The following is a 56,400-nucleotide window of genomic DNA, read 5'->3' as shown; positions in this document are numbered from 1 at the left end:
GCCGCGCGCAGCGGTCAAAACTGACAGCGGACGGGCCAAAGTCGCCGACTGGCTCAAAATGTTGGAGAACCGAACGGCTAGATCTGACGGCGCCATGGCAAATTACAGCTTCGATTGGCTGTGGACGGAATTGGGCATCAACGAACTGAGGCGATGAACAGGTCAGCACTGCATTGGTTTTGCGGGCGATCACGGAAAGCCATCGCGTTTATTCCTGGAGCTGAAAGCTGCCTACATTATTGATTTTTCATCTGTCAATACTCGGCGTGATCGCCACCGTGATCGCTAACAAGCCGTAATCAGTGCACGCTGATGTCGAATAGCCCGCGGTCGAAATACGCTCCTTTGTCATGGTACTCGCCTTTCCAGACGACCGAATTTCCCAGATAGGTCGCGCCCACTGCGGGTAATGGCGTGCGCTTGACCGCCATCGCATCGACCGGTAGCTCGTTTTCACCTCGGCAACGGCGCGGCTCGAGCGGATCAACTGGCTCGGCAACAGCGGACTCCGTGCGATCCAGAAATCCCTCGGCATCATGGTCAACTATCTTCACGACCGCTGAAGCAGCAAGAACAACCACGAGGCCTTTGTATGCGGTGTCACGACCATGCAGTCGCCCGACATGGACGCGCTGATGCAAGGACCTGCTTGAAACCGCGCGGCTATTCCGCGCCATCAAGACGATCCCTCTCGTGATCAAAGGAAGCGACACCATGATGATGAACAGACGAATTTTTTCGACCGCTCTACTCGCCGGCGCAGCGGCCTCGCTGGTCTCCACGCGCGGCATGGCCGCAAACGCCGCCCCGCCGAAGGCGCGCAACGTCGTGCTCGTGCATGGGCTGTTTGCCGACGGCTCGTGCTGGTCCGAGGTGATCGCGCGATTGCAGACGGCCGGCCTCAACGCGACTTCCGTGCAAAATCCGCTGACCACGCTGCCTGACGCGGTCGCGTCAGCCGAGCGCGTGCTGGCCCGACAGGACGGCCCGACGGTTCTGGTCGGCCATTCCTTCTCCGGCATGATCGTCACCGAGGCCGGCGTGCATCCGAACGTCTCGGCGCTCGTCTATGTGGCGGCGCGCGCGCCGGATGCCGGCGAGGACTACCCGGCACTCGCGAAGACCTATCCGACCCCGCCGGCGACGGCCGGCATCGTGTTCGACGGCGATGAAGGACGGCTTTCCGAGGAGGCTTTCCTGCGTGATTTCGCGGGCGACCTGCCTGAGGCGAAGGCCAAGGTGCTCTATGCGGTCCAGCAGCCGTTCCACAAGGCACTGCTCACCGGCAAGACCACGAACGCGGCCTGGCGATCAAAGCCGAGCTATTACGCCGTCTCGACCGAGGACCGCACGATCAATCCGGACCTCGAACGATTCATGGCCAAGCGCATGGGAGCCAAGACCATAGAGGTCAAAGCCAGTCACCTGTCGCTCATCTCTCAACCTGATGCAATCACGCAACTGATCCTGGAGGCTGCCGGCCAACGCCCATGAGGTGAACACCCTTGGGATGGCCGCGCTCTCGACATGATCGAGACCGGGAAGAGACGAGCGGCGGTCTGACCGCTCGCAGGCTGCAGGGCATGCAAAACAGGAAAGGAGTAAAGAACGATGAAACGTTTCGGATCCGCCGCCTGGAATGGCAGCCTGCGCGAAGGCAAGGGTTCGGTCTCGACCGAAAGCCACGCGCTGGACAACCATCCCTACACCTTCTTCAGCCGCTACGGCGAAAAGCCGGGCACCAATCCGGAGGAGCTGTTAGGTGCAGCGCATGCCGCGTGCTTCACCATGTCATTCGTCAGGCAGCTCGGTCAGGCGAATTTCGTGCCGGAGCACGTGGACAGCAAATCAGAAATCACCATCGAGAAGGACGGGGACGGCTTTTCGATCACCTCCGCGCATCTCACCACCACGGCGAAGATACCTGGCATCGACAACGACACGTTCCAGTCGATCGCCGCAAGCGCAAGAGCCGGCTGCCCTGTCTCCAAGCTGATGAAGGTCGAGATTCATTTTAGTGCCACGCTCATGTCGTGAGGCTACCTGAAAAAAAGGCCGGATGAACGCCGTATCTAGCCCACGTGACGGGGGGCGCGTTTGGTACTTCCGTAACCAGACGCCAGCTGATCATGACCGCACAACGATTCACTTCGCACCGACAGCGCTCATGCGGGGATTCGATGTTCGTGGTTCTGTATCGAATAGTGACGATTTGGCGCGGGTCGTAACTCTCTGCTCGCTATAGCGGTCCCGCGGCATATTTAGCGCGCCACAGCCGATGAAGATGGGCACTGCCGCTTCGCCGTGGCGCGATGATGCGGCGGCCCGGTTGCGCGTTCAGATCGCCGGGACTGCGATAGACTCCGATCTGGCACGTCGCCTTCGCGAGCAGCTTTTCCTCGGACGGGGCGATCAAGGGCATTGCGAGGACCGTAATCCGGTTTCATACTCTCGCGTGGCCCGGAGTCGTACCTCGACCGGCTAACGTGACGATGCGACCAACCCGAAAAAATCCAAGAGACAATGCCGGGTTACTGGAAAGCGGAGAGACAGCGATGCTGTTTCGTCTCGCGTTTGCTGTTGTGTCGGTGACGGCGCTATTGGTTGATCCCATCGACGCCGTGTCGCAGGACATGCTGCGCAGCGTCGACCTCAACAGCCCCGAAATGTCGACATCCGAGATGACGCGGGCCGAGGTCGAGACGCTTCTTAAGGCGGCGCCTCAAGACGCCGCGGGCCAGAGCTCTGCGGATTTGCAGGGAAAGCGGCTGTCGCACCTCGATCTCTCGGGGCTCGACTTCTCCGGCAGCAATCTCCGGCTCGTCAAGCTCAACCGAACTAGCCTGAAAGGCGCAACCTTCGATCGTGCCATCCTCAACCAGGCTTGGCTAATCGACGCGGATTTGACCGGGGCGTCTCTCGTAAAGGCATCGCTCCTCGGCACGCAGATGCAGCGCGCCAAGCTTGGCGGCGCCGATTTGAACAGCGCTCGCATAACCGCGGATCTCTCTGGTGCCAGCTTGATCGGGGCTAAGCTTGCTGGCGCCGATTTGAGCGCTGATATGCGCAACCAATCGATGGGCTTGATGCGTGGCGTGCTCAAATCCGCCGACCTCAGAAATGCCGATCTCAACGGCGCCAATCTCGCGCGCGCCGATCTCGAATTCGCGCAACTGCAGAACGCCAATCTGGCGAATTGCAATCTTAGCCGTGCCAATCTTTCGGGAGCCGACTTGTCCAACACCAATCTCTCAGGCGCCGATTTCACCGAGACCGACCTCGCGTCGACCCTCTTGCCGAGCGCAGCCGCACTGGAAAAGGCCCGCAATCTGGAGAAGGCCAGGAACTTGAACCTGGCGCGGCGCCTACCTTAGTGATCGCAGTGATCCGAAACTTGGCATTTCAGCCAGCAACTGAAGCGATCTGCGTACCGGCGCCAATGCGGCGGTGCCGACAGCCCTCAGATCAAGAAACAACGGTTTGAACTGGCTAGCCGAGACCGAAATGGCGCGCCCGGAACGATTCGAACGTCCGACCCTCAGATTCGTAGTCTGATGCTCTATCCAGCTGAGCTACGGGCGCGTTTTCGCGTAAGGGGCGTCAAAGCCCAAGGTGCGTCCGAGAAGGCTCGGAAGCATCAGCGAAAGAGCGCTCTAGCTACAGGGTCCCGATCCGGTTGGCAAGCTCTGGGATGGGGGTTCTCTTGGTTGATTTGGGCCGGAAGCGCGCCCCGGGCGGTGAAAGGCCGGGTTTTCCAGTTATGCCGGCATGCCCCTCACGCCCGCGCGCGCTCGGTGCGGATGATCTGGAGTTCCACCGGCCGGTCGGGAATGGCGATACGGAAGGTGGCACCGATGGTGCCCTCGACGAGGTTAATCTCGCCGTCATGGGCGCGGATCAGTTCGGCGGCGATCGCAAGGCCGAGCCCGCTGCCGCCGGGGCGGCCGGAGGTCTGGAACGCCTCGAACAGGTGATCGCGGGTCTTCTGGGGGACGCCGGGGCCGGTGTCGGAGACCTCGACGATCGCGACCGTCCCCTCGCGCCGGCCGGTGATGCGGATCTGCTGGGCGCCGCCGTCGGTCGCGGGGCGGCTCTCCAGCGCCTGCGCCGCGTTGCGCACGAGGTTGAGCAGCACGCGGAACAGCTGGTCCGGATCGGCATCGATGGCGAGTCCGCGCTCGATCGCGCTGATCCAGGTGATCGAGACGTCGGACGCAAGCCCCGCCGATTCGCGCACTTCGGCGACGACGGGCTCGACCAGGATCATGCGGCGGTCGGGCGCGGCCTCCTGGGCACGGCCATAGGACAATGTCGACTGGCAGAACGCGATGGCGCGTTCGAGGGAGCGCAGCAGTTTCGGTGCAAAGCGTTGCACCCTGGGGTCGGGGACGCTCGCGAGCTGGTCGGACAACAGCTGCGAGGAGGCAAGCAGGTTGCGCAGGTCGTGGTTGATCTTGGAGACGGCGAGCCCGAGCGCCGCGAGCCGGCTCTTCTGATGCAGCATCGAAACCAGGTCGCGCTGCATGTCGGAGAGCTCGCGTTCAGCGACGCCGATCTCGTCACCGCGTTGACTCGGCGCGATGATCCGTGCCGAACTTTCGGGGTTTTCGTGGAAACCGATCAGGCTCGCGGTCAGCCGCCGCATCGGGCGCACGAACAGATAATGCAGGGCGAGATAGACCAGGCCCGCAGTGAGGCCCGCGATCAGGAGCGCGACGATCAAGACGTTGCGTGAGAAGCGGTACATCGCCTGGCGCAGCGGCTTCTCGTCGATCACGACCTCGATGAACTGCGCCTGTCCTGGCGCGGGCCCGACCACGCGGATGGTCTGGTCGCCGTGCTCCAGCATGATCTGGAACGCATCGACGATCGCCGACCACACCGATATGTCGCGCAGGTCGACGTCATGGTCGATCGCCGCCGGCAGGTCGGCGCTGGCGAGCAGTCGGCGCTGCTGGCCCATCTTGATCGCCACCGCGCGGGCGCCGATGCTGGTGAGGATCTGGCGCGCCAGCGACTCCGGGACATAGCCGGACGGCGCGGCATCGAGCACCAGCGCCGCGGTGTTCGCGGCGGCCAGCCGGTCATTCAGACGGTTGATCCGGAAGTTGGCGATCGCAGGCACATAGATCAGCATCCCGGCGATCATCACCAGGGGAATCGTGAGCAGCAGGAGCTTGCCGGACAGCCCAAGCCGGTACACTGGCTGCGCCCGAGACTTCTCCGTCGTCGGCTGATCGTCGGTCACTGACACGATATAGGCCTTCTATGGCGCGAATTCAGCATGCTGCCGTGCACCATCGCCGGTCAAATTACGGATCGCTAATGTAAGCCGGTTCCATAAGCCCCGGATGGAGCCGGCAGAAGCCGGTCCACACATGCAACAACCCCACAGAATCAGGACTATTTCCGCGAATTGCGACCTTTCGAGGAACTGCTTTTGCCGCACCGGGCGACATTGACGAAAAGGAGGCGCTCCCGTATAAGCCGCGCCAATTGTCCGCGATGGCCCGGTTTTGCCGGGGGCGGCTCATTTGGGGCCGCGAGTGCCTCATTCTGGGCCAGCCAGCATCACCGGACACCTCTCAATTCATCGGCAGATTGCCTGTTCAGCGGAGAACTACCCGTGAAGCGGACTTATCAACCCAGCAAACTGGTGCGCAAGCGCCGCCACGGCTTCCGCGCCCGTCTCGCCACGGCCGGTGGCCGCAAGGTCCTCGCCGCGCGCCGCGCGCGTGGCCGCAAGCGTCTGAGCGCCTGAGCCCGGGCGTTTTCCGGAGATTCTAAATGGATCGGCTAAGGCAGCGGGCGGACTTCGTCGCCGTTGCCAATGGTGCACGGGCGACCAGCCCGGCCTTTGTGCTGCAGGGCCGCGCCCGTGACGATGATGGCCCGATCCGCGTCGGTTTCACCGTCACCAAGAAGAACGGCACCGCCACCGAGCGCAACCGCATCCGGCGCAGGCTTCGCGCGCTGGTGCAGCAGCTCGACGTCATACCGATGCGACCACATCATGATTATGTGTTAGTCGGCCGCCGGGATGCACTGACCCGCGACTTCGCGGCCATGCTCGACGACCTCCGCGCGGCGTTCCGCCGCCTCGACCGGCAACCCGCCAAAAGCGGCGGCAGCCAGAATAATAAAGCGCGGCGGCAACCGGAATTGAATGACGAGACCATGAAGAGATGACCGATAATCGCAACACAATCATCGCCGTCATTCTGTCCGGCCTGGTGCTGATCGCCTGGCAATATTTCTACAACGTGCCGCAGATGGAGAAGCAGCGCGCGCAGCAGCAGGCGCAGGCGGAGCTGCAAAAGGCGCAGACGCCGCAAACACAGCAGACGCAGCAGGCGCAGCAGCCGACCCCGGGCACCGCGCCGCAGCCGGGATCGGCGCCCTCGCCTTCAGTCACGCAACCGGCCTCCGGCGCGCCGGTCGTCAGCCGCGAAGCCGCGATCGAGGCCAGCCCGCGCGTCAAGATCAACACGCCCACACTGTCCGGCAGCATCTCGCTGAAGGGCGCGCGTATCGACGATTTGTCGCTGGAGAAATTCCGCGAGACCGTCGATCCGAAATCACCGCCGATCGTATTGTTCTCGCCGTCGCAGACGGCCGCGCCCTATTACGCGGAATTCGGCTGGGTGGCGGCTAGCGGCGTCACGGTGCGGATGCCCGACGCGAGCACGGTGTGGCAGCAGGAGGGTTCCGGCGAGCTGACGCAGACGAATCCGGTCACGCTGAAATATGACAATGGCGAAGGCCTGACCTTCCGCCGCACGATTGCGATCGACGACCGCTATCTCTTCACCATCAAGGACGAAGTGACCAATGCCGGCAGCGCGCCGGTCACGCTCTATCCCTATGCGCTGATCTCGCGCCACGGCACACCGCAGGTTTCCGGCTATTACATCCTGCATGAAGGCCTGATCGGCTATCTCGGCGATCACGGCCTGCAGGAATACAGCTACAAGAAGATCGACGACGCCAAGCGGGTGAACTTCACCGCCACCGACGGCTGGCTCGGCATCACGGACAAATACTGGGCTTCCGCGCTGTTGCCGGACACCTCCGCCAAGCTGCAGGCGAGTTTTTCCTCCGATCTTCTCAACAATAGCAGAAGGTACCAGACGGACTATCTGCTGGAGCCAGAGACCGTCGCGGCCGGCGCCACCGTCACCGCCAACGCCCGGCTGTTCGCCGGCGCCAAGGAAGCTGGCGTCGTCGGCATCAACTTCCCGCTTGGGCCGGGCGGCTACAACCGGCAGCTCGGCCTCAATCACTTCGATCTGCTGATCGACTGGGGCTGGTTCTACTTCATCACCAAGCCGATGTTCCTGGCGCTCGACTGGTTCTATCGCCTGTTCGGCAATTTCGGCGTCTCGATCCTGCTGGTGACGGTGATCGTGAAGCTGTTGTTCTTCCCGCTCGCCAACAAGTCCTACGCCTCGATGGCGAAGATGAAATCGATCCAGCCGCAGCTGGCGGCGCTGAAGGAGCGCTATCCGGACGACCGGGTGAAGCAGCAGCAGGAGATGATGGAGATCTACAAGAAGGAGAAGATCAACCCGATCGCGGGCTGCCTTCCCATCGCGCTGCAGATTCCGGTGTTCTTCTCGCTCTACAAGGTGCTGTTCGTCACCATCGAGATGCGGCATGCGCCGTTCTTCGGCTGGATCAAGGACCTGTCGGCGCCGGATCCGACCAACCTGTTCACCCTGTTCGGCCTGATCCCGTTCGATCCCACCACGATCCCCGTGTTCGGCCATTATCTCTGGCTCGGCATCTGGCCGATCATCATGGGCATCACGATGTGGTTCCAGATGAAGCTCAATCCGACGCCGCCGGATCCGACGCAGAAGATGATCTTCGACTGGATGCCGTTGATCTTCACCTTCATGCTGGCCGGCTTCCCGGCGGGCCTCGTGATCTACTGGGCCTGGAACAACCTACTTTCGGTGGCGCAGCAGAGCTACATCATGCACCGGAACGGGGTGAAGGTGGAATTGTTCGACAACCTCAAGGCCACCTTCACGCCGAAGAAGGCGACGTAGCGACGTCATTGCGAGCGAAGCGAAGCAATCCATTTCACCACTTGCGGAACAATGGATTGCTTCGTCGCTTCGCTCCTCGCAATGACGGGCGCGAGCGAGATCTTCCCACATGACCGCCGAAACCGATGCGGAGCTGATCGAAGCGGGGCGAAAGCTGTTCGCCGGCGACTGGCACTTCATCTGGGCCGCGCCATCGATCGAGACGCTGCCGCCGATGGCGGGGCTCGAGGTTGCCTTTGCCGGACGCTCCAATGTCGGCAAATCGAGCCTGATCAACGCCCTCACCGGCCGCAGCACGTTGGCGCGCACCTCGCACACGCCGGGACGCACCCAGGAACTGATCTTCTTCGAAGGCCCGGAGAAAGCGGGCTTCCGTTTGGTCGACATGCCCGGCTATGGCTATGCCTCCGCACCCAAGACCAAGGTCGCGTCATGGACCGCGCTGATCCATAAATTCCTGCAGGGCCGCGCCACCCTGGCGCGGGTTTATGTCCTGATCGACGCCCGCCATGGCATCAAGGATGTCGATCTCGATGTCCTGAAGACGCTCGACAAGTCGGCCGTCAGCTACCAGGTGGTGCTGACCAAGGCGGACCAGGTGAAGGCCTCCGAACTCGAGACCCGCATCGCAGAGACCATTGCGGCGCTGGCAAAACACCCCGCCGCCTTTCCGGAGGTGTTGGCAACCTCCTCGCGCACCGGCGCCGGCATGCCGGAGCTGCGCGCCGCGATGGTGCGCCTGCTCGAGGAGCGCCGCGGATGAGCGGCCTGCATCGAATCCTGCTGGTCCTGGCCGGCATCATGGGCGCCTGTGGCGTGATGCTGGCGGCCGGATCCGCCCATCTCGCCGATGCGACGCGGCTGGCATCCGCGTCGTCGATGCTGCTGTTTCATGCGAGCGCCGTGCTCGGGGCAATCGCCCTCGTTGATCGCGGCCTGCTGAACCGCGCGATCGGGAGCGTTTCGGCGATCGGCTTCGTCATCGCCGCGTCATTGTTCGCCGCCGATCTCGGCCTGCGCCAATATGCCGGCCACGGCCTGTTTCCGATGGCCGCGCCGACCGGCGGAACGCTGTTGATCGTGAGCTGGCTGCTGCTGGCGGTAGCGGCGATATGGCCGAATCGGGATAAGCCGTAACCTCGTAGCCCGAATGACGCGCGGCGCAATCCGGGGTACGACATTCTTCCAAGCTTTGCGCGCTGCCCGCCAATCAGATAGAACCGCGCCCGACGCCGCTCTCTGGGAATAGCGAGACCCGCTCCATGACCGACACACAGATCAGCCCGCTCGACCAGGCCCGCATCCTGTCCGAGGCGCTGCCGCATATGCAGGAGTATGACGAAGAAACCATCGTCATCAAATATGGCGGCCATGCCATGGGCGCAGAGGACACGGCCAAGGCCTTTGCGCGCGACATCGTGCTGCTGGAGCAGACCGCGATCAATCCGGTGGTCGTGCACGGCGGCGGACCGCAGATCGCGACCATGCTCAAGCGCCTCGGCATCCAGTCGGAGTTTGCGGCGGGCCTGCGCATCACCGATGCAGCGACGATTGAGATCGTCGAAATGGTGCTGGCCGGCTCCGTCAACAAGCAGCTCGTCGGCTACATCAACGAGGCCGGCGGCAAGGCCGTGGGTCTCTCCGGCAAGGACGGCAACATGGTGAAGGCGTCGAAGACGACGCGCACCATGATTGATCCGGGCTCCAACATCGAGAAGGCGATCGATCTCGGCTTCGTCGGCGAGCCGGAGAAGGTCGACCTGACGCTGCTCAACCAGCTCATCGGCTATGAGCTGATCCCGGTGCTGGCGCCGCTGGCGACATCCAAGGACGGCCAGACGCTGAACATCAATGCCGACACCTTTGCCGGCGCGGTCGCGGGCGCCTTGAAGGCCAAGCGCCTGCTGCTGCTCACCGACGTGCCCGGCGTGCTCGACAAGTCCAAGAAGCTGATCCCGGAACTGTCGGTGAAGGACGCGCGCAAATTGATCGCCGACGGCACCATTTCCGGCGGTATGATCCCGAAGGTCGAGACCTGCATCTATGCCCTGGAGCAGGGCGTGCAGGGCGTCGTCATCATCGACGGCAAGACGCAGCATGCGGTCTTGCTCGAGTTGTTCACCGATCAGGGGACCGGCACGCTGATCCACAAGTGATGCCTGGGACGGCCACGCACACCGGAGCCGTCATGGCCGGGCCTGCCCCGGCCATCCGCGTCCGGTTTGCCGACGGTAAGAAAGGCGTGGATGCCCTGGGCAAGCCCGGGCATGACGGGCCTAAGACAAAGCATCCGCGCCGCGCCGCGCTGACAAGTCTTCTGATGGCGCTGCCGGCCGCGATGTTCTCGTTCCTGTCTTCCGCGGAGCCGGCGCTGGCCGATCTGAAACTCTGCAACCGCATGAGTTACGTGGTCGAGGCCGCGATCGGGATCGATGAGAAATCGGCGACCGCAACGCGGGGCTGGTTCCGCATCGACCCCGCAGCCTGCCGCGTGGTGGTGCAGGGTGCGCTTTCCGCCGATCGCGTGCTCCTGAATGCACGTGCGCTTGGCGTCTACGGCGCCTCGCCGATCCCGCAAAACGGCACCGATACGCTGTGCGTCGCGCAGGACAATTTCGTCATCGCCGCCGCCCGCCAGTGCCGTAGCGGCCAGACCGCGGCGCAATTCACGCAGATTACACCGACCCAATCCGAGGACGGCAACCTCGTCGCCTACCTCGCCGAGGGCGCCGAATATGACGAGGAGCAGGCACGGCTTGCCGGCATCCAGCGCTTGCTGGTGATCGCCGGCTATGATGCCGCGCCGATCGACGGCGTTGACGGGCCGAAGACGCAAGGAGCGCTGGCGGCATTCCTCAGGAGCCGTGGCCTCTCCAGCGACGTCGCGCAATCGCCGAACTTCTTCACCACCATGATCGATGCCGTGCAGAAGCCATCCGCGACCGGACTGACCTGGTGCAACGATACGCCGCACAAGATCATGGCGGCGGTCGCGACCGACGACGGCAAGGCCGTCACCAGCCGCGGCTGGTATCGGATCGATCCCGGCAAGTGCCTGCATCCCGACGTCACTGGCCAGCCGAAGCAGATCTTCTCCTTCGCCGAAGCCGTCGATGCCGAGAACCGCACCATTCGCCTGAAGGACAAGCCGTTGAACTGGGGCGGCGCGACCCAGCTCTGCACCCGCGAGAGCAAGTTCGAGATCGCCGAGCAGGGCGACTGCGCCACCCGGGGTCTTGCCGCGATCGGCTTTGCGCCGGTCGACATGACCAGCGGCGGCAAGACGCTGCGCTTTGCGATGCCGTGATAACATCAGCCGTCGTCGCGGGCTTGACCCGGGACGACGCGAGAGAGTGGTGAAAATGTCCCGCGCCTTCGACCATATCGACACCTGGGTGTTCGACCTCGACAACACGCTGTATCCGCATCACGTCAATCTGTGGCAGCAGGTCGATGCGCGGATCGGCGAGTTCGTGAGCAACTGGCTCAACGTCACGGCGGAAGAAGCCCGCCGCATCCAGAAGGACTATTATCTGCGCTACGGCACCACCATGCGCGGCATGATGACTGAGCACGGCGTGCGCGCCGATGACTACCTCGCCTATGTCCACCAGATCGATCACTCGCCGCTGGAGCCGAACCCGGCGATGGGGGCTGCGATCGCAAGGCTGCCCGGCCGCAAGCTGATCCTGACCAACGGCTCGACCAACCATGTCGACGCGGTGCTGGCGCGTCTCGGCATCGGCGACCATTTCGAGGCGGTGTTCGACATCATCGCCGCCGAGCTTGAGCCGAAACCTGCGCCGCAGACCTATCAGCGCTTCCTGACGTTGCACGGCGTCGATCCAGGCAAGGCCGCGATGTTCGAAGACCTGTCGCGCAACCTCATCGTGCCGCACCAGCTCGGCATGACCACGGTGCTGGTGGTGCCCGACGGGACGCAGGACGTCGTGCGCGAGGACTGGGAGCTCGAGGGCCGCGACGCCGCGCATGTCGACCACGTCACGGACGATCTGACGGGGTTTTTGCAGAGGCTGGCGTAGCAAACTTAGGCCGTCATACCCCGCGAAGGCGGGTATCCGGTAATCGCCGGCATCTCGACCAATTACGGCCGCCGCGGCTTACTGGGTCACCCGCCCTGCGGGTGACGACAGACAGCGAGTTAGCCTTGACTCCGCCGCGCCGAATCCCGAAAAAGTGCCAAATACCCTTCCCCGCCGCTCGCCTTAAGGAATCGCCCAATGTCGCTGTCCGCCCTCGAGTCCATCGTCAACGCCGCGTTCGAAGATCGCGACGGCATTTCGACCTCGACCAAGGGCGAGGTGCGCGAGGCCGTGGATTACGCGCTCGAACTGCTCGACAAGGGCGAGACGCGCGTTGCCGAGCGCGAGACGAGCGGCAAATGGACGGTCAACCAATGGCTGAAGAAGGCGGTGCTGCTGTCGTTCCGCCTCAACGACATGGGGCAGATCCCCGGCGGTCCCGGCAAGGCGTCGTGGTGGGACAAGGTGCCGTCGAAGTTCGACGGCTGGGGCGAGAACCGTTTCCGCGACGCCGGCTTTCGCGCGGTGCCGGGCGCGATCGTGCGCCGCTCCGCCTTCATCGCCCGCAACGTCGTGCTGATGCCTTCGTTCGTCAATCTCGGCGCCTATGTCGATGAAGCGACCATGGTCGACACCTGGTCGACCGTCGGCTCCTGCGCGCAGATCGGCAAGCGCGTGCATATTTCCGGCGGCGTCGGCATCGGCGGCGTGCTGGAGCCGCTGCAGGCCGAGCCGGTGATCATCGAGGACGATTGCTTCATCGGCGCCCGCAGCGAGGTCGCCGAAGGCGTGATCGTGCGCAAGGGCGCGGTGCTGTCGATGGGCGTCTTCCTGGGCGCATCCACCAAGATCGTCGATCGCGATACCGGCGAGACCTTTGTCGGCGAAGTGCCGGAATACGCCGTCGTCGTGCCCGGTACGCTGCCGCCCAAGCCGATGAAGAACGGCCAGCCGGGCCCGGCCACCGCCTGCGCGGTCATCGTCAAACGCGTCGACGAGCGCACCCGCGCCAAGACCAGCATCAACGAATTGCTGCGGGACTAAGGACCCGGTAGGGCTGCTCGTGGGCATGATCGCTTGAAAGGTCAGCTCCATGGCTGAGGCGAGCACCCGACCAGCCCGCTCCCTTCGCGAGATTCCGGCGGGTATCTGGGCGCTCGGTTTCGTCTCGATGCTGATGGATGTCTCTTCGGAGATGATCCATGCACTGCTGCCGGTCTATCTGGTGACGGTGCTCGGCACTTCGATGGTGACGGTCGGCGTCATTGAAGGCATCGCCGAAGCGACGGCATCGATCACCAGGATATTTTCCGGCGCGCTTTCCGATTGGCTCGGCAAGCGAAAATGGCTGGCGGCGCTCGGCTATGGCCTTGCAGCGCTGACCAAGCCGATCTTTCCGCTGGCGCCGACAGTCGGCTGGCTGATGGCCGCGCGCTTCATCGACCGGATCGGAAAAGGCATTCGTGGCGCTCCGCGCGACGCGCTGGTGGCGGACATTGCTCCGGCGCATCTGCGCGGCGCCAGCATTGGCCTGCGGCAGTCGCTGGATACGGTTGGCGCCTTCGTCGGGCCATTGATCGCCATCGGCCTGATGTGGCTGACTTCAGACCATTTCAAGGCCGTGTTCTGGTTTGCTGTCATTCCCGGCTTTCTGTCGTTCGCACTTATCGCCTTTGCGGTGCGTGAACCGGCGCGGGCGAAAGGGCTGCGCGAGGTGCGCAATCCCATCAGCCTCAGCGAAATCAGAAATCTTGGCGTGGCCTATTGGTGGGTGGTGACGATTGCAAGCGTGTTCACGCTGGCTCGCTTCAGCGAGGCGTTTCTGATCCTCCGCGCGCAGAATGTTGGCCTGCCAGTTACGCTCACACCGGCCGTGCTGGTGCTGATGAATGTCGTTTACGCCGGCGCGGCATATCCGGCAGGCGTGGTGTCCGATCGCATGGACCGCACAACCGTGTTGGCGTTCGGCATCGTGCTTTTGATCTTCGCCGATCTTGCGCTCGCGCTCATGCCCAGCATTGCCGGCGTCGCGCTGGGCATCGCGCTGTGGGGACTGCATATGGGCTTCACGCAAGGGCTGTTGGCGGCGCTTGTCGCGGATACCTCGCCCGCCGAGCTGCGAGGCACGGCTTACGGCTTTTTCAACCTGCTCTGCGGGATCGCGATGCTCGCAGCCAGCGTGATCGCGGGCGCATTGTGGGACAATGCCGGACCGCAAGGCACGTTCTACGCGGGTGCCGGCTTTGCGCTGATGGCACTGGCCGGTTTGCTTACCGTGCGAGGCCGCACCAAGGCAACGGCAGGCTGATCGGCTGCGTCGCAGAGCCGCAACACGAAGTCGAGATCATGCCGCACAAGGCTGGCCCGCCGCCGCGACGGCGTGTTAAGTCGGTAGGCATGACCGATGCGATCTCCATCACGCGCGACCTTGTCCGCTGCCCTTCCGTCACGCCTGCCGACGCCGGCGCGCTCGGCGTGCTCGAGAACATCCTGAAGGCCGCCGGCTTCGAGGTGCACCGCGTCACCTTCAGCGAGCCCGGCACCGCCGATATCGACAATCTCTATGCACGTATCGGCAATCAGGCGCCGCACATCACCTTTGCCGGCCATACCGACGTGGTGCCGCCAGGCGACGAGTCCGCCTGGACGCATGGCCCGTTCTCGGGCGAGGTGAAGGACGGCTTTCTCTACGGCCGCGGCGCTGTCGACATGAAGGGCGGCATCGCCTGCAGCGTCGCTGCTGTGCTCGAATATCTCAAGGACAATGGCGGCAAGCCGCGAGAGGACGGTCAAGGGTCGATCTCGTTCCTGATCACGGGCGACGAGGAAGACGTCTCCATCAACGGCACGATCAAGCTGTTGAAGTGGGCGGCCGAGCGCGGCGAAAAGTTCGATCATTGCGTGCTCGGCGAACCGTCCAATGTCGAGGTGCTCGGCGATACCATCAAGGTCGGCCGCCGCGGCTCGCAATCCGGCACGCTCCATGTCGAGGGCATGCAGGGCCATGTCGCCTATCCGCACCGCGCTGCCAATCCGGTGCCGGATATATCGCGGTTGATCGTCGCGCTCAGCGACGAGCCGCTCGATCACGGCAGCGCGCAATTCCAGGCGTCCAACCTCGAATTCACCTCCGTCGACGTCGGCAATGCCGCGAGCAACGTCATCCCCGGCCAGGCGCGGGCGAAATTCAACATCCGCTACAACGACAACCACACCCAGGAGAGCCTGCGCAAGCTGGTGGAGGAACGCCTCACCAAAGCCTGCGGCAACCGCATCCGCGCCCGCATCGCCTGGGAGCCGTCGAACTCGAACGTGTTCGTGACCAAGCCCGGCCCGTTCACCGACCTTGCGGTGGCAGCGATCGAAGCGGTGACCGGACGCAAGCCGGAGCTCTCGACCTCAGGCGGCACGTCGGATGCGCGCTTTATTTCAAGCTATTGCCCGGTGATCGAGTTCGGTCTGGTCGGCCAGACCATGCACCAGATCAACGAACGAACGCCGATCGCCGATTTGGAAAAACTGACGCAAGTCTATCGCGGCGTGCTGGACAGGTATTTTGCCTAAGCGCTGAGGCTTTCCTCGGCCATCGCCTCCAACTCCGCCGTCATCGTCCGCGAAGGCGGACGACCCAGTATACCGCGGCATCTCGGTCAAATCGCGGGCGCTTCGGAGTACTGGATACCCCGCCTGCACGGGGTATGACGAAGAGATGCGGATGGAGAAAGCCGCCCTAATACTCCACCCGCACCAGATACAGCCCCTCCGGCGGCGCCACCGGGCCGCAGGCGGCGCGGTTGCGGGCGGCTAGCGCCGCGGCGAGATCGTCGGCGGTCCAGCGGCCTTCGCCGACCCAGACCAGCGAGCCGACCATCGAGCGCACCTGGCTGTGCAGGAATGAACGCGCCGAGGTGACGATGCTGACCGCATCGCCGCTACGCGCGACATCAAGCTGGTCGAGCGTTTTCACCGGCGATTTGGCCTGGCATTCGGTGTCGCGGAAGGTCGTGAAATCATGCTTGCCGATCAGGCGCTGCGCGGCTTCATGCATGGCGTCCGTATCGAGGCGGCGCGGCACGCGCCAGACGCGGCCGATGTCGAGCGCGAGGTTCGCGCGCGTGTTCCTGATGCGATAGAGATAATGGCGCTTCTTCGCAGAGAAGCGCGCCTCGAAATCGTCAGGCACGATCTCGGCCGCGAGCACCGCGACCGGATTTGGGCGCAGATGCGCGTTCAAGCCATCGCGCAGGCGGTCCGGCGGAAACGGCTTTGCGATATCGCAATGCGCGACCTGTCCGAGCGCATGCACGCCGGCATCGGTGCGACCCGAACCGTGGACGCGAACCTCCTCGCCACACATCGCCTTCACCGCAGCCTCCAGCGCGCCCTGCACGGTCGGCGCATTGTCCTGGATCTGCCAGCCGCAGAACGGCGTGCCGTCATATTCGATGGTGAGCTTGTAGCGGGGCATGACGCTAGATGAACCGCGCGCCGGCCTTCAGCGGCGTGCCGCGCAGGAAGTCGACCGACTTCATCCGCGCCTTGCCTTCGCGCTGCAGTTCGAGGACCCGAATAACGCCCTCGCCGCAGGCGATCGCGAGGTTGTCGTCGAGCACGGTGCCCGGCGCGCCCGAGCCGCTCGCCAGCTCGCAGCGGAGAATTTTGATGCGCACCGGTTCGCCAACGCCTGACAATTCGGCCCAGGCGCCGGGAAACGGCGACAGGCCGTGAATATGCCGCAGCACGGCGTGCGCGGGCCTGCCCCAGTCGATCCGCGCCTCGGCCTTCTCGATCTTGGCGGCGTAGGTGACGCCGTCCTCGCTCTGCCTGGTCAGTTGCAGACCGCCGCGGTCCAGCGCGGCCATGGCCCGCACCATCAGGTCGGCACCGAGCGGGGCCAGCGCATCGTGCAGATCGGCCGCCGTCATCCGGTCGGTGATCGCAATCCGCTCGGCCATCGCGATATCGCCGGTGTCGAGGCCGATATCCATCTTCATCACCATCACGCCGGTCTCGGCATCGCCCGCCATGATGGCGCGGTTGATCGGCGCGGCGCCGCGCCAGCGCGGCAGGAGCGAAGCGTGCAAATTATAGCAACCAAGCCTCGGCGCATCGAGGATCGCCTGCGGAAGGATCATGCCATAGGCAACCACGACGGCCGCATCCGCCTGATGCGCGCGGAATTCTTCCAGCGCCTCTCGCGTCTTCAATGTCTTCGGCGTCAGCACGGGAATGCCGAGCCGCCGCGCCTCCTGCTCGACCGGCGTCGGCTGCAATTGCAGGCCGCGCCGCCCGCCCGGCTTGGGCGCACGGGTATAGACGGCGGCGATCTCATGGCCGTGACCGGCCAGTTCGAGCAGCGTCGGCACGGCGAAATCGGGCGTACCCATGAAGATCAGGCGGAGCGGCATGGGGCGGATTACCTCGACTGCAGGTAGAGTACTCGTCATGGCCGGGCTTGTCCCGGCCATCCACGGCTGCAGAGAACGTGGATGCCCGGGTCCAGCCCGGGCATGATGGTGGAAATGGTGGCGCCTTACTCCGCCGCGCGCTTGGCGGCCTTGGCGAACTTCTTCAGCACGCGGTCGCGTTTCAGCTTCGACAGATAGTCCACGAACAGGATGCCGTTCAAATGGTCGATCTCGTGCTGGATGCAGGTGGCGTAGAGGCCCTCGGCGTCCTCTTCATGCACCTTGCCGTCGATATCGGTGAAGCGCACGCGCACCCGCGCCGGCCGCTCCACCTCCTCGTAATATTCGGGGATCGACAGGCAGCCCTCTTCGTAGACCGACTTCTCCTCCGACGTCGAGATGATCTCCGGGTTGATGAAGACGCGCGGCTTCGGCGTGGTCTCGCCGTTCTCGTCCTTTTTTGCGAGATCCATGGTGACCAGCCGCAGCGGCTGCGCGACCTGGATCGCGGCCAGCCCGATGCCGGGCGCCTCGTACATGGTCTCGAACATGTCGTCGACCAGCTTGCGGATCTCCGGCGTGATCTTTTCGACGCGTTTGGAGACGAGCCGCAACTGCTTGTCCGGCAGGATGATGATTTCTCTTAGGGCCATGGCTGGCGATTTAAGCGCTTGATATGCCGGGGTCAATGCGATCCGGAACCGGTTAAGACAGCCTTAACCGTGATTCTTCAGCCTTTCTTAACCATGAAACTTCACGGCTTGTTAACCATAAATGTTCCACTTTCGTTCGCGGCGGGCGGCGAATCGGCTATAGCGCTTGCATGAACGAGATTCTCTTCATGGTCGGCGACTGGCCGGTCCGCATCGCCGACGCGCTGGTTGCGTTCGGCGTGCTCGTGCTCGTCCTGCTGCTGACGATCGCCATCGTGATCGCGCGCTCATCCCGGCGCGGCGCGGAACTGGCGATGGCTCAGACCATTCGCGCCGATGAACTGGAAGAGCGGCTCAGCGAAGTGCTGCGCGCCCAGAGCGAGTCGAGCGGCCGGGTCGATGCGATGACGCAGGCCCTCGCCGGCCGTCAGGCCGAGATGGCGCGCGCCGTCAACGAGCGGCTGGATTCGGTCACCCACCGCGTCGGCCAATCCATGGAGCAGACCACCCGCCACACCATGGACAGCCTGCGCCATCTGCACGAGCGGCTCGGCATCATCGACAACGCGCACAAGAACCTCACCGACCTGACGACACAGGTGACGACGCTGCGTGACGTGCTCGCCAACAAGCAGTCGCGTGGTGCCTTCGGCCAGGCGCGGATGGAAGCGATCGTCCAGGACGGGCTGCCGAAGGGCTCCTACGAATTCCAGTTCACGCTCTCATCCGGCAAGCGGCCGGATTGCGTGGTGTTCCTGCCGGATCAGCGCCCGCTCTGCATCGACGCGAAATTCCCGCTGGAGGCGATGACGGCGCTGCACGACGCGCGCAGCGACGACGAGCGCAAATATGCCAGCCAGCGCCTGCGCAACGACGTGATGAAGCATGTCAGCGACATCGCGGAAAAATACCTGATCGCCGGCGAGACCCAGGACACTGCGCTGATGTTCGTACCCTCGGAGTCGGTCTATGCCGAGATCCATGACGGCTTCGACGATGTGATCCAGAAGGCCTATCGCGCCCGCGTGGTGCTGGTGTCGCCCTCGCTGTTGATGCTCGCGATCCAGGTGATGCAGCAGATCATGAAGGACGCGCGGATGCGCGATGCCGCCGACCAGATCCGCACCGAGGTGATCAAGCTCGGCGACGATCTGTCGCGGCTCCGCGACCGCGTGCTCAAACTGCAGAACCATTTCTCGCAGGCGAACGAGGATGTACGCCAGATCCTGATCTCCGCCGACAAGATCGAAAAGCGCGCCGGCCGGATCGAGGAGCTCGATTTCAGCAAGTCGGACGCCCCGGTGGAACTGCCCCGGATCGTGCCCAGCGGCAGGCCCGAATTGTTCCCCGCCCCACCCAAGCTGCAGGCGGGGGAATAGCTAAGAGCCCTCGTAGGATGGGTAGAGCGCAGCGAAACCCATCATATCGTCGCCGCAAGGACGTGATGGGTTTCGCTTCGCTCTACCCATCCTACGCGGACGGACAAGGGCGGATTTTCCTGCCGAATCTGCTAACAGGGCTCCATGACCGCGCCTGAAGCGACAGCCGCCGCGACCGAGAAAGCCGAGCCTGCCGCCACCTCCTGGCGCGACAGCCTTGCCGTTTATCTGCAGCCGCGCGTCCTGATCGTGCTGGTGCTGGGCTTCTCGTCGGGCCTGCCGCTGGCGCTGTCCGGGTCGACGCTGCAGGTGTGGATGCGCGAGGTCGGCGTCGATCTCGGCACCATCGGCCTGCTCGCGCTGGTCGGCACGCCCTACACGTTGAAATTCCTGTGGGCGCCACTGGTCGATGCGCTGCACGTGCCGTTCTTCACCCGACATTTCGGACGGCGCCGTGGCTGGCTGTTGTTCTCGCAGCTCCTGCTGATCACCACGATCCTCGTGCTCGCGGTCGCCGATCCCGCGCGCTCGCCGTGGTTCGCCGCCTTTGCCGCGCTGCTGGTCGCCACCACCTCCTCGACGCAGGACATCGTCGTCGATGCCTTCCGTGTCGAGAGCCTGCCCGAGAGCGAGCAGGCCGCCGGCATGGCATCTTATGTCGCGGCCTACCGCATCGGCATGCTGGTCTCGACCGCGGGCGCCCTGTTCATCGTCAGCGGGTTCGAGGGCGGAGGCGTGGTGCGCTCGTCCGCGTGGATGTGGGGCTACGTGGTGATGGCCGCGCTGGTCGTGATCGGGATGATCACCGCACTGGTTGCGACCGAGCCGGCGCAGTCGAAGGACGCCGAAGCGGCCACGGCCGCGGAAACGGTATTCTCGCGCGTGATCCGCGCCGCGGTCGGCGCGTTCTCCGAGTTCCTCAGCCGACGCGATGCCATCGCGGCACTGGCCTTCGTCGTGCTGTTCAAGTTCACCGATGCGTTCTCGGGCACGATGACGGCGCCGTTCGTGATCGATATCGGCTTCAGCAAGGTCGACTATGCCGCGATCGTCAAAGGCGTGGGGCTCGCCGCCACCCTGATCGGCGGTTTTGCCGGCGGCTTCGTGGCGCGGCGCTATTCGCTGGCGACGAGCCTGTGGATCGGCGGCATCGTGCAGGCACTCGCCAACCTCTCCTTCTCCTGGCTCGCGGTGGTCGGCGTCAACCAGTGGGCGCTGGCGCTCGCGATCACCTGCGAAAACTTCACCAGCGCGATCGGCACCGTGATCTTCGTCGCCTATCTCTCGGCGCTGTGCCGCAATCCCCTGCACACGGCGACGCAATATGCATTGCTGACCGCGCTTGCCGCGGTAGGCCGCACCTATCTCTCGTCAGGCGCTGGTTTCGTCGCCAAGGCGACAGGCTGGCCCTTGTTCTTCGTGATCTGCGTGCTGGTCGCGATCCCGAGCCTGATCCTGCTCGCATGGCTGCAGCGCCGCGGGCATTTCGACGCGCTCGGGCCGGTGAAGGTGTAAGGGCCGTAGCCCGGATGGAGCGCAGCGCAATCCGGGAGAGTCGAGGTTGTTTCCCATAGATCCCGGATTGCGCTGCGCTTCATCCGGGCTACGAGGCCAAACCTTAATGCTTCGTCACCACGCTCCACTTGGTGACGACAGCCTCGCTCATCTGCCCTGCCTCTTGCGCGCAGGCGACTTCGTCGACCTTCACCGAGATTTCCTTGCCGACAAAAGGCCTCAGTTGCGCGGCCTGCGCGTCGTTGGCGGGGACAAGCTGGAATGTCTCAGGACCGGTCTCGAGATTGCACAGCCCGTTCGGCGGCGGCAGGCGGCGCGGTTCGCTGGTAAGCTGATAGGTCGCGATGCGCTTGCCGGCTTTGTTGATGTCGCGGACGCGCAGCGTGTTGAGTTCGCCCGACAGCACCTCGCCGGCATGAATCGGCTTGCCCGGCCTCGGCGCGGCCTCTTCCTCTTGGGCCAGCGCGGCGGGCGCGGCAAGCACCGCTCCCAGAATGACCGCAAAGCACAGGCGAATGCCGAATCGGTGTTTCGTCATCTCGTTCAGTTCCGTTGATATGTAGCTAGAAGAGCGTTCGCTGCCGCATGGCTGCGGATAGCGTACCTTCATCGAGGTAATCAAGCTCGCCACCGACCGGCACGCCATGCGCCAGCCGCGTCACTCGCACATTGGCCTCTTGAAGCAGATCGGTGATGTAGTGCGCCGTGGTCTGGCCATCCACGGTTGCGTTCAGCGCCAGGATAATCTCGCTGACCTGCGGATCATGCGCGCGCGCCACCAGCTGATCGATGGTGAGATCCTGCGGGCCGACGCCGTCAAGCGGCGACAGCGTCGCGCCGAGGACGTGATAGCGACCATTGGTCGCGTTCGCGCGTTCCAGCGCCCAGAGATCGGCAACGTCGGCGACCACGACGATGATGGAAGGATCGCGGCGCGGATCGGTGCAGACCGTGCAAGGATTCTGCGTATCGATATTGCCGCAGGTCTTGCAGACCTGGATCTTGTCGATCGCCACCTGCAGCGCCGAGGCGAGCGGCGTCATCAGCGCTTCGCGCTTCTTGATCAGGTGCAGCGCCGCACGCCGGGCCGAGCGCGGCCCGAGGCCGGGCAGCCGCGCCAGAAGCTGGATCAGGCGCTCGATTTCAGGTCCGGCGACGCTTGCGGCCATTTCAGGTGAGACCGAGCCCGGGCGGCAGGCCGAGCCCGCCGGTGAGCGTCTGCATCTTCTCCTGCACCGCGAGTTCCGCCTTGCGCCGCGCGTCATTGTGCGCGGTGACCAGGAGGTCCTCGAGGATCTCTTGTTCCTCCGGCTTCATCAGCGACGGATCGATCTTGACGCCCTTCACTTCCATCTTCGCGCTCATGCGCACGGCGACGAGGCCGCCGCCGGAAATGCCCTCGACCTCGACATTGCCGAGCTCTTCCTGCATCGCCTGCATCTTGGACTGCAGCTGCGCCGCCTGCTTCATCATGCCGAGAAAATCAGCCATCGGTTATCCCCTCAATTTGTTCGCGCATGATCCCCGATCACGCTAATCGTCGCCGTCGCCGCTCTCGATCGGGTCTTCGCTGACAATATCGGTTTCCGCCGGCTCGGCGGCAAGCCTGCGCACCTCGACGACCTTCGCGCCCGGAAAGCGGGCCAGAACCTCCTTCACCCGCGGATCGGCTTCGGCCGCCCGCTCGCGCTGGCTCTTCTCGGCGAGATTTTGCGAGCGGATGGTCGGCTGCCCGGCTTCGTTGGAGACGATCACGGTCCAGCGCCGGCCGGTCCATAGTTCAAGTTTGCGCGAGAGATCGGTGACGAGGCCGCGCGAAGCATGCGGCTCCAGCGCGATGTCGAGCCGTCCGTCCTCGATCCGCACCAGCCGCACATCGGCTTCGAGCGCGCCCTTGATCATCAGATCGCGCTTCTCGCCGGCGAGAGCGAGAAGCTGCATGAAGCTGGTGATACGCAGCGCGGGCGCCGACTGCGTCTCGGGCGCCACGGCCTGTGGTCGCAGCGAGGTCTCCGCGCTGGCCCGGGGCGCAGCTGCGGGAGCGCGCGCCGGCGACGAGGCAATCGAGGAGACGGGCGCGGATGGCGCAGCCCGCGATGCGGTCGTGCCGCCCGCGACCACCGGCGCCGCGCCGCCGTTCTGTTCGATCATCCTGATCGCTTCGTCCGGCGTCGGCAGGTCGGCGACGTAGGCGATCCGCACCAACACCATCTCGGCGGCGGCGGCCGGACGGGTGGCGGTCTGCACCTCGGCGATGCCCTTGAGCAGCATCTGCCACATCCGCGACAGCACCCGCGTCGACAGCTTGGTCGCGAACTCGCGGGCGCGGACGCGCTCGGTTTCGCCGAACGCCACGTTATCGGCGGTAGCCGGCACGAACTTGACGCGGGTAACGAAATTGACGAATTCGGCGAGGTCGGAGAGCACCACCACCGGATCGGCGCCGACATCATATTGCGCACGGAATTCGGTGAACGCGGCCGCAATATCCCCGCGCGCCAGCGAATCGAACAGCTCGATCACCCGGGTGCGGTCGGCAAGCCCGAGCATCTGCCGCACTTCCTCGGCGCGCACGGTTCCGGCCGCATGCGCGATTGCCTGGTCGAACAGCGACAGCGAATCGCGCACCGAGCCCTCAGCGGCGCGCGCGATGATGCCGAGCGCTTCCGGCTCGACTTCGACGCCTTCCTTGGCCGCGATGTTACCGAGATGCTTCATCAGCACGTCGGCCTCGACCCGGCGCAGGTCGAAACGCTGGCAGCGCGAGAGCACCGTTACCGGGACTTTGCGGATTTCGGTGGTGGCGAAGACGAATTTGGCGTGCTCCGGCGGCTCCTCGAGCGTCTTCAGGAATGCGTTGAAGGCCGCGGTCGAGAGCATGTGGACTTCGTCGATGATGTAGACCTTGTAGCGCGCGCTCGCCGGCGCATAACGCACGCTGTCATTGATCTGGCGGACATCGTCGACGCCGGTATGGGACGCAGCGTCCATCTCCAGCACGTCCATGTGCCGGCTTTCCATGATGGCCTGGCAGTGCAGACCGAGCACGGGCATCTGGATGCTCGGCCCCTTCACCGATCCATCAGGCAATTCATAGTTCAGCGCACGGGCCAGGATGCGGGCGGTGGTGGTTTTGCCGACCCCGCGCACCCCGGTCAGGATCCACGCCTGCGGAATTCGTCCGGTCTCGAACGCGTTCGAGACCGTGCGCACCATGGCCTCCTGGCCGATCAGGTCGTCAAAGCTGGAGGGGCGGTATTTGCGCGCCAGCACCCGGTAGGGCTTTGCGGCTTCGAAGCCGGCCTGACCGGCGCCTTCAGCTTGATTCGGAGGAGCGCCAGCGTCATTCATTGGTCGATCCGCAATTGATTGTCTCTCGGGGCCGGCTTTGCGGAACGGAGCTGGAATCGAACTCAAAAGCGCGGAACAGCGCCGGCTTACGCACGATTCGCTCGAAAAACAGGTAGGAGACTGACGAGCGACCCGATCCGGACCTCGTTAGGGCTGCTTCCTTCCGGACCTGACCCGGTTGGCGAGTGGCTCGTCCACCGCCAATCTCCCGGTCCCTATTTGGGGCCAAAAGGGTCGGAAAGCAAGCGTGGCCTGCACGGAACGCAGCGGGCTTGTGCCCGAGGGCAGAAAGGCATTACCTGCCATCATCCCCGCATCGTTCCAGGAATTCCGATGCCTGCCTCCGCCTGGTCACTGCACTCCCGATTAAAGGAAGACACGATCGACATCGGCGACCTGCCGCTAAGCCGGGTGTTGGTCATCAAGGACGCCAATTACCCCTGGCTGCTGCTGGTGCCGCGCCACGAGGGCGCGGTGGAGATCATCGATCTCGAGGAGGTCGAGCAGGCGCAGCTGATGACCGAGATCTCCCGCGTCGCGCGCGCGCTGAAGGAAATCACCAAGTGCGACAAGCTCAACATCGCAGCGCTAGGCAATGCGGTGCCGCAGCTTCATGTTCACATCATCGCACGCCGCACCAGCGACGCCGCCTGGCCGCGCCCGGTATGGGGCGTGGTGCCGCCGCTGGCGCATGATGCCGAAGAAGTGCAGAATTTCATCAGCGCGCTTCGCCGCAAGATCTGGTTGGGTTGAGAACAGATGTCAGCATTGAACAATTTTCCGCTGGGGCAGCCGGCTTTCGTCACCAATGTTCTCGATCGCGCCGCACATCTGCGCACCAATGAGGAGAAGCTGTTCGCGCTGGAAAGCCGCCGCGACGCCTGCGCTTACGTGATCTATCGCGACTCGCTGGTTGTGAAGCAGGAGGAAAGCGGTCCGCGGGCGCTGCTTTCGGTCGAGGAGGCGCTGAAGTTCGGCGCCAATCCCGGCACGGTCTTCCTCGGCCTGCGCGATGGCGCGCCGGTATTCGGCATGGGCATCGCGTCGCAAGCAGCGGAAAAGCTGGTCGGCCGCAGCGATGTCGCCGTCACCGAGCTGCGCGGCATGGCGATGCAGGGCGCGGTCCCGTCAGAACAACTCTCCGCGATCGCGATGGCAAAATCGATGGTGACCTGGCACCAGCGCCATGGCTTTTGCGCCAATTGCGGCGCGCGTACCGCGATGAAGGAGGGCGGCTGGAAGCGCGAATGCCCGAGCTGCAAGGCCGAGCATTTTCCGCGCACCGACCCGGTCGTCATCATGCTCGTGACCCACGGCGACAGATGCCTGCTCGGCCGCCAGAACCGTTTTCCGCCGGGGATGTATTCCTGCCTCGCGGGCTTCGTTGAAGCTGCCGAGACCATCGAGGATGCGGTCCGCCGCGAAATCTTCGAGGAGTCGGGAATCCACTGCACCGATGTCAACTATTACATGACGCAGCCCTGGCCCTACCCGTCATCCCTGATGATCGGATGCACCGCGCGCGCAACCAATGAGGAGATCATCGTCGACCGCACCGAGCTCGAAGATGCGCGCTGGTTCGATCGCGCGGAAGCGACCCTGATGCTCAAGCGGCAGCATCCCGATGGCCTGGCTGGCCCGCATCCTTTTGCAATTGCCCATCATTTGGTCGGACGTTGGCTGCATGGGGGAGACGTCGCGGGCGCATAGCGGGAACGGGTCCATGCACCAATCCATTACCGGAGGGTGGTTCCGGTCGGGTTCGGAGCCATGATCATGGACCACGAAATGAATTTCCACACTGCTGCGCCAAAGATTCCACCGCGCATTCTCTGCATTGGAATGCCGGTGCGCGACCTGACCTTTCGCGTGCGCGGCGTCCCCAGCCGCGGCTCCAAGGAAAATGCCACTCATTTCGAAGAGATCTGCGGCGGCAATGCGCTGAACGCCGCGATCGCCATCGTGCGGCTCGGCGGCCGCGCCGCGATCTGCGGACCGATCGGCGATGCGCGCGAGACCTCGTCGAGATACATGTTCGAACAGATGCACCATGAGGGCATCGACGTCAGGCATATCGTGCATATGCCGGGCCTGGTGACGCCGATCTCGACCATCATGATCGACCCGACCGGCGAACGCACAATCGTCACCTTCCGCGATCCGGGGTTATGGAAGGTCCGCCTGCCCGGTGCCGAAATCCTGCTGCACGATTGCGCGGCTATCCTGACCGAGAGCCGCTGTGCGGAGTTCTGCACTGATATCTGCGCCGAGGCCAGAAGACGCGGCATCCCTGTGATCGTCGATGTCGACCGCGCGATGTCGCTCAGCGAGGGGCTGCTGACGGCCTCTTCCCATCTCGTGTTCTCGAGCGAGCCGTTGCAGGAGACGGCCGACGTCACCGATGACGGCCAGGCGCTGAAGAAGATCGCCAGACTGACGGACTCGTTCCTGGCCGGAACGCGTGGCCCGCGGGGCACGATCTGGCTGAACGAACAAAGCGAGCTGGAGGAGACGCCAGCCTTCCCGGTCCATACCGTCGATACGCTCGGGGCGGGCGACGTTTTCCATGGCGCATTCGCGCTCGCCATCACCGAAAGACAGGAGCTGCGGGACGCGCTGCGGTTTGCCTCCGCCGCCGCCGCACTGAAATGCACCGGGTTCGGAGGCGCGTTCGCGGCCCCGCAACGTACTGAAGTTGAAGAGCTTTTGGGGCAGCACCAGAGCGCTCGCCCGGCGGAGAGCAGCAAATAGGCTTGCTTTAGAAGATTTTTCTCTATATCAGGGATTTAGCCTCCTAATATGGAACTTTCTTCTCATGACCGAGCTCGCCGTTCCGCTGCATGACGCCAACCGCCGGCTTGACGCCATCGATCGCAAAATCCTGACTGTGCTGCAGGAGGACGCCTCGCTCTCGGTCGCCGAGATCGGCGATCGGGTCGGCTTGTCCTCCACCCCCTGCTGGAAGCGCATCCAGCGGCTCGAGGCCGATGGCGTGATCCTGCGCCGGGTGGCGCTGGTCGATCAGAACAAGATCGGGCTCGGCATCAGCGTCTTCGTGTCGGTCGAGAGCGCTGACCATTCCGAGGCCTGGCTGCGCAAATTCGCCGACGCGGTGAGCGCCATGCCTGAAGTGATGGAGTTCTACCGGATGGCCGGCGACGTCGACTACATGCTGCGCGTCGTGGTCGCGGATATGTCGGCCTATGACGTCTTCTACAAGAAGCTGATCAGTGCCGTGCCGCTGAAGAACGTCACCTCGCGTTTTGCGATGGAGAAGATCAAATCCGTAACCGCGCTGCCGGTGCCGGCGGCGTGAATCCGTCCACTGTCATCGCCCGCGAAGGCGGGCGATCCAGTATTCCAGAGACATTCGTTTTCGATTGAGAGGCCGCAGCGTACTGGATACCCCGCCTGCGCGGGGTATGACGACGGTGCGCGAGGCAAGCATCCCAATCAAATCTTCTGATTGTACTCACCCACTTCCGGATGCGTGCGCAGCACGCCATCCACGGTCTCGAACATGTCGCGCATGCGCTGCTCGCTGACCGGGCTTTCGACCACCACCACGAGCTCCGGCTTGTTGGAGGAGGCGCGCACCAGGCCCCAGCTGCCGTCCTCGACCGTGACGCGCACGCCGTTGACGGTGACGAGATCGCGGATGGCCTGGCCGCCGATCTTGGCGCCCTTCTTCTGCAAGCCCTCGAAATGCTTCACCACGGCGTCGACCACGCCGTATTTGGCCTCGTCCGCACAATGCGGCGACATGGTCGGCGACGACCAGGTCTTGGGCAGCGCGTTCTTCAGGTCGGCCATCGACTTGCCGGGCGCGCGGTCGAGCATCTCGCAGATCGCGATCGCCGAGACCAAGCCGTCGTCATAGCCGCGGCCGAACGGTGTGTTGAAGAAGAAATGGCCGGACTTCTCGAACCCGGCGAGCGCGCCGAGCTCGTTGGTGCGGCGCTTCATGTAGGAGTGGCCGGTCTTCCAGTACGCGGTCCTGGCGCCCTGCTTCTGCAACACGGGATCGGTGATGAACAGGCCGGTCGATTTCACGTCGACCACGAATTGCGCGTCCTTGTGGATCGCCGACATGTCGCGCGCCAGCATCACGCCGACCTTGTCGGCGAAGATCTCCTCGCCGGTGTTGTCGACCACGCCGCAGCGGTCGCCGTCGCCATCGAAGCCGAGGCCGACATCGGCCTTGTGCTGCAGCACCGCGTCGCGGATCGCGTGCAGCATCTCCATGTCTTCCGGGTTCGGATTGTATTTCGGAAAGGTATGGTCGAGCTCGGTGTCGAGCGGGATCACCTCGCAGCCGATCGCGTCCAGGACCTGCGGCGCGAACGCGCCGGCGGTGCCGTTGCCGCAGGCGGCCACCACCTTGAGCTTGCGTTTCAGCTTCGCCCGGTTGGTGAGGTCGGCGATGTAGCGCGCCGGATAATTCTCGTGGAATTGATACGAGCCGCCGGCCTTGTTGCCAAAGCTCGCGCCGAGCACGATCTCCTTGAGCCGCGTCATCTCGTCGGGCCCGAAGGTGAGCGGGCGGTTGGCGCCCATCTTGACCCCGGTCCAGCCATTGTCGTTGTGGGAGGCCGTGACCATCGCGACGCAGGGCACGTCGAGATCGAACTGCGCGAAATAGGCCATCGGCGTCACCGCGAGCCCGATGTCGTGCACCTTGCAGCCTGCGGCCATCAGGCCGGAGATCAACGCATATTTGATCGAGGCGGAATAGCCGCGGAAATCATGCCCGGTGACGATCTCCTGCTTGACGCCGAGTTCCGCGATCAGCGCGCCGAGCCCCATGCCCAGCGCCTGCACGCCCATCAAGTTGATTTCCTTGCCGAACAGCCAGCGCGCGTCATATTCGCGAAACCCGGTCGGCTTCACCATCGGTTCGGATTCGAAAGCATAGGTGTTCGGAACCAGAACGGGCTTGGGCTTTGGAAACATCTTGTGGCAGCCTCGCGAGAGCGTGATGATCAATGCTGCAGCCAATAGCCAAAGGCGGACTGCGGCGAAAGGTGGGATCGCCTGCTATTGGCTGACAATTGCGGCGGATTTGTTGGCCGGAAAATGCCCACTCAGAAGGCATAGATCGCATCAGCGATTGCTGCGGGCCGGATGCGAGACTTGAACTTTCACACGAGTCGGAAGCGATTTCGATCGCGGCGGCAAGCAAGCTGCCTTACTGCTCCAGCACCAGCCGACCATTGGCGTATTCAAAGCGCTTGAGCTTGGACAGGAAGGACAGGCCGAGCAGGTTTTCCGAAAGCGCTTCGTCCGGCAGCACCATGGCGTCGACGTCGCGGACGATGAGGCCACCGAGATCAATCATGGCAAGGCGGGCGCGCGCGGCCTTGATGGTGCCGTTGGCGGTGCTGACGGTCGCGGTATAGTCGCCGCGGGACGGGCGCAGGCCGAAGCGCGCGGCGGATTTCTCATTCAGCGCCACGAGCGAGGCGCCGGTGTCGACCATGAAGTCGATGCGCTGGCCATCGATGCGGCCGTCAGTCGCAAAGTGTCCGCGGGAGTCGCGGGGAATGCTCAGCGAACGGCCGCCCTGCCCTACAGTCTGAACGGGAATGCTCTTTGAAGCGGTCGTGGCGGACGCCGAGGCCGGCGTCATCTTGTCGGCCATCTGCGCCATGAAGCTGCCGAGGCCGATCAGGATGGCGGCGAAGATCATTATGTTACGCATGACGCCACGCAGATTGGGGACACTGGCCGATTTCACCACGCCATCCGCGAAGTCGCGACCGGCAGAGGCGATGGAGCCTGCCATTTTCGCGAAAAGGATGAGTGAAGCGTTAACGGCTAGAGCGTTAATCGCACGGGTGCAGATTACGTCCCGCGCGGCTTGGCCCGGCGTGTCGGCACGGCATTGGCCGGGTCCTCGGGCCAGGGGTGTTTGGGGTACCGCCCGCGCAGATCGGCGCGGACCGCGGCGTAGCTGCCGCGCCAGAAGCCGGGCAGGTCCCGCGTCACCTGCACGGGGCGCTGTGCCGGCGAGAGCAATTCCAGCACCAGCGGCACGGCGCCCTTGGCGATCGACGGATGGATGTTGAGCCCGAACAATTCCTGCAGCCGGACGGCAATGGTCGGGCCCTGCTCGGCCTCGTAGTCGATCGCAAGCTGGCTACCGGTCGGCGCCTCGAAATGGGTCGGCGCCTCCTGCTCCAGCCGGGCGCGCAGATTCCAGGGCAACAGCGCCATCAGCGCATCCGAGAGATCGCCGGCCGAGAGCTCCTTCAACGAGCTCTTGCCGTAGAGAACAGGTACCAACCAGGCCTCGCGCTCGCGCACCAGCGCCTCATCGGACAAGTCCGGCCAGCTATCGCCTTCGGCCTTGCGCAGGAACATCACGCGGTCACGCCATTGCTTCAGGTTTTTCGACCATGGCAGCTTGTCGAGGCCTGCGGCGATCAGCCCGTCGGCGAGCACGCGTGCGGTCTCCGCCGACCGTGACAGCGCCATCGGCGCCTCCGAGAGCGTGATCGCATGCAGCGTGCGCTTGCGCCGCGCGCGCAGCGCCATCGCACTGCGGTCGAAGGAAACGTCTTCCGTGGTCTCGATCTCACCTGCGAAACGCAGCTCGATCTCTTCCAGCGTGATCGGCGCGGCCAACAGGATCCGGCCGCTCGCCGCAGTGCCGGTCAACTCTCCGACTGCGATATAGGCTGAACGCGCAAGTGATGACGTCTGCTCGACGCTGGCGCCGCGGCCATTGGCGAGAACAAAGCTGCCATTGCCGCGGTTGCGCGCGACGCGATCGGGAAAGGCCAGCGCCAGCATCGTGCCGGTGGAGAGCTCACCCGCAGCCTCAGACGCTTTCGAGGAAGTCACCTGCGAGGCCCAGCGCTGTGCGAGGCTGCGCGCGCTCGAGGCGCGCTGCGAGCGGTCGCGCCGGAACTGGTCGAGCCTGACATCGAGATCGACGCTGTCACCGCCGAGCCCGCGTTCAGTGAGCACCGCCGCGATGTCAGCGGCTTCTGATGCCGTGCCAAGCCGCGCGGAATCCACGATCATGCGGGCGAGCCGTGGCGGCAGCGCCAGCGCGCGCAGGCTGTTGCCCTCCGCCGTGATCCGCCCGTCGGCATCGAGCGCGCCGAGTTCGCGCAGCAGCACAGTTGCTTCGTTCCAGGCGGGCGCAGGCGGTGGATCAAGGAAAGCAAGGCCGGAGGCGTCGCTGACGCCCCATTGCGCGAGGTCGAGCACCAGCGAGGACAGATCGGCGGACAGGATCTCGGGCTGCGTATAGGGAGCGAGCGATGCGGTCTGCGGCTCGTCCCACAGCCGGTAGCAGACGCCGGGCTCGGTACGGCCGGCGCGGCCGCGACGCTGATCGACCGCGGCGCGCGAGGCGCGCACGGTTTCCAGGCGCGTCAAGGCGATATCGGGCTCATAGCGCGGAACGCGCGCCATGCCGGAATCCACGACAATGCGGACGCCCTCGATGGTCAGCGAGGTCTCGGCGATCGAGGTCGCCAGCACCACCTTGCGGTGACCTTTGGGCGCCGGCGCGATGGCGCGATCCTGGACACTGGCGTCGAGCGCGCCGAACAGCGGCACGATCTCGATCGCGGCGTCATGGATGCGCTCTTCAAGGAAATTCTGCGTGCGTCGGATTTCGGCGGCGCCCGGCAGAAACGCCAGCACCGAGCCGGGATCGGCGCGAAGTGCAGTCGCGATCGCCTCCGCCATCTGCCGTTCAAGCGGAACGTCCACTTTGCGGCCGAGATAGCGCGTCTCGACCGGGAAAGCGCGGCCTTCGCTCTGCACGACGGAAGCACCACCAAGCAGCTTTGCGATACGGGCGCCGTCGAGTGTTGCCGACATCACGAGCAGGCGAAGATCCTCGCGCAAGCCCTGCTGCGCGTCGCGCGCCAGCGCGAGCCCCAGATCGGCATCGAGCGAGCGTTCGTGAAATTCGTCGAACAAAACAGCGGCAATGCCTGCGAGTTCGGGATCGTCGAGGATCTGGCGCGAGAAGATGCCCTCGGTGACGACCTCGATGCGGGTTGCCCGCGACACTTTCGAGCCGAAGCGGACGCGATAGCCGACGGTCTCGCCGACCCGCTCGCCAAGTGTCTTCGCCATCCGCTCGGCGCTGGCGCGCGCCGCGATCCGACGCGGCTCCAGCACGATGATCTTCTTGCCCTTGGTCCAGGGCTCGTCGAGCAGCGCCAGCGGCACCCGCGTGGTCTTGCCGGCGCCGGGCGGCGCGACGAGCACGGCGGTGTTGTTCGCCGCAAGCGTTGACGCGAGCTCGGGGAGCACTGCGTCGATTGGAAGTGGGGTGTCGAAATGACGGGGCAATATCTCGAATCCGTCATCACCCGCGAATGCGGGTGATCCAGTAAACTCGGACGGCGCTGATCCCGAAGATCGTGCGTACTGGATACCCCGCCCGCGCAGTGTATGACAACAACAGCGAGCCTAGACCCGCGGTTCAGGTGCGCGGCCCACGCTCTCGTAGCTGAAGCCGTGCGCAGCCATGTCCTCGGGGCGGTAGATGTTACGGAGATCGACCACGACCGGTTGCCGCAACAGGTTCTTCAGCCGCTCCAGATCAAGCGTGCGGTACTGCACCCACTCGGTGACCACGACCATGGCGTCGGCGCCGGTCACGCATTCATAGGGATCATCGCAGTACTGGATATCAGGCAGTTCCTTGCGCGCCTGCTCAATGCCAACCGGATCATGGGCTCGCACTTTCGCGCCCATGTCCAACAGGCCGGTGACGATCGGGATCGAGGGCGCCTCCCGCATGTCGTCGGTCTCCGGCTTGAAGGTGAGGCCGAGCACCGCGACGGTCTTGCCGCGCAGATTGCCGGCGAGGCCCGCGACCTTGCGCGCCATCGCGCGCTTGCGGTTGTCGTTGACGCCGAGCACGGCCTCCACGATGCGCAGATTCACGTCGTGATCCTGCGCGATCTTGATCAGCGCGCGAGTGTCCTTGGGGAAACAGGAGCCGCCGAAACCAGGGCCCGCATGCAGGAACTTGGAGCCGATGCGGTTGTCGAGCCCGATGCCGCGCGCGACCTCCTGGACATCGGCGCCGACCTTTTCGGAAAGATCGGCGATCTCGTTGATAAAGGTGATCTTGGTCGCGAGGAATGCGTTGGCGGCGTATTTGATCAGCTCCGCGGTGCGCCGCGCCGTGTACATCAGCGGAGCCTGGTTGAGCGACAGCGGTCGATAGACATCGCCGAGCACTTTTCGCGCGCGCTCATCGGAAGTGCCCACCACGATGCGGTCCGGGAACTTGAAGTCGCGGATCGCCGCGCCCTCACGCAGGAATTCCGGATTGGAGGCGACTGCAACATCGGCGGCCGGGTTGGCTTCGCGGATCAGGCGCTCGACCTCGTCGCCGGTGCCGACCGGCACGGTCGATTTGGTCACTACCACCGTGAAGCCCTTGAGCGCACCGGCGATCTCGCGGGCAGCGGCATAGACGTAAGAGAGGTCGGCATGGCCGTCGCCGCGGCGCGACGGCGTGCCGACCGCGATGAAGACAGCGTCGGCTTCGGCGACCGGGTCCTTCAGATCGGTGGTGAAGTCGAGCCGCCTCGCCTTCACATTCGAAGCAACGAGGGCATCCAGCCCCGGCTCGAAGATCGGGATTTCGCCACGGCGAAGGGCGTTGATCTTCTCGACATCCTTGTCCACGCAGGTGACGTGGTGTCCGAAATCCGCAAAACACGCGCCAGACACCAGTCCCACGTAACCCGTGCCAATCATGGCGATGCGCATGAAACCCACCCGCTTGCTATCGTTAACGATTCCGTACTCCCGCCAGCGTCTTAGAACATTTGCCGGCCAGGAGGAAACGGCAAAAAGCAGGCACGAGCGGCATGTCATTTGTATGGATAAAGGCGATAGCAACCGATCCGGCCGAAGATGCGCCAAATGCGCGCCGAAACAGGACAGTCATGACCGCAAACGGGACAACCTCCGCGAGCCTGCGTTCCGCCGCATCGCCGGACGGCCGCATCGATTGGGTGGACTACGCCAAGGGCATCTGCATCGTCATGGTCGTGATGATGCATTCGGTGCTGGGCGTTGAAGCCGCCGCCGGCGAGACCGGATTCATGCACGCGGTCGTGATGTTCGCAAAACCGTTCCGGATGCCGGATTTCTTCCTGATCTCGGGCCTGTTCCTCTCGCTCGTGATCGATCGCGATTGGCGCACCTATCTCGACCGCAAGGTCGTGCATTTCGCCTATTTCTATGTGCTCTGGGTGACGATCCAGTTCGCGTTCAAGGCGCCGGCCTTTGCTGCCGAGACGAGCTGGAGCCACACCGGCTATCTCTATCTCGAATCCTTCGTCGAGCCGTTCGGCACGTTATGGTTCATCTATCTGCTGCCGATCTTCTTCGTCGTCACAAAACTGACACGCAATCTGCCGCCGCTCGCGATTCTGGTGCTGGCCGCAGGACTTGAGACGGCGCATGTCGTGACCGGCTGGACCGTGATCGACGAATTCTGCGCGCGCTTCGTCTATTTCTATGCCGGCTATCTCTTTGCGCCCTACGTCTTCAAGCTGTCGGACCGCGCGCGTTCCGCGCCGATGCCGGCACTGGCCGGGCTTGCGCTGTGGATGCTGGTCAATGGCGCACTGGTGATCGCGGGGGCGAGCGAATGGCCGCTGGTCTCGCTGGCGCTGGGACTTGCGGGCGCCTTTGCCATCGTCGTCACCGGCACGCTGCTGGCGCGGATGCAGTGGCTCACTGCTCTGCGCTTCTGCGGCGAGCATTCGATCGTGATCTATCTCGCTTTCTTCCTGCCTATGGTGATCGCACGCGTCGGCCTGTTGCGCAGCGGCGTGATCCCTGACATCGGCCTGATCTCGCTGTTCGTTACCATCACCGGCGTCATCGGCTCGCTGGTGATCTGGCGCGTCGCGCTCGCCATCCGCGCCAACTTCCTGTTCGAGCGCCCCGCCGCGTTCTGGATCGCGCCGAAGAAGGCGGCCCCTGCTCTCCAGGCCGCCGAGTAGCGCACCGCCGCCATTGCCCGGCTTGACCGGGCAATCCAGTACGCGACGACCTCTCCGCATGCTTCGAGCGCCTCGATTACTGGATCATCCGCTTTCGCGGATGATGACAGCGGGGGATAGCAGGGCCGGCGGACCAAGATTCCTGCCCCTCAAGGCTGTCATTTGCTGCAAAAATCCCTAAATTTCGGCCATGCCGAAATCAGCCTCCAAGACTTCAGCCAAAACAGAAGCCAAAGCCGCCCCCAAGCCCGTTGCCGCCAAGGCTCCGGCCAAGGGCGACCATGTGTTCCTGGTCGACGGTTCCTCCTACATTTTCCGCGCCTATCACGCGCTGCCGCCACTGAACCGCAAGTCCGACGGGCTGCAGGTCAATGCCGTGCTCGGCTTCTGCAACATGCTGTGGAAGCTCTTGCGCGAGATGCCCGAGGACAATCGGCCGACCCATCTCGCCATCGTCTTCGACAAGTCCGAGATCACCTTCCGCAACAAGATCTATCCCGACTACAAGGCGCACCGGCCGCCCGCGCCCGATGACCTGATCCCGCAATTCGCGTTGATCCGCGAGGCGGTGCGCGCCTTCGACCTGCCCTGCCTGGAGCAGGCCGGCTATGAGGCCGACGACCTCATCGCGACCTATGTCCGCGTTGCCTGCGAGCGCGGCGCGAGCGCGACGATTGTGTCCTCCGACAAGGACCTGATGCAGCTCGTGACCGACTGCGTCAGCATGTACGACACCATGAAGGATCGCCGCATTGGCATTCCCGAGGTGATCGAGAAGTTCGGCGTGCCGCCGGAGAAGGTGGTCGAGGTCCAGGCGCTGGCCGGCGATTCCACCGATAACGTGCCCGGCGTGCCCGGTATCGGCGTCAAGACCGCGGCGCAGCTGATCACCGAATACGGCGATCTCGAATCCCTGCTCAAGCGCGCCGGCGAGATCAAGCAGCCAAAGCGTCGCGAGGCGCTGGTCGAGAATGCCGAGAAGGCGCGGATCTCGCGCCAGCTCGTGCTGCTCGACGACAAGGTCGAGCTCGACGTGCCGCTCGACGACCTCGCCGTGCATGAGCTCGATCCGCGCCGGCTGATCGCCTTCCTGAAGGCGATGGAGTTTTCGACGCTGACGCGGCGCGTCGCCGACTACGGCCAGATCGACCCGTCCGATATTGAGCCCGATCCCGGCAACAAGAGCGGCGCGAGCGTGTTCTCGCCACTGCCTCCTTCCGGCGTCGAGCCCGCACCGGGTCCGGGCGGGTCCGCGCAGCCTGCACCTGCCGCCAGGGAGCGCAGCAAGCCCGCGGGCAAGGAGGACAAGGCCTCGAGCCTCAAGGGCACGCCGATTGCGCTCGCCGAAGCGCGCGCCGAGGCAGCGCGCAAGACCAAGATCGATCGCAGCAAATACCTGACGATCAGGAGCCTCGATCAGCTCAACGCGTTGATCGCGCGTATCCACGATACCGGCCATGTCGCGGTGCAGGCGAAGGCGAATTCGATCGATCCGATGCAGGCGGAGATCTCCGGCATTGCGCTGGCCCTCAGCCCCAATGACGCCGCCTACATCCCGCTCGCCCACAAGCAGGCGGGCGGCGGCAGCGGACTGTTCGACGCAGGGCTGGCGCCGGACCAGATCAAATTCGAGCAGGCGATCGAAGCCTTGCGGCCGATCATGGAATCGCAGGGCATCCTGAAGGTCGGCTTCGACGTCAAGTTCAACGCGGTGATGCTGGCGCAAGCCGGCATCACGCTGCGCAACTTTGACGATGCGCAGTTGATCTCCTACGTGCTCGATGCCGGCCGCGGCTCACATGCGCTGGAATCGCTCGCCGAGCGCTGGCTCGGGCATGCGGTGCTCGCCGAGAACGGGCTGACCGGCAGCGGCAAGAACAAGCTGACATTCGACCAGGTTGCGATCGACAAGGCGACCGAGCACTGCGCCGAGATCGCCGACGTGATCTTGCGCCTGTGGCGCGTATTGAAGCCGCGCCTGGTCGCCGAGCGGATGGCGACGGTCTATGAGACGCTGGAGCGGCCGCTGGTTTCGGTGCTGGCACGGATGGAGCGGCGTGGCATCTCGATCGACCGCCAGGTGCTGTCGCGGCTGTCGGGCGATTTTGCCCAGACCGCGGCGCGCGTCGAGGCCGAGATCCAGGAGATCGCGGGCGAGCCGATCAATGTCGGCAGCCCGAAGCAGATCGGCGACATCCTGTTCGGCAAGATGGGATTGCCCGGCGGCACCAAGACCAAGACCGGCGCCTGGTCGACGACCGCGCAGGTGCTGGACGACCTCGCCGAGCAAGGCCACGAATTCCCGAAGAAGATCCTGGAATGGCGGCAGGTCTCGAAGCTGAAATCGACCTATACCGACGCGCTGCCGACCTACGTCAATCCGCAGACCCATCGCGTCCACACGACTTATGCACTGGCGGCGACCACGACCGGGCGGCTGTCGTCGAACGAGCCGAACCTGCAGAACATCCCCGTGCGAACCGAGGACGGCCGGAAGATCCGCCGCGCCTTTGTCGCGACGCCCGGGCACAAGCTGGTATCGGCTGATTATTCGCAGATCGAGCTGCGCCTGCTCGCTGAGATCGCCGACATTCCCGTGCTGAAGCAGGCGTTCCGCGACGGCCTCGACATTCACGCCATGACCGCATCCGAAATGTTCGGCGTGCCGATCAAGGACATGCCGAGCGAAGTGCGCCGCCGCGCCAAGGCGATCAATTTCGGCATCATCTACGGCATCTCGGCCTTCGGCCTCGCCAACCAGCTCGGCATCGCGCGCGAAGAAGCTTCCGCTTACATCAGGAAGTATTTCGAGCGCTTCCCGGGCATCCGCGCCTATATGGACGAGACCAAGGATTTCTGCCGCCGCTACGGCTATGTCACCACGCTGTTCGGCCGCAAATGCTACTACCCTGACATCAAGGCCAGTAACGCCTCGGTCCGCGCCTTCAACGAGCGCGCCGCGATCAACGCACGCCTGCAGGGCTCGGCCGCCGACATCATTCGCCGCGCCATGACCCGCATCGAGGGTGCGCTTACCGAAAAGAAATTATCGGCGCAGATGCTTTTGCAGGTGCATGACGAACTGATCTTCGAGGTTCCCGACGAGGAAGTCGCGGCAACCCTGCCGGTGGTGCAGCATGTGATGCAGGACGCGCCCTTCCCGGCCGTGATCCTGTCGCTGCCGCTGCAGGTCGACGCCCGCGCCGCCAACAATTGGGACGAGGCGCACTGAGTTCTCTCGTCGCGCGTCCGGACGACGACAGCGAAAATGTACTCGGAGCAATTGCGCGATGGAATCGCGGCACGGCGCACGTTAGAAACGTGCATCTTCCCGCGAGTTCCTGATGCCCCACACATCCGCCCTGCTCGGTTTTGCTCTGCTCTCGTTCGGAATGGTGCTGACGCCCGGGCCGAACATGATCTACCTGATCTCGCGCTCGATCACGCAGGGACCGGCGGCGGGAATCGTGTCGCTCGGCGGGGTGGCGCTCGGCTTCGTGTTCTACATGCTATCAGCGGCGTTCGGCATCACCGCGCTGTTGTTCGCGATCCCCTATGCCTATGATGCGCTGCGCTTTGCCGGCGCAGCCTATCTGTTGTGGCTGGCGTGGCAGGCGCTGAAGCCCGGCGGGCGTTCGCCGTTCCAGGTGAAGAAGCTGCAGGTCGACAGCCCCCGCAAACTGTTCGTGATGGGATTTGTCACCAACCTGCTGAACCCGAAGATTGCGATGCTCTATCTGGCGCTACTGCCGCAGTTCATCGATCCCACGGGCAGCGTGCTGACGCAGTCGCTCGCGCTCGGCGCGATCCAGATCGCGATCAGCGTCAGCGTCAACGCGATGATCGCGCTCGCCGCCGGTTCGATCGCGCTGTTCCTCGGCACACGGCCGGCCTGGCTGCTGCTGCAGCGCTGGCTGATGGGCACCGTGCTGGCGGGACTTGCGATGAAGATGGCGTTCGAGGCGAGGAGAGCGTGAGCCTGTCATGCCCCGCGAAGGCGGGGCATCCAGTATTCGGCGGCCTCTCCGCTCGAGCACAAACGTCTCTGGAATACTGGATCATCCGCCTTCGCGGATGATGACCGAAACCCGTTCAATCCAGCTTCGCTTCCATGCCGCGTTTCACGCCCGGACGGGCCATCAGCTTATTGTACCAGCGCTCGACATTGGGGAAATCGCCGAGACTGACCTTGTGCCGCGGATGGCGCCAGGCCCAGCCGAGAATGGCGAAATCGGCAACCGACAGATCGCCTGCGACGAATTCGCGGCCTTCGAGCCGGCGATTCAGCACGCCATAGAGGCGGAGCGTCTCGGTCGTGAAGCGCTTCAGGCCGTAGGCGCGGTCATGCTCGTTTTCGAGCGCGATGAAATGGTGCACCTGACCCGGCATCGGCCCGAAGCCGCCCATCTGCCACATCAGCCATTCGTAGACCGGGATGCGCTCGATCAGGGGCTGGGGCAGGAACTTTCCGGTCTTCTCGCCGAGGTAGAGCAGGATCGCGCCCGATTCGAACACGCTGACCCGCTTACCGCCGGGGCCGTCCGGGTCGACGATTGCGGGAATCTTGTTGTTTGGGCTGATCTCGAGGAAGCCGGGCGCCATCTGTTCGCCCTTGGTGATGTTCACCGGGATCACCTTGTAGGACAGCCCCATCTCCTCCAGCGCGACCGAGATTTTGCGGCCGTTCGGCGTGTTCCACGTGTGCAGCTCGATGGTCATTTTCGCTTCCCCCACAGATGTTTGAGGCTTCCCTAGCGCGGAATCGGACGCCGTTACAACCGGCCTTTCCGGATACGGCTCTGCGCTACCTGCGACCGCGGGCGCTGTTGACGGAGTAATCTCGGCGCTGGAATCTCGGCATGACCGCCGATAGATTGCGCGCCACCGCAAAACGACCCGGAAAGCCGCCTTGTCCAAATCAGCCTCCCGCGCCCGCCTCGCCGAGATCATCCGCAAACGCTCCTTCGGGCGCGGCGAGATCACGCTGGCCTCGGGCCGCAAGAGCGATTTCTATTTCAACCTCAAGCCGACGATGCTGGATCCCGAGGGCGCGACCCTGCTCGCCGAGCTCACTTATGAGGCGCTGAAGGACGACAATCTCGATTTCGTCGGCGGCCTCGAGATGGGCGCCGTGCCGCTCGCGGGCGCAATCGCGCAGCTCTCCTGGATCAAGGGCCATCCGATCGCCGCGTTCTTCGTGCGCAAGAAACCGAAGGAGCATGGCGCGAAGCTTGCGGTGGAGGGACTTGCCAGGGGCGAGACGCTGCAGGGCAAGCGCATCGTGATCGTCGAGGACGTCACCACCACCGGCGGCTCGGCGATGAAGGCGGTGGAAGCCGTGCGCGAGGCCGGCGGCGAGATCGCATTGGTCTTCACCATGATCGACCGCGAGGAAGGCGCAACGGAAGCATTCGCGGATGCCGGCCTGCCGTTCCGCTCGCTGTACAAAGCGGGCGAGTTCCTGAAGAGCTAAAGCCTGATCCGGAAAAGTGGGAACCGGTTTTCCCTCACGACAAATGCGAAGCGATTGCGCGGAAATCACACTCAAACAAAGAGATGAGATCATGATCCGTCTTATCGGAACATGATCGAGTGTTGCCGCATCGATACACCGCACCAAATTGCGTTCATCTCCATAGTTCTTCCGCAATCAACTGCTCGTTTACCATCCGACACTAGGGTGAATCGCGCGGAGACGACGTCTCGGCACTGTTGGCTCTGTCGGGTGGAGTTGGCGTTGCGTAGAGGGTTTGCTGATCGGCGCGTGCGGCGCCATCTGACGCTAGTTGCCGCCACCCTTGTGGGCGCGGTGACGCTCGCGCCAGCGCAAGTCTCGGCGGAAAACCTGCTCGATTTCCTCTTTGGCGGCTTGCAGAGGCAGCAGGCCCATCAGGGCCAGTCGCAACCCGGTGTGTTCGATCCGTTCGGCCTCAACCAGCAGCAGCCGCAGCAAGCCGCACCGGCGGCCCGCGTTGCCGGTTCCGGACCTGCGTTTTGTGTCAGGAGCTGCGACGGCAAATATTTCCCGCTGACCTTGCGCGGCAGCGCGACGCCGGTTCAGCTCTGCCAGGCGTTCTGTCCGGCGACCGCGACCAAGGTTTTCTACGGCGGCAGCATCGACTACGCGACCTCGTCGACTGGCGAACGCTATGCCGACAGCGAGAACGCCTTCGCCTACCGCAAGTCGCTGCGCGCGGACTGCACCTGCAACGGCCGCGATCCCGCGGGCCTCGCACCTGTCGACCTCTCGCTCGACAGCTCGCTTCGCGCCGGCGACGTGGTCGCCACTACCGATGGCTTGGTTGCCTATACCGGCGTCCGGGTCGGCAACAACCAGAGCGCCGACTTCACGCCCGTCGCCTCCTATCCCGGTCTCACCGCCGAGCTCCGCGCCCGTTTAGGCGAGATGAAGGTCGCGCCGGCCGCGTCCGAAACGGTCGGCGAGGCGCCGCAGCCCGACACCAGCCGTGATCCCGCACCGCCGGTTACCGTCGTGCCGAAATCGGCCGCGCCGAAAGCGAAGCGGGCAGAGGTCAATTAGTTCACGGTCATTGCGGCGAGCTTCACCGCCCGACGATTACCCCGATCACATTCGGCGCGGCGAGATATTTCTCCTCGATCGCCGCCCGCGCCGCGGCACGGTTTTCCGGTGTCAGCAGCCCGCGCTTTTCGGCGAGGATCATCCAGCAATAGCCCCACCAGTCCATCAGCATGCCCTGGTCGTCGACGAGGTCATAGCCCTGCTCGGCGGCAAAGATGCGCGCATGCGCTTCATCGAGCGAATCGAGCCAGGCGTGGTCCGCGACCGAGAACAGGTCGTCGCTGATGTCATCGATGGTGTAGCCCCAGATCGACATGCAGACCGCGTTGAACTCGCGGTCGATCTGGTCGTCATCGACCCATTGGCGGCGGGACGCCTGATGCAGGCGCGACAGCGAGCGCGCAAAGTCGGCGATGCGGGTGAGCGCGAACTGATCGAAGGCAATGGTGGACATGTAGTCCTCGCGGGAACGGACAGACCATAGATGTTGTGTCGGCGATGCCGCCGAATCAGAATGATATCAAATACTTGCTAAAATGTTCTTAATTTGTTCTTGCGAAGCTTTACCTCTGGGGTAGAGGCCAACGACAGGAGCATCCGACAATGGAACGGCAGGAGATGATCCGCAGAGTCATCGAGCTTGCGCGCTCCACTGGCTCCATCACCTTCGATCAACTCGACGACTTTTTATCGTCATTTGCGGTCGAGCCGGAAGACATCGAAGCGCTGTTCGTCGCTTTGCGCGACGAAGGAATAAAACTCGTCGAGGACGATCCGTCGTAGCCCGGGTGGAGCGCAGCGTAACCCGGGAACTCCGGACCGCAGTGCCAACCCCGGGTTGCGCTGCGCTCCACCCGGGCTACGCGATCAGAACGGTGGCTGCAGGCTGATTTGACCGCTGGCAAAACGCTCTACGAGATTTCGGCAACAAGGTTCTCCGAACTCCTGTGCCCAAGCCTCGCACCGATCAATTTCCGGCTGCATTTGCGCAAGCGCAGCCGCCTGCCATAAGGGCCTTGTCTGATCGGATGGCAATGCGTCTGTCTCGGAAACGATACCCACGAAAGGCACGAGATCGGGATCCCATTCCCCGATCTTGGCCGCCCACATCGAGGCGTGAATTCTCCGCGCCCCTTCGATGTAAGAAACACTGCCTGCGAGCATGCCTTGCGCAGCTTGGAAAATCGCGCGGCGCGCTGCGATAGTCTCAGATTCGTTCCTATTCATGGCTTCGGGCATTCGCGGAGTGTTTGCCTCACATCGCCGAGAGCATCTTGTCGCCGCAATAGTTCGCATAAAACTTCCCGCCGCATTGCCGCTTGATGGCGGCGCAGCGGGCCACAGGAGTTGCGTTTTGTGGCATGCTGAAGCCACAGGCGAGGCCGTCGGCATTGCGTCCGGTTTTGCCGGCGGCGAAAGCGGCGCTGGTGACGGTGATGCAGACGATGAACAGCACGGCGGCTGCGATTTCGATCAGCAGTCTCATGGTGTCCCTCTCGATGATGGTGATTGTGCCGCCTAAAATGTAACCATACCACCGAAGCGCCTGGCCTCGATGTGACAAAATCGGCCCGGTCCTTGCATAAAATCATACCAGCGCGGTGCACAACAAGCGGCTGGGCGGTTCCGATTGAAGTGCAAGGCGCGTATCATTTGTTGTCCAGGCATGGTCCGGAAAAGTGGAAACCGGTTTTCCGAAAAGATCATGCTCAAACAAGGAGATTAGATCATGATCCGATTCCGTTTAATCGGATCATGATCGAGTCCCCCAAGTTCAGGATTGCCGCGTTGCAAGAACAGTCTTTCTCAGGGAGCTATCCAGCGCTCAATCAGCCGATCGATGAATTGGCGCTGGCCGAGATCAAGGGCGCGATCCTTGCCAAGCTGAGGCTGGAGATCGGCAAGGACGCCAGCATGGCGACCAAGCGCGATTGGTACAAGGCGGCGGCGCTCGTGCTGCGCGACCGCATCACCCATCGCTGGCTCACGGCGGAAAAGGAAAGCTACGACGCCGGCGCCAAGCGGGTCTATTACCTATCGCTGGAATTCCTGATCGGCCGCCTGTTCACCGATGCGCTCAACAATATGGGCCTGCTGCAGGTGTTCGAGGGAGCGCTCGGCGATCTCGGCGTCGGGCTCGACGAACTGCGCAAATGCGAGCCCGACGCAGCGCTCGGCAATGGCGGCCTTGGGCGACTCGCCGCCTGCTTCATGGAGAGCATGGCGACGCTTGCGATCCCGGCCATCGGCTACGGCATCCGTTATGATTTCGGACTGTTCCGCCAGATCATCAATCACGGCTGGCAGCAGGAATATCCGGACGAGTGGCTCGGCTTCGGCAACCCCTGGGAATTCCAACGGCCGGAAGTCGTCTACAACATCCATTTCGGCGGCACCGTCGAGCATACCGACGACCGTGGCCGCGACATCGCGGTCTGGCACCCCGCGGAAACCGTGGAAGCGATGGCCTACGATACGCCGATCGTCGGCTGGCGCGGCCAGCGCGTCAACGCCCTCCGCCTGTGGTCGGCGCGCGCGTCCGACCCGCTGAAGCTCGACGTGTTCAACACCGGCGATTATGTCTCGGCCAATGCGGAGCAGGCGCGCGCCGAAGCGATCTGCAAATTCCTTTATCCGAACGACGAAAGCGCCGCGGGGCGCGAACTGCGCCTGCGCCAGGAATATTTCTTCGTCTCGGCCTCGCTGCAGGACCTGGTGAAGCGACACCTTTCGGCCGACGGCCAGCTCCGCAGCCTTGCGATGAAAGCAGCCGTGCAGCTCAACGACACCCATCCGAGTCTGGCCGTCACCGAGCTGATGCGGATCCTGGTCGATCTGCACAATTTCCGCTGGGACGAGGCGTGGAAGATCACGGTCGCGACGCTGTCCTATACCAACCACACGCTGCTGCCGGAGGCGCTCGAGACCTGGCCGGTCGAACTGTTCGAGCGGCTATTGCCGCGGCATCTCGAGATCATCTACCGCATCAATGTGCAGCACCTTGCGCTCGCCGAAGAGCGCTGCCCGGGCGATATCGAATTCCGCGCCTCGGTGTCGCTGATCGACGAGAAGTCCGGCCGCCGTGTGCGGATGGGGCAGCTTGCTTTCGTCGGCTCGCACCGCATCAACGGCGTCTCGGCGATGCATTCCGACCTGATGAAGGAGACGGTGTTCCACGATCTCCACCATCTCTATCCCACGCGCATCACCAACAAGACCAACGGCATCACCTTCCGCCGCTGGCTGATGCTGGCCAATCCGAGATTGACGGGCCTTCTCCGCGACGTCTGCGGCGAGGCCGTGCTCGACGATTTCTCACTGTTCGAGCGGCTCGAGTCCCATGCCAGCGACAACGCGTTCCAGCAGCAATTCCGCGACGTCAAGCGCCACAACAAATTGGTGCTGGCGCGGCTGATCGCCGAGCGCAACCACATCAAGGTCGACCCGTCGGCGCTATTCGATGTGCAGATCAAGCGCATCCATGAATACAAGCGGCAGCTCCTGAACATCCTGGAAGCGGTCGCGCTGTACCAGGCGATGAGGGATGAGCCGCAGCGCGACTGGGTGCCGCGCGTAAAAATCTTCGCCGGCAAGGCGGCGGCAAGCTACCGCTACGCCAAGCTGATCATCAAGCTGATCAACGACGTCGCCGAAGTCGTCAACAACGATCCCGCAATCAATGGCCGGCTGAAGATCGCCTTCCTCGCCGACTACAATGTCAGCCTGGCCGAGGTGATCATCCCGGCCGCCGACCTGTCCGAGCAGATCTCGACCGCCGGCATGGAAGCCTCCGGCACCGGCAACATGAAGCTTGCGCTCAACGGCGCGCTAACCATCGGCACGCTTGACGGCGCCAATATCGAGATCCGCGAGCATGTCGGCGCCGAGAACATCGCGATCTTCGGCCTGGAAGCCGGCGACGTCATGGTTCGCCGCAAGCAAGGGCTCGATGCCAGCGACCTGATCGGCCGCTCGCCGCGGCTGTCGCGCGCGATCACCGCGATCGAGAGCGGCGCGTTCTCGCCCGGCGATCCCGCCCGTTTCGCCTCGATCGGCCACGCGCTGCGCTATCTCGACCACTACATGGTCAGCGCCGACTTCGATTCCTATTACGACGCCCAACGCAGCATCGACGCGCGCTGGCAGGTGGCGCCGGCATGGACCCGGGCCTCGATCCTCAACGTGGCGCGGATGCCGTGGTTCTCCTCGGATCGCACCATCCGCGAATACGCCGAGGACATCTGGAACGTGCCGGTACGACCGCCGACGCCGCGTGCCTTCAAGGGGCAGGCGCAGTGGGGAGCCAAGCGCTAATCCCACGCGGCGGAAATCGATTACTTCCGACGTCATTGAATTCTGTCGAGTAGTCGCGATACTGCGGCTGTCGCGCACGGTCGTTGCGCGCGCAACCGAGGGATCGCATGCTCACCAGGACCCCGCATCTGTTCGACGACGCAACCACCGTCACTGCCGGCGACAGCCGCTGGCAGGGGAAGACCAGCGACGACTACTGGGCGTTTGTCGGCCCGTTCGGCGGAGCCACCGCTGCGACCATCCTGCGGGCGCTGATCGATCATCCGCAACGCGCCGGCGATCCGCTCGCGCTTAGCGTGAATTATTGCGCGCCGGTCGCGCAAGGCGCCTTCGACCTCGATGTCCGCCTGGTGAAGGCCAATCGTTCGAGCCAGCACTGGTCCGTGGAGATGACCCAGGGCGGCGGCGAGGTCGCGACGCTCGCGACCGCCGTGTTCGCCGAGCGCCGCCCCTCCTGGTCACACCAGCAGGCGAAGTTTCCGGACGCAACGCCATTCGAACAAACCCTGCCCTATCCCAAGACTGCAGCTTCCTGGGTCAAGCAATATGACTTCCGCTTCGTCGAGGGCGAGCCGAAATTCGGCACGCCATCGAGCGCGGCGCCCGAGACCTATTCCAAGCTCTGGATCGGCGACCGCACGCCGCGCAAGATCGATGCGCTGTCGCTGATCGCGATGTCGGACGCCTTCTTCGGCCGCGTCTTCCACGCCAAGCGCGAAATGGTGCCGTTCGGTACGGTGTCGCTGACGACCTATTTCCACGTCGACGCCGCCGACCTCGCCGCCGAGAACATCACCCGCGTGCTGGCGGCTGCCGATGCCAAGATCTTCCACAAGAGTTATGGCGACCAGAACGGCGAGTTGTGGTCACCCTCCGGCCGCCTGCTCGCCACCACGACGCAGATCGCCTATTTCAAGGCGTAACCAGGAAGGCGTAGGGTGGGCACGCTACGCTTTGCCTACCCTACGAATTGAGAGCAGCGGCACATGTCCGAAGCTGAGCACCAAAAGCCGTCGCGGATCGCGCTCCTCGGAGTTCCGATCGAGATCGGCGCCGCGCAGGCCGGTACGCTGATGGGACCGGCGGCGCTGCGCACCGCCGGGATCGCGCGCGTGCTGGAGCAATTGGAGCTTGGTGTTGACGACCACGGCGATCTTTCCATCCCCGCGGTGGTTTCGGACGGGCCGGTGCCTGCGAATACGAAGTTCTATGATGAAGTGAAGACCTGGATCCGCCTGCTCTCCGAGCGTGCCTATTGGCTGGCGCAATCAGGCGCGGTGCCGATCTTCATGGGCGGCGATCATTCGCTCTCGATGGGATCGATCAATGGCGTTGCGCGCTTCTGGCAGGAGAAGGGCCGGCCGCTGTTCGCACTATGGGTTGACGCGCATGCCGACTACAACACGCCCGACACGACGATCACCGGCAACATGCACGGCATGTCCGCCGCCTTCCTCTGCGGCGAGCCCGGGCTCGAAAAACTGCTCGGCGGCCTGCCGCGCGCCTCGATTTCACCTGACCGGCTCGACCTGATCGGAACCCGTTCGATCGACCCGCTGGAGCGCAAGCTGTTGCGCGAACGCAGTGTTGCCATCGCCGACATGCGCGCCATCGACGAGTTCGGCGTCGCCGTGCTGATCCGCCGCGTGATCGATCGCGTCAAGGCCAGCAACGGCGTGCTGCACGTCTCGTTCGACGTCGACTTCCTCGATCCTTCGGTCGCGCCCGGTGTCGGCACCACGGTGCCGGGCGGCGCGACCTACCGCGAGGCGCACCTGATCATGGAGCTCTTGCACGATTCAGGACTGGTGCGCTCGGTCGACATCGTCGAGCTCAATCCGTTCCTCGACGAGCGCGGTCGTACCGCGCGTGTTGTCGTGGAGTTGATCGGCAGCCTGTTCGGACTGCAGATCACCGACCGCCCAACACCGACCAATGCGGTGCTGCCGGATTAGGTATCCTGCGTCGCGTTGCCGGTGATGAGCGATGTGTTGCCCGAAACGGGATCGGTGATGACGTTCTTCACCTGCGCATTGCCTTGCGAGGCGAGTGTGAACTTGGTGTCGCCGATCCGGAACGAATTGTCCTTGATCAGCACCTGCTGATACTGGACGGTCGCGCCGCTCTGGTATTTCACCTGCGCGCGGAATCCGTTCACCTGCGAAATGCTGAACTGGAATTTCTGACCGTTCGAGTAAGCGCCGTCCCAGGTGCCCTGATAGCTCGCCGGATCGACATTGACGTAGGGCGTGCTCGAGGGCGTCGAGAGCGATGCGGACGCGTAGGTGCTCTGAAGAATGCTCATGATGTCGCCCATCGCGCGCTCCGGTCGAAGAATAGGGGTGCGCGAGTTACGGGCGGGCTCGGTTAACAGGCTGTTGCGAAGTGTTTCCGGATATTGCTGTCTGCGCCGCAGACATGTTGCGGAATAAAAAAGGGCGACCCGAGGGTCGCCCTTTCATTCGCAAAAATTTGCGGAGCTATTCAGCCGCGAGCTTCACGTCCGGCGCTGCGGCGCGAACATCGGCGTCGACCTTGCTCTCGAACTTGGCGAAGTTCTTCTGGAACATGCCGACCAATGCGCGGGCGGTCTTGTCGAACTCGACCTTGTCCTTCCAGGTGTTTACCGGATTGAGGATCTCGCTCGGCACACCCGGCAGCGCGGTCGGCACCGCGAAGCCGAAATATTCGTCGGTGCGGAATTCGACATTGCGTAAGCTGCCATCGAGTGCCGCGGTGAGCAGCGCGCGCGTGACCTTGATCGGCATGCGCGAGCCAACGCCATACTTGCCGCCGGTCCAGCCGGTGTTGACCAGCCAGCAATCGACATTGTGCTGGGCGATGAGGTCGCGCAGCATGTTGCCATAGACGGAAGGATCGAGCGGCAGGAACGGCGAGCCGAAGCAGGTGGAGAATTCCGGCTGCGGCTCGGAGCCGAGGCCGCGCTCGGTGCCGGCGACCTTCGCGGTGTAGCCGGACAGGAAGTGATACATCGCCTGCGCCGGCGAAAGCTTCGCGATCGGCGGCAGCACGCCGAAGGCATCAGCCGCCAGCATCACGACATTCTTCGGATGCGGCGCGCGGCCGGTGCGCGAGGCGTTGGGAATGAAGTCGAGCGGATAGGCGGAACGGGTATTCTCGGTCTTCGAGCCGTCGTCGAAGTCCACCTCGCGGGTATCCTCGTCGAGCACGCAGTTCTCGAGCACCGCGCCGAAGCGCTTGCTCGCGGCGAAGATCTGAGGCTCGGCTTCCTTCGACAGCTTGATGCACTTGGCGTAGCAGCCGCCTTCGAAGTTGAAGACGCCGTCCGGACCCCAGCCATGCTCGTCGTCGCCGATCAACGTGCGGTTGGGATCGGCCGATAGCGTCGTCTTGCCGGTGCCGGAGAGGCCGAAGAAAATCGCGGTGTCGCCGTTTGAGCCGACATTGGCCGAGCAGTGCATCGGCATCACGTCGCGCGCGGGCAGGTAATAGTTGAGCGTGGTGAAGACCGACTTCTTCATCTCGCCGGCATAATAAGACCCGCCGATCAGGACGATCTTGCGGGCGAAATCGATCGCGACAACATTCTCCGAGCGCACGCCGTGACGTTTGGGATCGGCGCGGAAGCTCGGCATGTCGATGATCGTGAGCTCGGGCACGAAGCTCGAAAGCTCGATCGCCTCAGGGCGGATCAGGAGCGTGCGAATGAACAGCGAATGCCAGGCGAGCTCGGTGAACACGCGTGTCTTGATCCGATAGGTCGGATCGGCGCCACCATAGAGATCCTGCGCGAACAGCGTCTTGCCTTCGGCGTGCTTGAGGAAATCCTGATAGAGCGCTTCGAACTGCTCGGAGGTGATCGACTGGTTGCCAGCCCACCACATGCTCTTGTCCGTGGTCGCGTCGCGAACGGTGAACTTGTCCTTCGGGCTGCGGCCGGTGAATTCACCGGTGTCCGCACAGAGCGCGCCATCGGCCGAGAGCACGGCTTCGCCTGCCGCAAGCGAATATTGATAGAGCTGCGGCGCGCGAAGATTCCAATGCACGCGCTTAAAGGCACCGTTGTACACACCCGTGTTTTGCACGAAGAACCTCCTCGAACCCGCGTTTCCCATCGCGCGAATGTCGCTAACGCGCGTCAGTCGCGGTGACCTTTTCCAACAACAAATATAGCCCGAAGGCCCCGGTCCAGCGACCTCATAATGGGGCAATCAGAGCTTGCCAAGCTAGTCCCCGAATTTTGGTTTATTCCAAGGCATCCGCTCCCATGTGGTTCAAGCACTTGCTGCAGCGCAAGGCTGCTTTTCTGTCCATGGATCGCGCGACGATCCGCCGCGATGAACGCCAGGGACGACATCTTTGCGATGCACAATTAATGCCATCGGACGCACGGCGTGGTTGTCCATCAGCGCTCAGAATACCCGATATGCGGTTGGGGTAATGAGGCATCGTCCTTGTCGCTGGCAATGCCGTTGCAGTTGGATTGCACGATCCAATCGACAATGAGAATTGATTGCACAACCGTACTCGACGCCAACAAGCCATCATCGAATTCGAATCGAATTTGGACAACCTCTAAGAATGCTCACCGCGCGCGAACGTTCCGCGCGGTTACGCATAAGAAGCATGATGCAAACTGCGTTGACGGCCACACTCTCCCCATTTGGCTACGATACGGGACATCGCGCCGCTCGCGCCTATCCTTTTGCGCCCGCCTCGCCGGCGAGCCTGATCAGCATCTTGCGCAGCTCCTCAGCGTTCCTCACGCGCTCTGGAAATTCGAGCCGCAGTGTCTGCTTGCCTGCCTGCATGTCCATGCCCTCGGGATCACAGCCGATGCAGCGCCAATCGGCGCTTTCGGTGCCCAGCAGCCGGGTCGCATAAAGGTCGATGGCGTCGCGGTGAGCCTCGTTCATATGCTCGACGGCCTCAGCTTCAGCCTCCGGCCACCCCTCGGTCCCAGCCAGATCGGTCAGGAACTGTTCCGGCCTGAGATCGACGATCCGGCCGAAACCGGCGACCAGATGGGTGGCGGCGGGAATGATCCGGAAGAAGGAGAAATCTTTAAATTCTACAAAGGCTTCCGCGGATGGATGGGCAGCGAGGTAGCGGCGGCGCAGGAGGGCTGCGACATCGCCTGCCGCCTCTTCCGCCCGGCCGGCCAGCATGATCCGGGACCCCTCCAAAGGGTCGCCTTCGGCCCGTTCATCCAGCATCAGCGACACCCGGGGGTCGGCGAGCAGGTTCCTGGTATGGACCGCCAGGCGGGAAAGCAGCAGGATCGGGGAGCCGTCGGGGTGGCTGGCAACGTTGACCAGGGAACAATAGGGATCGCCGGTTCCCGGCATCAGCGTCGCCAAAGCCCCTTGCCGGCTCCTCCGGAGCAGGGAACGGGCCAGCATGGCGGGGTCGAAATCAGCGGTCGGTTGCATCGAAATTACCTAGCATTTGTCTGGCCATGTGGTTGCACTGCGGGGCTTTTCTCGGGTAAACGGGCTCTAGACGGGTCGGACGCGTTCGCGGGGGGCGAGGCGTTTGGCGGAACTCGGTCACACTTCAGCCTACCTTGCATTGCTCGCTGACCGAGTCCGAAGCCCAATTATGCGGCGCATCACCGGAATGCTCGCCGTTTCAGCCAACTGGAAAACTGAAAGCAGGCTCATGCCCACAATCGCCCTGGTCGACGACGACCGCAACATTCTCACCTCTGTCTCGATCGCGTTGGAAGCCGAAGGCTACCGCATCATGACATACACGGATGGTGCGTCGGCACTCGACGGCTTCCGCACCTCGCCACCCGATCTGGCGATCCTCGATATCAAGATGCCGCGCATGGACGGCATGGAAACGCTGCGGCGGCTCCGACAAAAATCCGATCTGCCCGTGATCTTCCTGACCTCCAAGGATGAAGAGATCGACGAATTGTTCGGCCTCAAAATGGGTGCCGACGATTTCATCCGCAAACCATTTTCGCAGCGCCTGCTGGTCGAGCGCGTGAAGGCCGTGCTCCGCCGCGGCCAGCCAAAAGATCCGACCGCCGCTCCGAAGGAGCCGGATACGCGCGCGCTCGATCGCGGCCTGCTCCGGATGGACCCGGAGCGCCACACCTGCACCTGGAAGAACGAGCCGGTGACGCTGACGGTCACCGAATTCTTGATCCTGCAGGCACTGGCGACACGGCCCGGCGTGGTGAAGAGCCGCAACGCGCTGATGGACGCCGCCTATGACGACCAGGTCTATGTCGACGATCGCACCATCGACAGCCACATCAAGCGGCTGCGCAAGAAGTTCAAGGTGGTCGACGAGGATTTCGAAATGATCGAAACCTTGTATGGCGTGGGGTATCGCTTCAAGGAAGCCTGATCCGCGGCGAAAGCTCCGCTTTGTTAACTGACACGGTCCGCACCTATGGGGTAGGGTGCGGGCCCAATAGCGTGCATGGTAACACCCCTCGTCAACGAACCGGCAGTTCTGCCAGTGCTTGATCGAACGCAGCCCGACCCGGCCCAAACCGTCGAGGACGCCCAGGCGCTCCTCGAGCAGGAGCAGTTTGCCGACAAGGCGACGGCAAGGCGCTGGCGGCCGCTGGACTGGCTGAGCCGCGCCGGGCAGTTCTTCTTCGCGCTGTCCTTCTCGAGCCTGACCCGCCGCATCGTCTCGCTGAATCTCGCGGGCCTGGTCGCGCTCGTCGCCAGCATCCTCTACCTCTCGCAATTCCGCGCCGGCCTGATCGATGCGCGCGCCCAAAGCCTTCTGGTGCAGGCCGAGATCATCGCCGGCGCCATCGCGGCCTCCGCGACCGTCGAGACCAACACCATCACCATCGATCCGGAGCGGCTGCTCGACCTCAAGCCGGGCGAGAGCTACGGCGTGCCGGACGAATATTCCGACTTCCCGATCAATCCCGAACGTGTCGCGCCGGTGCTGCGGCGATTGATCTCGCCGACCAAGACGCGCGCCCGCATCTTCGACCGCGAGGGCGGATTGATCCTCGACAGCCGCAGCCTCTACGGCAAGGGCGACGTGTTCAGGATCGAGCTGCCGCCGCCGAACGCCGAGAAGCCGGGATTCGCCGAGCGAACCACGATCGCGATCCGCACCTGGCTGAACCGCGGCGACCTCCCGCTCTACCGCGAGCTCGGCCCGGAGAACGGCACCGGCTACCAGGAGGTCGCGCAGTCCCTGAACGGCCAGAAGAGCAGCATGGTGCGCGTCAACGATCGCGGCGAGGTGATCGTCTCGGTGGCCGTCCCTGTGCAGCGCTTCCGCGCCGTGCATGGCGCGTTGATGCTCTCCACCCAGGGCGACGACATCGACCAGATGGTGACCGCCGAGCGGCTCGCGATCCTCAAGGTCGGCGGTGTCGCCGCCGCCGTGATGATCGTGCTGTCGCTCTTGCTTGCGAGCACCATCGCCGGCCCCGTGCGCCGGCTTGCCGACGGCGCCGAGCGGGTCCGCCGTCGCATCCAGACCCGCGTCGAGATTCCCGACTTCAGCCGCCGCCGCGACGAGATCGGCCATCTCTCCGGCGCGCTGCGCGACATGACCAACGCGCTCTACAGCCGGATCGAGGCGATCGAGATGTTCGCCGCCGACGTCGCTCATGAGCTGAAGAACCCGCTGACGTCGCTGCGCTCGGCGGTGGAGACGCTGCCCCTGGCGCGCACCGAAAGCAGCCGCTCCCGCCTGCTCGCCGTGATCGAGCACGACGTCAGGCGGCTCGACCGGCTGATCTCCGACATCTCCGATGCGAGCCGGCTCGATGCAGAGCTGCAGCGCCAGGACATGGCGCCGGTCGATCTGCGCCGGCTGCTGACGACGCTGACCACGGTCGCCAACGAGACCAAGCTCGGCCACGACGTCGCGGTCGAAGCCCGCTTCGAGGGCCGCGGTCCGACCGACACCTTCGCGGCGCCCGGCCACGACTCGCGGCTGGGACAGGTGATCTCCAACCTGCTCTCCAACGCGCAATCGTTCTCGCAGCGGGGCGACAAGGTACGCATCGTCTGCCGCCGCGTACGCTCGGAGATCGAGATCGTGGTCGACGACGACGGCCCCGGCATCGGCGAGGACGCACTCGAGCGCATCTTCGAGCGTTTCTACACCGACCGGCCGCACCAGGGCTTCGGCCAGAATTCCGGACTGGGACTGTCGATCTCCAAGCAGATCATCGAAGCGCACAGCGGACGCATCTGGGCCGAGAACCGGTCCGGTCCCGCCGATGTCGACGGCAAGCCGACGGTATCTGGCGCGCGCTTCGTGGTCAGGCTGCCGGAGCTATGAACCACACCGCCAGCGTGCATGCATCCGCAGTGCTGGTGGGAGAACGCGCGGTGCTGATCCGCGGCCCGTCCGGTTCCGGCAAGTCGCGTCTTGCCTTCGATCTGATCCTCGCCGGCCGCTCGGGACAGCTTCCGCCGGCCGTCCTGGTCGGCGATGACCGTGTCTATCTCGACACAGCCGGCAAAGAATTGCGGGTGCGGCCGGTCGCGGAACTGGCCGGCCTGATCGAGATTCGCGGACTCGGTATCCGCCGCGTTGAGTCCACACATGAGGCAATCGTGGGGCTGGTGGTCGATCTCGCCGCCGAAGATGCCGAGCGCGTGCCGCCGCCGGAAGCGCTACAAACCGAGATAAACGGTGTTTTGTTACCGCGAATCCCCGTCGGAACGGGCTTCTCACCCCTGCTACTGGTTGTCGCAGCGTTGACGACAACTGAAAGTTCATGTTCCCGTAATCTGGCGAACGATTGCTTGGGGCGAATCGGGTAACCATATCAGCCGCAATATGGCCACTGAATAGACCGGTGCAGACCCGTATTTCTCCGCCCCCAAATTCCGGGAGATAGCCAAGATGCCCTCTTGCGCGGGGCCTCTGGATGGTCAAAGTGGCGCGTTCGTGCGGTGCACCAAGAAGCACCCGCGAGGAGTTTCCGATGATTGGTCTAGTGCTTGTGACCCACGGGCGCCTTGCCGACGAGTTCAAGGCAGCGCTCGAACACGTGATGGGCCCACAGAAACAAATTGAAGCAATTACGATCGGAGCCGAAGACGACGCCGATCTATGTCGCAGCGACATCATCGAGGCGGTCAACCGCGTCGATAGTGGCGACGGCGTTGCGATCCTGACCGACATGTTCGGCGGCACGCCGTCGAACCTCGCGATCTCGTGTATGAGCAGGCCGAAGGTCGAGGTGCTCGCGGGCATCAATCTTCCGATGCTGGTGAAGCTCGCGAAGGTTCGCGAAGAGCGGTCGCTGCCGGACGCGATCGCGATGGCCCAGGAAGCGGGCCGCAAATACGTCACCATCGCCAGTCGCGTCCTTGCCGGCAAATGAGCGCCGAGGGCTCGGGCGAAAACGAAGTCGGCCCGACCGTCCCTGCGGGTGCGACCTCCCGTGAACTCCAGATCGTCAACAAGCGCGGCCTCCACGCCCGCGCTTCCGCCAAATTCGTGCAGATGGTCGAGCGCTTCGAGGCCGAGGTCTGGGTGACGCGCGGCAGCGAGACCGTCGGCGGCACCTCGATCATGGGCCTGATGATGCTCGCCGCCGGCCCCGGCACCTCCGTCATCGTCTCCGCCACCGGCCCCGAAGCCGAAGCCGCGCTCGATGCCATCGCCGAACTCGTCGCCAGCAAATTCAACGAAGAAGGCACGTAGGCGCGGTCCCCATGCCTGCTCCGCAGGATGGGTAGAGCGAAACGAAACCCATCGCGATTGAGCAAGCTGCGCGATGATGGGTTTCGCTGCGCTCTACCCATCCTACGATTCTGCTAGAGCGCGATGACTTTTCTTCGAATCGTCATCCCGCTCTAGCTCTTTGTTTGAGCATGATCTTTTTCGGAAAACCGGTTTCCACTTTTCCGGATCATGCTCTAGTCCCTCATCCTGCGCGGAACAAGCGCGCGGCTCTATCCACGTCATTGCGAGCGGAGCGCAGCAATCCATGCCTCCACACGCGGCACGCTGGATTGCTTCGCTCCGCTCGCAATGACGTGGTGAGGTCTGATTCAAATGTCAAACAACGGTCCGTAGGATGGGTAGAGCGAAGCGAAACCCATCGCGATGGAGCAAGCGGGTCGAATGATGGGTTTCGCTTCGCTCTACCCATCCTACGTCTGAGTCAAACAGCGGATGTGAGTTCGCGTTCTCGCGGC

The 56,400-nt window shown here is 63.8% G+C and carries 54 protein-coding genes, 1 tRNA gene, 1 other RNA gene and 1 pseudogene (1 of these 57 only partly in view); 36 read left to right on the top strand and 21 right to left on the bottom strand.

Annotated features, from left to right (window positions below; all coding sequences use genetic code 11):
• From K288_RS0113520 to K288_RS0113495, 5 genes are all read left to right on the top strand, one after another.
• Positions 1-157 carry the end of a hypothetical protein gene (locus K288_RS0113520; protein WP_027580039.1) on the top strand. Its footprint begins 1,250 nt before the window's first position, so the window shows 157 of its 1,407 coding nt (coding positions 1,251-1,407); the start codon falls outside the window, past its left edge; its stop codon occupies positions 155-157.
• A gap of 325 nt (positions 158-482) precedes the next feature.
• Complete coding sequence (locus K288_RS52335) at positions 483-563, top strand: hypothetical protein (protein WP_244443143.1); 81 nt, start codon at positions 483-485, stop codon at positions 561-563.
• A 151-nt stretch (positions 564-714) separates the two neighbouring features.
• Complete coding sequence (locus K288_RS0113510) at positions 715-1,494, top strand: alpha/beta hydrolase (RefSeq protein WP_027580037.1); 780 nt, start codon at positions 715-717, stop codon at positions 1,492-1,494.
• A gap of 117 nt (positions 1,495-1,611) precedes the next feature.
• Complete coding sequence (locus K288_RS0113505; protein ID WP_027580036.1) at positions 1,612-2,037, top strand: OsmC family protein; 426 nt, start codon at positions 1,612-1,614, stop codon at positions 2,035-2,037.
• A gap of 518 nt (positions 2,038-2,555) precedes the next feature.
• Positions 2,556-3,374, top strand: a complete 819-nt coding sequence (locus K288_RS0113495; RefSeq protein ID WP_027580034.1) for a pentapeptide repeat-containing protein — start codon at positions 2,556-2,558, stop codon at positions 3,372-3,374.
• A 131-nt stretch (positions 3,375-3,505) separates the two neighbouring features.
• Here K288_RS0113495 and K288_RS0113490 read toward each other — a convergent pair.
• Positions 3,506-3,582: transfer RNA gene (locus K288_RS0113490), tRNA-Arg, on the bottom strand.
• Between the two features lie 193 nt (positions 3,583-3,775).
• Positions 3,776-5,254, bottom strand: a complete 1,479-nt coding sequence (locus tag K288_RS0113485; RefSeq protein ID WP_027580033.1) for a HAMP domain-containing sensor histidine kinase — start codon at positions 5,252-5,254, stop codon at positions 3,776-3,778.
• Between the two features lie 372 nt (positions 5,255-5,626).
• Here K288_RS0113485 and rpmH point away from each other — a divergent pair, with 372 nt between their 5' ends.
• The 11 genes from rpmH to dapE all read left to right on the top strand — a co-directional run bounded on the left by rpmH (position 5,627) and on the right by dapE (position 15,661).
• Positions 5,627-5,761, top strand: coding sequence for a 50S ribosomal protein L34 (gene rpmH / locus K288_RS0113480; protein WP_008542748.1), 135 nt, complete (start codon positions 5,627-5,629; stop codon positions 5,759-5,761).
• 26 nt (positions 5,762-5,787) lie between these two features.
• Positions 5,788-6,189, top strand: coding sequence for a ribonuclease P protein component (gene rnpA, locus K288_RS0113475; RefSeq protein ID WP_027580032.1), 402 nt, complete (start codon positions 5,788-5,790; stop codon positions 6,187-6,189).
• Positions 6,186-8,054, top strand: a complete 1,869-nt coding sequence (yidC, locus tag K288_RS0113470) for a membrane protein insertase YidC (protein WP_027580031.1) — start codon at positions 6,186-6,188, stop codon at positions 8,052-8,054. The genes rnpA and yidC overlap by 4 nt, the downstream gene beginning before the upstream one ends.
• A gap of 109 nt (positions 8,055-8,163) precedes the next feature.
• A complete protein-coding gene (gene yihA / locus K288_RS0113465; protein WP_027580030.1) occupies positions 8,164-8,817 on the top strand; it encodes a ribosome biogenesis GTP-binding protein YihA/YsxC in 654 nt (217 codons plus the stop codon).
• On the top strand, positions 8,814-9,191 hold the full coding sequence (locus tag K288_RS0113460; RefSeq protein WP_027580029.1) for a DUF423 domain-containing protein: 378 nt from the start codon (positions 8,814-8,816) through the stop codon (positions 9,189-9,191). Before yihA ends, K288_RS0113460 begins: the two co-directional genes overlap by 4 nt.
• Positions 9,192-9,316: 125 nt before the next feature.
• The gene (argB, locus tag K288_RS0113455; RefSeq protein WP_027580028.1) at positions 9,317-10,210 is read left to right on the top strand and encodes an acetylglutamate kinase; all 894 of its coding nucleotides are present in this window, start codon (positions 9,317-9,319) and stop codon (positions 10,208-10,210) included.
• 164 nt (positions 10,211-10,374) lie between these two features.
• Positions 10,375-11,361: a DUF1036 domain-containing protein gene (locus tag K288_RS0113450; RefSeq protein WP_027580027.1), complete on the top strand. Its 987-nt coding sequence runs from the start codon at positions 10,375-10,377 to the stop codon at positions 11,359-11,361.
• A gap of 46 nt (positions 11,362-11,407) precedes the next feature.
• Positions 11,408-12,097, top strand: a complete 690-nt coding sequence (locus K288_RS0113445) for a pyrimidine 5'-nucleotidase (RefSeq protein ID WP_027580026.1) — start codon at positions 11,408-11,410, stop codon at positions 12,095-12,097.
• A gap of 198 nt (positions 12,098-12,295) precedes the next feature.
• On the top strand, positions 12,296-13,141 hold the full coding sequence (dapD, locus tag K288_RS0113440; RefSeq protein WP_027580025.1) for a 2,3,4,5-tetrahydropyridine-2,6-dicarboxylate N-succinyltransferase: 846 nt from the start codon (positions 12,296-12,298) through the stop codon (positions 13,139-13,141).
• A gap of 49 nt (positions 13,142-13,190) precedes the next feature.
• Positions 13,191-14,405 carry an MFS transporter gene (locus K288_RS0113435; RefSeq protein ID WP_027580024.1) on the top strand — a complete coding sequence of 405 codons (1,215 nt, stop codon included), beginning with the start codon at positions 13,191-13,193 and terminating at the stop codon, positions 14,403-14,405.
• An 89-nt stretch (positions 14,406-14,494) separates the two neighbouring features.
• Positions 14,495-15,661 (top strand): succinyl-diaminopimelate desuccinylase, encoded by a 1,167-nt coding sequence (gene dapE / locus K288_RS0113430; protein WP_027580023.1) that lies wholly within the window; start codon positions 14,495-14,497, stop codon positions 15,659-15,661.
• A gap of 166 nt (positions 15,662-15,827) precedes the next feature.
• Here dapE and truA read toward each other — a convergent pair whose 3' ends face one another.
• The 3 genes from truA to def form a co-directional block, all read right to left on the bottom strand.
• Positions 15,828-16,565: a tRNA pseudouridine(38-40) synthase TruA gene (gene truA / locus K288_RS0113425; protein ID WP_027580022.1), complete on the bottom strand. Its 738-nt coding sequence runs from the start codon at positions 16,563-16,565 to the stop codon at positions 15,828-15,830.
• A 4-nt stretch (positions 16,566-16,569) separates the two neighbouring features.
• The gene (fmt, locus tag K288_RS0113420; protein WP_027580021.1) at positions 16,570-17,505 is read right to left on the bottom strand and encodes a methionyl-tRNA formyltransferase; all 936 of its coding nucleotides are present in this window, start codon (positions 17,503-17,505) and stop codon (positions 16,570-16,572) included.
• Positions 17,506-17,630: 125 nt separating this feature from the next.
• Complete coding sequence (gene def / locus K288_RS0113415; protein WP_027580020.1) at positions 17,631-18,158, bottom strand: peptide deformylase; 528 nt, start codon at positions 18,156-18,158, stop codon at positions 17,631-17,633.
• A 170-nt stretch (positions 18,159-18,328) separates the two neighbouring features.
• Between def and rmuC the strand changes: the two genes are divergently transcribed.
• Together rmuC and K288_RS0113405 are read left to right on the top strand one after the other, a co-directional pair.
• Positions 18,329-19,537: a DNA recombination protein RmuC gene (gene rmuC, locus K288_RS0113410; RefSeq protein WP_027580019.1), complete on the top strand. Its 1,209-nt coding sequence runs from the start codon at positions 18,329-18,331 to the stop codon at positions 19,535-19,537.
• Positions 19,538-19,681: 144 nt separating this feature from the next.
• Complete coding sequence (locus tag K288_RS0113405) at positions 19,682-21,052, top strand: MFS transporter (RefSeq protein ID WP_027580018.1); 1,371 nt, start codon at positions 19,682-19,684, stop codon at positions 21,050-21,052.
• 103 nt (positions 21,053-21,155) lie between these two features.
• Here K288_RS0113405 and K288_RS0113400 read toward each other — a convergent pair whose 3' ends face one another.
• The 5 genes from K288_RS0113400 to ffs form a co-directional block, all read right to left on the bottom strand.
• Entirely contained in the window at positions 21,156-21,590 is a 435-nt protein-coding gene (locus K288_RS0113400) for a hypothetical protein (protein ID WP_027580017.1), read from the bottom strand.
• Positions 21,591-21,615: 25 nt separating this feature from the next.
• Positions 21,616-22,221, bottom strand: coding sequence for a recombination mediator RecR (gene recR, locus K288_RS0113395; protein ID WP_027580016.1), 606 nt, complete (start codon positions 22,219-22,221; stop codon positions 21,616-21,618).
• Between the two features lies 1 nt (position 22,222).
• Positions 22,223-22,543, bottom strand: a complete 321-nt coding sequence (locus K288_RS0113390; protein ID WP_027580015.1) for a YbaB/EbfC family nucleoid-associated protein — start codon at positions 22,541-22,543, stop codon at positions 22,223-22,225.
• 42 nt (positions 22,544-22,585) lie between these two features.
• Entirely contained in the window at positions 22,586-24,403 is a 1,818-nt protein-coding gene (locus K288_RS0113385; protein ID WP_027580014.1) for a DNA polymerase III subunit gamma/tau, read from the bottom strand.
• 112 nt (positions 24,404-24,515) lie between these two features.
• Positions 24,516-24,612: signal recognition particle sRNA small type (gene ffs, locus K288_RS50175), an RNA gene on the bottom strand.
• Between the two features lie 124 nt (positions 24,613-24,736).
• Between ffs and K288_RS0113380 the strand changes: the two genes are divergently transcribed.
• The 4 genes from K288_RS0113380 (at position 24,737) to K288_RS0113365 (ending at position 27,719) form a co-directional block, all read left to right on the top strand.
• Positions 24,737-25,156 (top strand): HIT family protein, encoded by a 420-nt coding sequence (locus K288_RS0113380; protein ID WP_027580013.1) that lies wholly within the window; start codon positions 24,737-24,739, stop codon positions 25,154-25,156.
• A 6-nt stretch (positions 25,157-25,162) separates the two neighbouring features.
• Positions 25,163-26,113 (top strand): NAD(+) diphosphatase, encoded by a 951-nt coding sequence (gene nudC / locus K288_RS0113375; protein WP_027580012.1) that lies wholly within the window; start codon positions 25,163-25,165, stop codon positions 26,111-26,113.
• 66 nt (positions 26,114-26,179) lie between these two features.
• Positions 26,180-27,154, top strand: coding sequence for a sugar kinase (locus K288_RS0113370; RefSeq protein ID WP_244443139.1), 975 nt, complete (start codon positions 26,180-26,182; stop codon positions 27,152-27,154).
• A gap of 64 nt (positions 27,155-27,218) precedes the next feature.
• Positions 27,219-27,719 carry an Lrp/AsnC family transcriptional regulator gene (locus tag K288_RS0113365; RefSeq protein WP_027580010.1) on the top strand — a complete coding sequence of 167 codons (501 nt, stop codon included), beginning with the start codon at positions 27,219-27,221 and terminating at the stop codon, positions 27,717-27,719.
• 137 nt (positions 27,720-27,856) lie between these two features.
• Here K288_RS0113365 and K288_RS0113360 read toward each other — a convergent pair whose 3' ends face one another.
• From K288_RS0113360 to K288_RS0113345, 4 genes are all read right to left on the bottom strand, one after another.
• Positions 27,857-29,356: a phosphomannomutase/phosphoglucomutase gene (locus K288_RS0113360; protein ID WP_027580009.1), complete on the bottom strand. Its 1,500-nt coding sequence runs from the start codon at positions 29,354-29,356 to the stop codon at positions 27,857-27,859.
• A gap of 235 nt (positions 29,357-29,591) precedes the next feature.
• The gene (locus K288_RS0113355) at positions 29,592-30,092 is read right to left on the bottom strand and encodes a TIGR02281 family clan AA aspartic protease (RefSeq protein ID WP_027580008.1); all 501 of its coding nucleotides are present in this window, start codon (positions 30,090-30,092) and stop codon (positions 29,592-29,594) included.
• Between the two features lie 155 nt (positions 30,093-30,247).
• Positions 30,248-32,722 (bottom strand): ATP-dependent helicase HrpB, encoded by a 2,475-nt coding sequence (gene hrpB, locus K288_RS0113350; protein ID WP_027580007.1) that lies wholly within the window; start codon positions 32,720-32,722, stop codon positions 30,248-30,250.
• Between the two features lie 120 nt (positions 32,723-32,842).
• The gene (locus tag K288_RS0113345; protein ID WP_027580006.1) at positions 32,843-34,159 is read right to left on the bottom strand and encodes a UDP-glucose/GDP-mannose dehydrogenase family protein; all 1,317 of its coding nucleotides are present in this window, start codon (positions 34,157-34,159) and stop codon (positions 32,843-32,845) included.
• 179 nt (positions 34,160-34,338) lie between these two features.
• Between K288_RS0113345 and K288_RS0113340 the strand changes: the two genes are divergently transcribed.
• The 3 genes from K288_RS0113340 to K288_RS0113330 all read left to right on the top strand — a co-directional run bounded on the left by K288_RS0113340 (position 34,339) and on the right by K288_RS0113330 (position 39,383).
• Complete coding sequence (locus K288_RS0113340) at positions 34,339-35,406, top strand: acyltransferase family protein (RefSeq protein WP_027580005.1); 1,068 nt, start codon at positions 34,339-34,341, stop codon at positions 35,404-35,406.
• Between the two features lie 190 nt (positions 35,407-35,596).
• Positions 35,597-38,638 (top strand): DNA polymerase I, encoded by a 3,042-nt coding sequence (gene polA / locus K288_RS0113335; protein WP_027580004.1) that lies wholly within the window; start codon positions 35,597-35,599, stop codon positions 38,636-38,638.
• Positions 38,639-38,750: 112 nt separating this feature from the next.
• Positions 38,751-39,383 (top strand): LysE family translocator, encoded by a 633-nt coding sequence (locus tag K288_RS0113330; protein WP_027580003.1) that lies wholly within the window; start codon positions 38,751-38,753, stop codon positions 39,381-39,383.
• 115 nt (positions 39,384-39,498) lie between these two features.
• On the opposite strand, the gene K288_RS0113325 is transcribed toward K288_RS0113330, so the two are convergent.
• Positions 39,499-40,125 (bottom strand): glutathione S-transferase family protein, encoded by a 627-nt coding sequence (locus tag K288_RS0113325; protein WP_027580002.1) that lies wholly within the window; start codon positions 40,123-40,125, stop codon positions 39,499-39,501.
• A 190-nt stretch (positions 40,126-40,315) separates the two neighbouring features.
• Here K288_RS0113325 and pyrE point away from each other — a divergent pair, with 190 nt between their 5' ends.
• The gene (gene pyrE / locus K288_RS0113320; RefSeq protein WP_027580001.1) at positions 40,316-40,879 is read left to right on the top strand and encodes an orotate phosphoribosyltransferase; all 564 of its coding nucleotides are present in this window, start codon (positions 40,316-40,318) and stop codon (positions 40,877-40,879) included.
• A gap of 291 nt (positions 40,880-41,170) precedes the next feature.
• On the top strand, positions 41,171-41,947 hold the full coding sequence (locus tag K288_RS0113315; RefSeq protein ID WP_027580000.1) for a DUF2865 domain-containing protein: 777 nt from the start codon (positions 41,171-41,173) through the stop codon (positions 41,945-41,947).
• Positions 41,948-41,969: 22 nt separating this feature from the next.
• Here the strand turns inward: K288_RS0113315 and K288_RS0113310 are convergent, their stop codons facing one another.
• Positions 41,970-42,401: a hypothetical protein gene (locus K288_RS0113310; protein ID WP_027579999.1), complete on the bottom strand. Its 432-nt coding sequence runs from the start codon at positions 42,399-42,401 to the stop codon at positions 41,970-41,972.
• Between the two features lie 149 nt (positions 42,402-42,550).
• On the opposite strand from K288_RS0113310, the gene K288_RS0113305 reads away from it, so the two are divergent.
• Positions 42,551-42,730: an RNA polymerase sigma factor region1.1 domain-containing protein gene (locus K288_RS0113305; RefSeq protein WP_027579998.1), complete on the top strand. Its 180-nt coding sequence runs from the start codon at positions 42,551-42,553 to the stop codon at positions 42,728-42,730.
• Between the two features lie 84 nt (positions 42,731-42,814).
• Here the strand turns inward: K288_RS0113305 and K288_RS0113300 are convergent, their stop codons facing one another.
• Both K288_RS0113300 and K288_RS0113295 read right to left on the bottom strand, forming a co-directional pair.
• The gene (locus K288_RS0113300; protein ID WP_027579997.1) at positions 42,815-43,186 is read right to left on the bottom strand and encodes a hypothetical protein; all 372 of its coding nucleotides are present in this window, start codon (positions 43,184-43,186) and stop codon (positions 42,815-42,817) included.
• A gap of 16 nt (positions 43,187-43,202) precedes the next feature.
• A complete protein-coding gene (locus K288_RS0113295; protein WP_027579996.1) occupies positions 43,203-43,433 on the bottom strand; it encodes a hypothetical protein in 231 nt (76 codons plus the stop codon).
• A gap of 269 nt (positions 43,434-43,702) precedes the next feature.
• Here K288_RS0113295 and K288_RS0113290 point away from each other — a divergent pair, with 269 nt between their 5' ends.
• The 3 genes from K288_RS0113290 (at position 43,703) to rocF (ending at position 48,216) form a co-directional block, all read left to right on the top strand.
• On the top strand, positions 43,703-46,261 hold the full coding sequence (locus K288_RS0113290; protein WP_201449679.1) for a glycogen/starch/alpha-glucan phosphorylase: 2,559 nt from the start codon (positions 43,703-43,705) through the stop codon (positions 46,259-46,261).
• Between the two features lie 107 nt (positions 46,262-46,368).
• Positions 46,369-47,184: a thioesterase family protein gene (locus tag K288_RS0113285; protein WP_027579994.1), complete on the top strand. Its 816-nt coding sequence runs from the start codon at positions 46,369-46,371 to the stop codon at positions 47,182-47,184.
• Positions 47,185-47,247: 63 nt separating this feature from the next.
• Positions 47,248-48,216, top strand: a complete 969-nt coding sequence (gene rocF, locus K288_RS0113280; protein WP_027579993.1) for an arginase — start codon at positions 47,248-47,250, stop codon at positions 48,214-48,216.
• Here rocF and K288_RS0113275 read toward each other — a convergent pair.
• The 3 genes and pseudogenes from K288_RS0113275 to K288_RS0113265 form a co-directional block, all read right to left on the bottom strand.
• A complete protein-coding gene (locus tag K288_RS0113275) occupies positions 48,213-48,578 on the bottom strand; it encodes a hypothetical protein (protein ID WP_027579992.1) in 366 nt (121 codons plus the stop codon). The two genes, rocF and K288_RS0113275, sit on opposite strands and share 4 nt — an antisense overlap.
• 163 nt (positions 48,579-48,741) lie before the next feature.
• Positions 48,742-50,295 (bottom strand): annotated as a pseudogene (locus K288_RS0113270) (phosphoenolpyruvate carboxykinase); the annotation flags it as partial.
• A 645-nt stretch (positions 50,296-50,940) separates the two neighbouring features.
• Positions 50,941-51,675, bottom strand: a complete 735-nt coding sequence (locus tag K288_RS0113265; protein WP_027579990.1) for a DUF2470 domain-containing protein — start codon at positions 51,673-51,675, stop codon at positions 50,941-50,943.
• 229 nt (positions 51,676-51,904) lie between these two features.
• Between K288_RS0113265 and K288_RS0113260 the strand changes: the two genes are divergently transcribed.
• The 5 genes from K288_RS0113260 to K288_RS0113240 all read left to right on the top strand — a co-directional run bounded on the left by K288_RS0113260 (position 51,905) and on the right by K288_RS0113240 (position 55,903).
• Positions 51,905-52,606: a response regulator transcription factor gene (locus tag K288_RS0113260; protein ID WP_027579989.1), complete on the top strand. Its 702-nt coding sequence runs from the start codon at positions 51,905-51,907 to the stop codon at positions 52,604-52,606.
• Between the two features lie 114 nt (positions 52,607-52,720).
• On the top strand, positions 52,721-54,526 hold the full coding sequence (locus K288_RS0113255; protein WP_027579988.1) for a sensor histidine kinase: 1,806 nt from the start codon (positions 52,721-52,723) through the stop codon (positions 54,524-54,526).
• Positions 54,523-55,014 carry an HPr kinase/phosphatase C-terminal domain-containing protein gene (locus K288_RS45435; protein ID WP_051334521.1) on the top strand — a complete coding sequence of 164 codons (492 nt, stop codon included), beginning with the start codon at positions 54,523-54,525 and terminating at the stop codon, positions 55,012-55,014. The genes K288_RS0113255 and K288_RS45435 overlap by 4 nt, the downstream gene beginning before the upstream one ends.
• Before the next feature lie 164 nt (positions 55,015-55,178).
• The gene (locus K288_RS0113245; RefSeq protein WP_027579987.1) at positions 55,179-55,580 is read left to right on the top strand and encodes a PTS sugar transporter subunit IIA; all 402 of its coding nucleotides are present in this window, start codon (positions 55,179-55,181) and stop codon (positions 55,578-55,580) included.
• Positions 55,577-55,903 (top strand): HPr family phosphocarrier protein, encoded by a 327-nt coding sequence (locus tag K288_RS0113240; protein ID WP_027579986.1) that lies wholly within the window; start codon positions 55,577-55,579, stop codon positions 55,901-55,903. Before K288_RS0113245 ends, K288_RS0113240 begins: the two co-directional genes overlap by 4 nt.
• The last annotated feature ends 497 nt before the right edge of the window (positions 55,904-56,400 follow it).

This window comes from Bradyrhizobium sp. Ai1a-2 (genome assembly GCF_000426245.1).
Lineage (GTDB): Bacteria > Pseudomonadota > Alphaproteobacteria > Rhizobiales > Xanthobacteraceae > Bradyrhizobium.
The sequence above is the reverse complement of the archived record's forward strand: the minus strand, read 5'-3'. Positions and strand labels throughout refer to the sequence as shown.

Excerpts from the sequence above, each read along its gene's own strand:
- rnpA (WP_027580032.1), top strand. The coding sequence starts at position 5,788 with ATGGATCGGCTAAGGCAGCGGGCGGACTTCGTCGCCGTTGCCAATGGT.
- K288_RS0113265 (WP_027579990.1), bottom strand. The coding sequence starts at position 51,675 with ATGCAACCGACCGCTGATTTCGACCCCGCCATGCTGGCCCGTTCCCTG.
- K288_RS0113295 (WP_027579996.1), bottom strand. The coding sequence starts at position 43,433 with ATGAGACTGCTGATCGAAATCGCAGCCGCCGTGCTGTTCATCGTCTGC.
- fmt (WP_027580021.1), bottom strand. The coding sequence starts at position 17,505 with ATGCCGCTCCGCCTGATCTTCATGGGTACGCCCGATTTCGCCGTGCCG.
- K288_RS0113310 (WP_027579999.1), bottom strand. The coding sequence starts at position 42,401 with ATGTCCACCATTGCCTTCGATCAGTTCGCGCTCACCCGCATCGCCGAC.
- K288_RS0113275 (WP_027579992.1), bottom strand. The coding sequence starts at position 48,578 with ATGGGCGACATCATGAGCATTCTTCAGAGCACCTACGCGTCCGCATCG.
- K288_RS0113330 (WP_027580003.1), top strand. The coding sequence starts at position 38,751 with ATGCCCCACACATCCGCCCTGCTCGGTTTTGCTCTGCTCTCGTTCGGA.
- K288_RS0113370 (WP_244443139.1), top strand. The coding sequence starts at position 26,180 with ATGGACCACGAAATGAATTTCCACACTGCTGCGCCAAAGATTCCACCG.
- K288_RS0113260 (WP_027579989.1), top strand. The coding sequence starts at position 51,905 with ATGCCCACAATCGCCCTGGTCGACGACGACCGCAACATTCTCACCTCT.
- K288_RS0113435 (WP_027580024.1), top strand. The coding sequence starts at position 13,191 with ATGGCTGAGGCGAGCACCCGACCAGCCCGCTCCCTTCGCGAGATTCCG.
- K288_RS0113450 (WP_027580027.1), top strand. The coding sequence starts at position 10,375 with ATGGCGCTGCCGGCCGCGATGTTCTCGTTCCTGTCTTCCGCGGAGCCG.
- truA (WP_027580022.1), bottom strand. The coding sequence starts at position 16,565 with ATGCCCCGCTACAAGCTCACCATCGAATATGACGGCACGCCGTTCTGC.
- K288_RS0113510 (WP_027580037.1), top strand. The coding sequence starts at position 715 with ATGATGATGAACAGACGAATTTTTTCGACCGCTCTACTCGCCGGCGCA.
- argB (WP_027580028.1), top strand. The coding sequence starts at position 9,317 with ATGACCGACACACAGATCAGCCCGCTCGACCAGGCCCGCATCCTGTCC.
- K288_RS0113405 (WP_027580018.1), top strand. The coding sequence starts at position 19,682 with ATGACCGCGCCTGAAGCGACAGCCGCCGCGACCGAGAAAGCCGAGCCT.
- K288_RS0113495 (WP_027580034.1), top strand. The coding sequence starts at position 2,556 with ATGCTGTTTCGTCTCGCGTTTGCTGTTGTGTCGGTGACGGCGCTATTG.
- yihA (WP_027580030.1), top strand. The coding sequence starts at position 8,164 with ATGACCGCCGAAACCGATGCGGAGCTGATCGAAGCGGGGCGAAAGCTG.
- K288_RS0113305 (WP_027579998.1), top strand. The coding sequence starts at position 42,551 with ATGGAACGGCAGGAGATGATCCGCAGAGTCATCGAGCTTGCGCGCTCC.
- dapD (WP_027580025.1), top strand. The coding sequence starts at position 12,296 with ATGTCGCTGTCCGCCCTCGAGTCCATCGTCAACGCCGCGTTCGAAGAT.
- rmuC (WP_027580019.1), top strand. The coding sequence starts at position 18,329 with ATGAACGAGATTCTCTTCATGGTCGGCGACTGGCCGGTCCGCATCGCC.
- polA (WP_027580004.1), top strand. The coding sequence starts at position 35,597 with ATGCCGAAATCAGCCTCCAAGACTTCAGCCAAAACAGAAGCCAAAGCC.
- K288_RS45435 (WP_051334521.1), top strand. The coding sequence starts at position 54,523 with ATGAACCACACCGCCAGCGTGCATGCATCCGCAGTGCTGGTGGGAGAA.
- yidC (WP_027580031.1), top strand. The coding sequence starts at position 6,186 with ATGACCGATAATCGCAACACAATCATCGCCGTCATTCTGTCCGGCCTG.
- K288_RS0113385 (WP_027580014.1), bottom strand. The coding sequence starts at position 24,403 with ATGAATGACGCTGGCGCTCCTCCGAATCAAGCTGAAGGCGCCGGTCAG.
- K288_RS0113345 (WP_027580006.1), bottom strand. The coding sequence starts at position 34,159 with ATGCGCATCGCCATGATTGGCACGGGTTACGTGGGACTGGTGTCTGGC.
- K288_RS0113390 (WP_027580015.1), bottom strand. The coding sequence starts at position 22,543 with ATGGCTGATTTTCTCGGCATGATGAAGCAGGCGGCGCAGCTGCAGTCC.
- K288_RS0113285 (WP_027579994.1), top strand. The coding sequence starts at position 46,369 with ATGCTCACCAGGACCCCGCATCTGTTCGACGACGCAACCACCGTCACT.
- K288_RS0113340 (WP_027580005.1), top strand. The coding sequence starts at position 34,339 with ATGACCGCAAACGGGACAACCTCCGCGAGCCTGCGTTCCGCCGCATCG.
- K288_RS0113360 (WP_027580009.1), bottom strand. The coding sequence starts at position 29,356 with ATGTTTCCAAAGCCCAAGCCCGTTCTGGTTCCGAACACCTATGCTTTC.
- dapE (WP_027580023.1), top strand. The coding sequence starts at position 14,495 with ATGACCGATGCGATCTCCATCACGCGCGACCTTGTCCGCTGCCCTTCC.
- K288_RS0113325 (WP_027580002.1), bottom strand. The coding sequence starts at position 40,125 with ATGACCATCGAGCTGCACACGTGGAACACGCCGAACGGCCGCAAAATC.
- K288_RS0113290 (WP_201449679.1), top strand. The coding sequence starts at position 43,703 with ATGATCGAGTCCCCCAAGTTCAGGATTGCCGCGTTGCAAGAACAGTCT.
- K288_RS0113400 (WP_027580017.1), bottom strand. The coding sequence starts at position 21,590 with ATGACGAAACACCGATTCGGCATTCGCCTGTGCTTTGCGGTCATTCTG.
- K288_RS0113365 (WP_027580010.1), top strand. The coding sequence starts at position 27,219 with ATGACCGAGCTCGCCGTTCCGCTGCATGACGCCAACCGCCGGCTTGAC.
- nudC (WP_027580012.1), top strand. The coding sequence starts at position 25,163 with ATGTCAGCATTGAACAATTTTCCGCTGGGGCAGCCGGCTTTCGTCACC.
- def (WP_027580020.1), bottom strand. The coding sequence starts at position 18,158 with ATGGCCCTAAGAGAAATCATCATCCTGCCGGACAAGCAGTTGCGGCTC.
- K288_RS0113300 (WP_027579997.1), bottom strand. The coding sequence starts at position 43,186 with ATGCCCGAAGCCATGAATAGGAACGAATCTGAGACTATCGCAGCGCGC.
- recR (WP_027580016.1), bottom strand. The coding sequence starts at position 22,221 with ATGGCCGCAAGCGTCGCCGGACCTGAAATCGAGCGCCTGATCCAGCTT.
- K288_RS0113245 (WP_027579987.1), top strand. The coding sequence starts at position 55,179 with ATGATTGGTCTAGTGCTTGTGACCCACGGGCGCCTTGCCGACGAGTTC.
- rocF (WP_027579993.1), top strand. The coding sequence starts at position 47,248 with ATGTCCGAAGCTGAGCACCAAAAGCCGTCGCGGATCGCGCTCCTCGGA.
- K288_RS0113380 (WP_027580013.1), top strand. The coding sequence starts at position 24,737 with ATGCCTGCCTCCGCCTGGTCACTGCACTCCCGATTAAAGGAAGACACG.
- K288_RS0113240 (WP_027579986.1), top strand. The coding sequence starts at position 55,577 with ATGAGCGCCGAGGGCTCGGGCGAAAACGAAGTCGGCCCGACCGTCCCT.
- K288_RS0113505 (WP_027580036.1), top strand. The coding sequence starts at position 1,612 with ATGAAACGTTTCGGATCCGCCGCCTGGAATGGCAGCCTGCGCGAAGGC.
- K288_RS0113355 (WP_027580008.1), bottom strand. The coding sequence starts at position 30,092 with ATGATCTTCGCCGCCATCCTGATCGGCCTCGGCAGCTTCATGGCGCAG.
- K288_RS0113460 (WP_027580029.1), top strand. The coding sequence starts at position 8,814 with ATGAGCGGCCTGCATCGAATCCTGCTGGTCCTGGCCGGCATCATGGGC.